53 protein-coding genes and 1 pseudogene (1 of these 54 only partly in view) are annotated in these 56,115 nt (G+C 61.9%); 25 read left to right on the top strand and 29 right to left on the bottom strand.

All coding sequences use genetic code 11. From position 1 onward, the window contains the following. The 6 genes in view from BM317_RS24455 to BM317_RS24430 are tightly spaced (at most 19 nt apart) and all read right to left on the bottom strand, a layout consistent with a single transcriptional unit that may run on beyond the window. On the bottom strand, positions 1-1,248 hold the 5' portion of the coding sequence (locus BM317_RS24455) for a class I adenylate-forming enzyme family protein (protein ID WP_092476573.1). 210 nt of this gene lie to the left of the window's left edge; the window shows 1,248 of its 1,458 coding nt (coding positions 1-1,248); it begins with the start codon at positions 1,246-1,248; its stop codon lies off the left edge, out of view. Between the two features lie 19 nt (positions 1,249-1,267). Next, positions 1,268-2,095 (bottom strand): GNAT family N-acetyltransferase, encoded by an 828-nt coding sequence (locus BM317_RS24450; RefSeq protein ID WP_092476571.1) that lies wholly within the window; start codon positions 2,093-2,095, stop codon positions 1,268-1,270. A 15-nt stretch (positions 2,096-2,110) separates the two neighbouring features. Continuing rightward, on the bottom strand, positions 2,111-2,854 hold the full coding sequence (locus BM317_RS24445; protein ID WP_170866281.1) for an NRDE family protein: 744 nt from the start codon (positions 2,852-2,854) through the stop codon (positions 2,111-2,113). 2 nt (positions 2,855-2,856) lie between these two features. Continuing rightward, positions 2,857-3,720 carry a TauD/TfdA dioxygenase family protein gene (locus BM317_RS24440; protein WP_092174365.1) on the bottom strand — a complete coding sequence of 288 codons (864 nt, stop codon included), beginning with the start codon at positions 3,718-3,720 and terminating at the stop codon, positions 2,857-2,859. 11 nt (positions 3,721-3,731) lie between these two features. Then, positions 3,732-5,120 (bottom strand): asparagine synthase C-terminal domain-containing protein, encoded by a 1,389-nt coding sequence (locus BM317_RS24435; protein WP_092476568.1) that lies wholly within the window; start codon positions 5,118-5,120, stop codon positions 3,732-3,734. Beyond that, positions 5,117-5,929 carry an enoyl-CoA hydratase/isomerase family protein gene (locus tag BM317_RS24430; RefSeq protein WP_092174372.1) on the bottom strand — a complete coding sequence of 271 codons (813 nt, stop codon included), beginning with the start codon at positions 5,927-5,929 and terminating at the stop codon, positions 5,117-5,119. The genes BM317_RS24435 and BM317_RS24430 overlap by 4 nt, the downstream gene beginning before the upstream one ends. Positions 5,930-6,149: 220 nt before the next feature. Between BM317_RS24430 and gntB the strand changes: the two genes are divergently transcribed. From gntB to BM317_RS24415, 3 genes are all read left to right on the top strand, one after another. Then, complete coding sequence (gntB, locus tag BM317_RS24425; protein ID WP_092476566.1) at positions 6,150-7,124, top strand: guanitoxin biosynthesis L-arginine gamma (S) hydroxylase; 975 nt, start codon at positions 6,150-6,152, stop codon at positions 7,122-7,124. Beyond that, positions 7,114-8,013, top strand: a complete 900-nt coding sequence (locus tag BM317_RS24420; protein ID WP_092174378.1) for a DMT family transporter — start codon at positions 7,114-7,116, stop codon at positions 8,011-8,013. Before gntB ends, BM317_RS24420 begins: the two co-directional genes overlap by 11 nt. Before the next feature lie 143 nt (positions 8,014-8,156). Continuing rightward, complete coding sequence (locus BM317_RS24415; RefSeq protein WP_170866280.1) at positions 8,157-8,873, top strand: LuxR family transcriptional regulator; 717 nt, start codon at positions 8,157-8,159, stop codon at positions 8,871-8,873. Between the two features lie 3 nt (positions 8,874-8,876). Here the strand turns inward: BM317_RS24415 and BM317_RS24410 are convergent, their stop codons facing one another. Further along, positions 8,877-9,107, bottom strand: coding sequence for a hypothetical protein (locus tag BM317_RS24410; RefSeq protein WP_092174384.1), 231 nt, complete (start codon positions 9,105-9,107; stop codon positions 8,877-8,879). Between the two features lie 136 nt (positions 9,108-9,243). Between BM317_RS24410 and BM317_RS24405 the strand changes: the two genes are divergently transcribed. After that, a complete protein-coding gene (locus BM317_RS24405; protein WP_092476563.1) occupies positions 9,244-9,870 on the top strand; it encodes an acyl-homoserine-lactone synthase in 627 nt (208 codons plus the stop codon). Between the two features lie 266 nt (positions 9,871-10,136). On the opposite strand, the gene BM317_RS24400 is transcribed toward BM317_RS24405, so the two are convergent. The 6 genes from BM317_RS24400 to BM317_RS24375 form a co-directional block, all read right to left on the bottom strand. Continuing rightward, complete coding sequence (locus BM317_RS24400) at positions 10,137-10,877, bottom strand: hypothetical protein (protein ID WP_092476561.1); 741 nt, start codon at positions 10,875-10,877, stop codon at positions 10,137-10,139. 55 nt (positions 10,878-10,932) lie between these two features. After that, entirely contained in the window at positions 10,933-11,313 is a 381-nt protein-coding gene (locus tag BM317_RS24395; protein ID WP_003229509.1) for a RidA family protein, read from the bottom strand. A 35-nt stretch (positions 11,314-11,348) separates the two neighbouring features. Then, positions 11,349-13,454, bottom strand: a complete 2,106-nt coding sequence (spoT, locus tag BM317_RS24390) for a bifunctional GTP diphosphokinase/guanosine-3',5'-bis pyrophosphate 3'-pyrophosphohydrolase (protein ID WP_053126562.1) — start codon at positions 13,452-13,454, stop codon at positions 11,349-11,351. Between the two features lie 60 nt (positions 13,455-13,514). Beyond that, positions 13,515-13,778, bottom strand: a complete 264-nt coding sequence (rpoZ, locus tag BM317_RS24385) for a DNA-directed RNA polymerase subunit omega (protein WP_003177259.1) — start codon at positions 13,776-13,778, stop codon at positions 13,515-13,517. 167 nt (positions 13,779-13,945) lie between these two features. Further along, positions 13,946-14,566, bottom strand: coding sequence for a guanylate kinase (gene gmk / locus BM317_RS24380; RefSeq protein ID WP_053126561.1), 621 nt, complete (start codon positions 14,564-14,566; stop codon positions 13,946-13,948). A 10-nt stretch (positions 14,567-14,576) separates the two neighbouring features. Next, entirely contained in the window at positions 14,577-15,440 is an 864-nt protein-coding gene (locus tag BM317_RS24375) for a YicC/YloC family endoribonuclease (RefSeq protein ID WP_092174407.1), read from the bottom strand. Positions 15,441-15,715: 275 nt separating this feature from the next. Here BM317_RS24375 and rph point away from each other — a divergent pair, with 275 nt between their 5' ends. From rph to gltS, 3 genes are all read left to right on the top strand, one after another. Next, a complete protein-coding gene (gene rph, locus BM317_RS24370) occupies positions 15,716-16,438 on the top strand; it encodes a ribonuclease PH (RefSeq protein WP_060740056.1) in 723 nt (240 codons plus the stop codon). A gap of 34 nt (positions 16,439-16,472) precedes the next feature. Next, positions 16,473-16,841 carry a DUF4870 domain-containing protein gene (locus BM317_RS24365; RefSeq protein WP_060740057.1) on the top strand — a complete coding sequence of 123 codons (369 nt, stop codon included), beginning with the start codon at positions 16,473-16,475 and terminating at the stop codon, positions 16,839-16,841. A gap of 363 nt (positions 16,842-17,204) precedes the next feature. After that, complete coding sequence (gene gltS / locus BM317_RS24360) at positions 17,205-18,413, top strand: sodium/glutamate symporter (RefSeq protein ID WP_092174411.1); 1,209 nt, start codon at positions 17,205-17,207, stop codon at positions 18,411-18,413. Between the two features lie 95 nt (positions 18,414-18,508). Here gltS and BM317_RS24355 read toward each other — a convergent pair whose 3' ends face one another. Beyond that, positions 18,509-19,288 (bottom strand): exodeoxyribonuclease III, encoded by a 780-nt coding sequence (locus BM317_RS24355; RefSeq protein WP_013694557.1) that lies wholly within the window; start codon positions 19,286-19,288, stop codon positions 18,509-18,511. Positions 19,289-19,370: 82 nt separating this feature from the next. Between BM317_RS24355 and pyrE the strand changes: the two genes are divergently transcribed. Next, on the top strand, positions 19,371-20,015 hold the full coding sequence (pyrE, locus tag BM317_RS24350) for an orotate phosphoribosyltransferase (RefSeq protein ID WP_060740059.1): 645 nt from the start codon (positions 19,371-19,373) through the stop codon (positions 20,013-20,015). Between the two features lie 191 nt (positions 20,016-20,206). Here the strand turns inward: pyrE and argB are convergent, their stop codons facing one another. From argB to coaBC, 4 genes and pseudogenes are all read right to left on the bottom strand, one after another. Then, the gene (gene argB / locus BM317_RS24345; RefSeq protein ID WP_025216133.1) at positions 20,207-21,112 is read right to left on the bottom strand and encodes an acetylglutamate kinase; all 906 of its coding nucleotides are present in this window, start codon (positions 21,110-21,112) and stop codon (positions 20,207-20,209) included. Between the two features lie 27 nt (positions 21,113-21,139). Beyond that, positions 21,140-22,543, bottom strand: a pseudogene (locus tag BM317_RS24340) (phosphomannomutase/phosphoglucomutase); the annotation flags it as partial. A gap of 252 nt (positions 22,544-22,795) precedes the next feature. Then, positions 22,796-23,251, bottom strand: a complete 456-nt coding sequence (gene dut / locus BM317_RS24335; protein ID WP_092476557.1) for a dUTP diphosphatase — start codon at positions 23,249-23,251, stop codon at positions 22,796-22,798. Between the two features lie 5 nt (positions 23,252-23,256). Next, on the bottom strand, positions 23,257-24,465 hold the full coding sequence (gene coaBC, locus BM317_RS24330; protein ID WP_003206865.1) for a bifunctional phosphopantothenoylcysteine decarboxylase/phosphopantothenate--cysteine ligase CoaBC: 1,209 nt from the start codon (positions 24,463-24,465) through the stop codon (positions 23,257-23,259). Between the two features lie 144 nt (positions 24,466-24,609). Here coaBC and radC point away from each other — a divergent pair, with 144 nt between their 5' ends. Next, on the top strand, positions 24,610-25,284 hold the full coding sequence (gene radC, locus BM317_RS24325) for a RadC family protein (protein WP_092174422.1): 675 nt from the start codon (positions 24,610-24,612) through the stop codon (positions 25,282-25,284). Between the two features lie 77 nt (positions 25,285-25,361). Here the strand turns inward: radC and BM317_RS24320 are convergent, their stop codons facing one another. Next, positions 25,362-26,951 carry an ABC transporter substrate-binding protein gene (locus tag BM317_RS24320; protein WP_092476555.1) on the bottom strand — a complete coding sequence of 530 codons (1,590 nt, stop codon included), beginning with the start codon at positions 26,949-26,951 and terminating at the stop codon, positions 25,362-25,364. A gap of 436 nt (positions 26,952-27,387) precedes the next feature. Between BM317_RS24320 and rpmB the strand changes: the two genes are divergently transcribed. Together rpmB and rpmG are read left to right on the top strand one after the other, a co-directional pair. After that, positions 27,388-27,621, top strand: a complete 234-nt coding sequence (gene rpmB / locus BM317_RS24315; protein WP_003177273.1) for a 50S ribosomal protein L28 — start codon at positions 27,388-27,390, stop codon at positions 27,619-27,621. Positions 27,622-27,632: 11 nt separating this feature from the next. Next, positions 27,633-27,788 carry a 50S ribosomal protein L33 gene (gene rpmG / locus BM317_RS24310; protein WP_003177274.1) on the top strand — a complete coding sequence of 52 codons (156 nt, stop codon included), beginning with the start codon at positions 27,633-27,635 and terminating at the stop codon, positions 27,786-27,788. A 75-nt stretch (positions 27,789-27,863) separates the two neighbouring features. Here the strand turns inward: rpmG and BM317_RS24305 are convergent, their stop codons facing one another. Then, complete coding sequence (locus BM317_RS24305; RefSeq protein ID WP_256574226.1) at positions 27,864-28,109, bottom strand: I78 family peptidase inhibitor; 246 nt, start codon at positions 28,107-28,109, stop codon at positions 27,864-27,866. Between the two features lie 156 nt (positions 28,110-28,265). After that, positions 28,266-28,637 (bottom strand): cupin domain-containing protein, encoded by a 372-nt coding sequence (locus BM317_RS24300; protein ID WP_092442993.1) that lies wholly within the window; start codon positions 28,635-28,637, stop codon positions 28,266-28,268. Positions 28,638-28,871: 234 nt separating this feature from the next. On the opposite strand from BM317_RS24300, the gene BM317_RS24295 reads away from it, so the two are divergent. Next, the gene (locus BM317_RS24295; RefSeq protein WP_092174435.1) at positions 28,872-30,365 is read left to right on the top strand and encodes an aldehyde dehydrogenase; all 1,494 of its coding nucleotides are present in this window, start codon (positions 28,872-28,874) and stop codon (positions 30,363-30,365) included. Between the two features lie 187 nt (positions 30,366-30,552). Beyond that, positions 30,553-31,695 (top strand): MFS transporter, encoded by a 1,143-nt coding sequence (locus BM317_RS24290; protein WP_092174439.1) that lies wholly within the window; start codon positions 30,553-30,555, stop codon positions 31,693-31,695. A 37-nt stretch (positions 31,696-31,732) separates the two neighbouring features. On the opposite strand, the gene BM317_RS24285 is transcribed toward BM317_RS24290, so the two are convergent. Both BM317_RS24285 and BM317_RS24280 read right to left on the bottom strand, forming a co-directional pair. Then, entirely contained in the window at positions 31,733-33,298 is a 1,566-nt protein-coding gene (locus tag BM317_RS24285; RefSeq protein ID WP_092476553.1) for a phospholipase D family protein, read from the bottom strand. A gap of 61 nt (positions 33,299-33,359) precedes the next feature. Beyond that, entirely contained in the window at positions 33,360-34,793 is a 1,434-nt protein-coding gene (locus tag BM317_RS24280; protein ID WP_092476551.1) for an aminotransferase-like domain-containing protein, read from the bottom strand. A 179-nt stretch (positions 34,794-34,972) separates the two neighbouring features. Between BM317_RS24280 and BM317_RS24275 the strand changes: the two genes are divergently transcribed. Beyond that, positions 34,973-35,218, top strand: coding sequence for a DUF1127 domain-containing protein (locus BM317_RS24275; protein WP_092174453.1), 246 nt, complete (start codon positions 34,973-34,975; stop codon positions 35,216-35,218). A gap of 109 nt (positions 35,219-35,327) precedes the next feature. Here BM317_RS24275 and BM317_RS24270 read toward each other — a convergent pair whose 3' ends face one another. Beyond that, positions 35,328-36,641: an NAD(P)/FAD-dependent oxidoreductase gene (locus tag BM317_RS24270; RefSeq protein ID WP_092476549.1), complete on the bottom strand. Its 1,314-nt coding sequence runs from the start codon at positions 36,639-36,641 to the stop codon at positions 35,328-35,330. A 145-nt stretch (positions 36,642-36,786) separates the two neighbouring features. Between BM317_RS24270 and BM317_RS24265 the strand changes: the two genes are divergently transcribed. Then, entirely contained in the window at positions 36,787-37,140 is a 354-nt protein-coding gene (locus BM317_RS24265; protein ID WP_072406062.1) for a YkgJ family cysteine cluster protein, read from the top strand. A gap of 39 nt (positions 37,141-37,179) precedes the next feature. Here the strand turns inward: BM317_RS24265 and BM317_RS24260 are convergent, their stop codons facing one another. Beyond that, on the bottom strand, positions 37,180-37,668 hold the full coding sequence (locus BM317_RS24260) for an Lrp/AsnC ligand binding domain-containing protein (protein WP_003206849.1): 489 nt from the start codon (positions 37,666-37,668) through the stop codon (positions 37,180-37,182). Between the two features lie 156 nt (positions 37,669-37,824). Here BM317_RS24260 and dadA point away from each other — a divergent pair, with 156 nt between their 5' ends. The 6 genes from dadA to BM317_RS24230 all read left to right on the top strand — a co-directional run bounded on the left by dadA (position 37,825) and on the right by BM317_RS24230 (position 43,963). After that, positions 37,825-39,129: a D-amino acid dehydrogenase gene (gene dadA, locus BM317_RS24255; protein WP_092174499.1), complete on the top strand. Its 1,305-nt coding sequence runs from the start codon at positions 37,825-37,827 to the stop codon at positions 39,127-39,129. Next, positions 39,101-39,454 (top strand): RidA family protein, encoded by a 354-nt coding sequence (locus tag BM317_RS24250; protein WP_092174459.1) that lies wholly within the window; start codon positions 39,101-39,103, stop codon positions 39,452-39,454. The genes dadA and BM317_RS24250 overlap by 29 nt, the downstream gene beginning before the upstream one ends. Before the next feature lie 94 nt (positions 39,455-39,548). Continuing rightward, positions 39,549-40,622, top strand: a complete 1,074-nt coding sequence (alr, locus tag BM317_RS24245; RefSeq protein WP_092174463.1) for an alanine racemase — start codon at positions 39,549-39,551, stop codon at positions 40,620-40,622. A gap of 128 nt (positions 40,623-40,750) precedes the next feature. Next, positions 40,751-41,299 carry a cupin domain-containing protein gene (locus BM317_RS24240; protein ID WP_003206841.1) on the top strand — a complete coding sequence of 183 codons (549 nt, stop codon included), beginning with the start codon at positions 40,751-40,753 and terminating at the stop codon, positions 41,297-41,299. 183 nt (positions 41,300-41,482) lie between these two features. After that, the gene (locus tag BM317_RS24235) at positions 41,483-41,896 is read left to right on the top strand and encodes a c-type cytochrome (protein WP_092174467.1); all 414 of its coding nucleotides are present in this window, start codon (positions 41,483-41,485) and stop codon (positions 41,894-41,896) included. A 135-nt stretch (positions 41,897-42,031) separates the two neighbouring features. Continuing rightward, positions 42,032-43,963, top strand: a complete 1,932-nt coding sequence (locus tag BM317_RS24230; protein WP_092174470.1) for an acetyl-CoA hydrolase/transferase C-terminal domain-containing protein — start codon at positions 42,032-42,034, stop codon at positions 43,961-43,963. Between the two features lie 38 nt (positions 43,964-44,001). On the opposite strand, the gene BM317_RS24225 is transcribed toward BM317_RS24230, so the two are convergent. Both BM317_RS24225 and rep read right to left on the bottom strand, forming a co-directional pair. Beyond that, positions 44,002-44,574: a xanthine phosphoribosyltransferase gene (locus tag BM317_RS24225; protein ID WP_003206836.1), complete on the bottom strand. Its 573-nt coding sequence runs from the start codon at positions 44,572-44,574 to the stop codon at positions 44,002-44,004. A gap of 58 nt (positions 44,575-44,632) precedes the next feature. Further along, the gene (gene rep / locus BM317_RS24220) at positions 44,633-46,642 is read right to left on the bottom strand and encodes a DNA helicase Rep (protein WP_060740076.1); all 2,010 of its coding nucleotides are present in this window, start codon (positions 46,640-46,642) and stop codon (positions 44,633-44,635) included. A 273-nt stretch (positions 46,643-46,915) separates the two neighbouring features. Between rep and BM317_RS24215 the strand changes: the two genes are divergently transcribed. After that, positions 46,916-48,589 (top strand): putative bifunctional diguanylate cyclase/phosphodiesterase, encoded by a 1,674-nt coding sequence (locus BM317_RS24215; protein ID WP_092174475.1) that lies wholly within the window; start codon positions 46,916-46,918, stop codon positions 48,587-48,589. A 47-nt stretch (positions 48,590-48,636) separates the two neighbouring features. On the opposite strand, the gene BM317_RS24210 is transcribed toward BM317_RS24215, so the two are convergent. Beyond that, a complete protein-coding gene (locus tag BM317_RS24210) occupies positions 48,637-50,031 on the bottom strand; it encodes a NorM family multidrug efflux MATE transporter (RefSeq protein ID WP_092174503.1) in 1,395 nt (464 codons plus the stop codon). 158 nt (positions 50,032-50,189) lie between these two features. On the opposite strand from BM317_RS24210, the gene BM317_RS24205 reads away from it, so the two are divergent. The 3 genes from BM317_RS24205 to BM317_RS24195 all read left to right on the top strand — a co-directional run bounded on the left by BM317_RS24205 (position 50,190) and on the right by BM317_RS24195 (position 54,723). Beyond that, positions 50,190-51,110 carry a LysR substrate-binding domain-containing protein gene (locus BM317_RS24205; protein ID WP_060740079.1) on the top strand — a complete coding sequence of 307 codons (921 nt, stop codon included), beginning with the start codon at positions 50,190-50,192 and terminating at the stop codon, positions 51,108-51,110. Between the two features lie 186 nt (positions 51,111-51,296). Further along, a complete protein-coding gene (locus BM317_RS24200; RefSeq protein WP_092174479.1) occupies positions 51,297-53,273 on the top strand; it encodes a methyl-accepting chemotaxis protein in 1,977 nt (658 codons plus the stop codon). A gap of 235 nt (positions 53,274-53,508) precedes the next feature. After that, positions 53,509-54,723 (top strand): aldose 1-epimerase family protein, encoded by a 1,215-nt coding sequence (locus BM317_RS24195; protein WP_092476547.1) that lies wholly within the window; start codon positions 53,509-53,511, stop codon positions 54,721-54,723. A 6-nt stretch (positions 54,724-54,729) separates the two neighbouring features. Here BM317_RS24195 and BM317_RS24190 read toward each other — a convergent pair. Then, a partial coding sequence (locus tag BM317_RS24190) for a YifB family Mg chelatase-like AAA ATPase (protein WP_092476545.1) occupies positions 54,730-56,115 on the bottom strand: 1,386 nt, incomplete at its 5' end.

The following is a 56,115-nucleotide window of genomic DNA, read 5'->3' as shown; positions in this document are numbered from 1 at the left end:
CACGTGGGCGCGACGGCGATCCTGTTCGTCGACCAGCACGACCACCCGTTCGAGTACCAGCGACTGTGCAAGACGTCCTTCCAGGGCGGGCGTGAACTGTGTCCCCTGTGCGGTCAGCAGGGCGTCGTTCGTTCGTCCCAAGGGCATCAGGCTGCCATCGTCCAGTCTGCGGGCGACATCCCCGGTGGGATAGGTGTCGTCCTCGACCGGGTTGGCCGGGAGGGGGAAGTAACCGGAGCCCCGATGCGCGGAGCGAGCGACGATTTCGCCGACCTCCGGCTGCGCGGGGTCGAGTACCGCCAGTGTCACCTCGACATCCCCCACCGCACGCATGCCGCAGTTGACCTGTGGGCCGGGGGCGAAATTGGCCAGGATCATGCCGAACTCGGTGGAACCATAGATTCGCTTGATGTGTATGCCCAGACCGCGCTCGGCTTCCAGCACCACCTGATCGTCCAGGTAGGCGCCGCCGCAGAACGGCCGGGTCAGCGCCGGCAACCGGGTGCCGAGCCGTTGCGCGGCTTGCGCCAGCGCCAGGTATTGCGAGGGCAACGCGCTCATCACGCTGATGCGCTTCTCGTCGAGGGTGCGCAGGGTGTCCTCGATTCGGGACGCTTCGCCCAGGTAAAGCGTGGCGCCCGTCAGCAAGGCAGGAAACACATGGAGGTCGACGGCATGGCCGCCATCGAGGGTGTGGATGTTCAGGTAGCGCGCGCTGTCATCGAGGCAGGCGCACTCGACCCAGTGCAGGATCTCCCGAAACAGGCGGTCCTGGCGCCATAGGGCGAGTTTCGGCGTACCCGTGCTGCCGGAGGTTTCCTGCATGCGCATCAGCCCGGTTCGCTCCTGCCAGGCGGGAGCTTCCTGGTTGACGGGGATCGAGGTGTGCAGGGCGAAGCCGGGTACATCGATGCCGTCGGGTACGATGCCCTGTTCGTTGACCAGAACGGTGGCACCGACCTGGGTCAGGCGCATCGCCCGGTGCTCGGCACTGCTGGCCAGATTGATCGGGCAATGGACCAGGCCCAGGCTGGCCATGGCGAACAAGAGCGCCACATAGCCGGTGCTGTTGCCAAGTTGGGTCGCCACCACATCGCCTTCTCGCAGGCCCGCAGCCTGCAAGCGGGCGCGCAACAGGTCGATGGCTTGCAGCAGGTCGCCGTAGGTGCTGGACGTGCCGTGGCTGTCGATGACTGCCGGATGGTCTCGATGATGCGCAACCATGCTGAGGAACTGGCGCTGGAACATTCGTTGGATTCCTTGGTGATCAGCCGAAATACAGCTTCAAATGTTCGCCCACTGTGCGAAAGCCGATCTCACCCAGGCGATGACGCAACGGGCCGCCGCTGCAGGTAAACGTCAGCGGCTTGCGCTGGCGGCGGTGGATGCCGGCACAGACGTCACTCAGCAGCCTGTCCGAAACGCCACGCAGCCGGTGACGGGCCTCGACGAAGATGAAGCCCAGTTGCTCGTGCTGTTCGTCCTGGCTGGTCAGGGCCGTGCAGCCGCCGAGCTGGCCGTCCACCTCGATCACATGCAGAGCCTGGCGCTGGGTGAGCTGGCGGACGGTATGCGTGGCCTGTTCGCTACTGGACACGAGCTTTACGCCGGAGTCTTTCTCCATCTGGATCCGGTAGCCAACCAGGGTGGCTTCGTCCTCAGGCCCGGCCAGGCGGGTGCTGAGTGCCGGCGTCGATTCGACCGGGAAAGGGGCGAACTGCTTGAGCAGCACTTCGTCGCGCCGCCCGATCAGCGGCCGCCAGGCGGCCGGCCAGTGTTCCAGCAAGCGCTCCAGGACGGCCTTGGGACCGATCGCCATCTGCGGGCTGACATGCCCTGCGGCAACGTGTGCCAGCAACGCTGCGTCCGGCTCGCCGGCAACGAGGATGACCGGCACGGCGAACGGCGGCAGGCTGGGCAACAGGGCGACGGCACCGAGCAGGTGGCCGCCCTCCTGACGCACATAGACTTGCAGTCCCTCGGCGCGATTGCTCAGTGCGCCGGCGAGGAACAACTGGGCGTCGGCATCGTTCGACTGGCCGATAAAAGCCAGCAACTGGGGGTATTGATCCGGCGCGAGGGGGTGGATGTTCAAGGCAGCATTCTCGTTCTAATGGGATAAAGGGGACGGCAAGTTGCGCCAACTGGTCGGGTCCAGTGGCGAGGCGCTGAAGTCCAGTCGCGACTGTTGTTTGCCCAGCGCCAGGCAAGCGGCCGATTGAGAGGCCCAGGGACCGCCTTCAACGTCGCGCCGCCACATCAGCGCATCGTCGGCGCTGCTGTACTGGCCGCCATCGGCCAATAGGTGCAGCCAGCGACCCCAGGCTTGCGCCGGGGAGGCCGTCGCGAGGGGCCGAGGCAGCGGGCTGGCGGCGAAACGGGGCAGGTGTCGTGCCAGGCGTGGGTGATCCGCGCCGATGCCGCGGTAGCACAGGCCGTGGAGACCCTGGCCCAGACGCACCGAGCGCAGGGTCCGGGTGTCCCATTGATGGAGCACCAGGCCGTTGGCATCGGCCAGTCCCAGGATGAAGCCGTTGTACTGGCTCAGGCTGTCGGCGTCCCAGCGGTGCGCGGGTGCTTGCAATGCGATGAGCGGCAGCTCGCCACGGCTGCGGGTTTTACCGGCGACGTGCTCTGGGCGGTTGACCAGAAAACTCGCGCGGTGCTGGTGAACGTCAAGCGCCAGCCAGGTGCCGCCGGATTGCAGGTCCAGGCCGCCGATCACCTGTGGATGCTGCTCGGGCCAATGCGCGGCCGGGGCTTGCCATGGGCGTGCGACCGACTCGTCCCGCACCGTGGCCAGCAACACCGGCCACTGGGGTGAAAGGCCGAGCGCGGCAATGATCGTGCACACGCTCAGGCGCTCTCCAGCGCCGCGCCGGGTGCCGAGGCGATGGCCTCGAACGTCACCTGGCCGCGTAGCAGCTTGCGGCAGGTATTGGGCAACAGCCCGCGCCGGCCGTGCAGGGTGCGCTGGTTATCGATGATCAACAGGTCACCCTTGTGCCAGCGATGGCAGTACAGGTACGGGTCGGCTGTCAGGTGCCGTTCCAGTTCCGCGAACCAGGCAGCCGATGCGTCCTCGCTCAGCCCGGGCACGCGGACATCCCAACTGGCCTTGACCTGGCTGTCGAAAGGCAACGCGAGGTTGAGCGAGCGGACACGGCCGTAGTCGCGGAACGTGGATATCGGATACCAGCCCTCGGGCACCGTGGCGAAGTAGCCTCGCTCAAAGGCCAGGTATTCGAGCCGGCCGTCCAGCAGCGGTTGGCGCAACGATTCGGGCATGTCCTTCCAGGCCGCGAGCTGGTCGCACACGACGGTTGCGCCATCTTCGTCGATGTTCGCAACGTCGGCGGCATACAGGATGATGAGGTCGACCTGGGTGCCGAGCAGGATGCCGTCCGTATGCAGCGGCAGGCTGCCACGGCCGGTAATGACCTTTTCCTTATCGTGGGTGCCGTCGAGCTTGAGGATGTCGGCGAAGCCGTAGCCAACGTTGGCGCTGCCCTCGTCGTAGGACACCTTGTCCCCCAGGCTTTCGACGAACTGCCGAAAGCTGTCTTCGTCGAAGTGGACGTTGCGCAGCAGGGTCACGCCATGGTCGAGCACCGCCTGGCGAACGGCCGCCAGCGGTGTTTCGTCCGGCAGATGGACGCCCAGGCCAGAGGCGGTCAGGGTCTGGCCGCGCAGGTCGCGCAAAGAAACGGATGAGTTCATGGGCGGTTCCTTCAGCAGCGGTGAGCGAGTGAGTGCAGGGCGCGGTCGAGTACGTCTTCGGCACACAGCGGCGCCAATGGCGCTCGTACGGCCTGGTCCAGCTGGGTCGCCAGTATCTGGCGGTACAGCGCCGGCGCGCTGGCGGACTGGTGGGTGGTGACGTCGATCAACTGCGACAGCGCCGTGCCCAACCCATTGCCGTGGTGGATGGCGGTCTTCTTGCGCCAGGCGACCTCGGCAGGCAGCCATTGTTCGGCGGCAAGGCGCAGGTGGCCCTTTTCGCGGCCGCGGGTGGTCTTGACCGACGGACACGTGTCCAGCGCGCTACGCAGCACGGGCAGGTCCCAGTAGGGATGAACCAGTTCGCTGCCGCAGGCTTGGGCCGCGATGCCTGTGAGTTCGCTGGAGTAACGGGTCTTGTCGACCTCGACCGCGATGCTGTTGCGGATATCTTCAGCCAGGCCGTCACCCGTGGCCATGCCGGAGTTGATCAGATCCGAGCCATAACCGGTGAAAATCGTCCGGCCTTCTTCCAGCTGCCGACAGAACGCGGTGATTGCCACGCCGATCTCTACGGCCTGGGGCTGCGGATGGCCAAAGGCGCGGATGGTCTGGGGCAGCGCGTGCAGGATCGATTGCGGGTCGAGTTCGACACGGTTCAGTGGGCGTCCGAGTGCGTCGGCCAGTTGCTGGGCGTCATCGAACTCGTTGCCCCAGGGGGTACCGATGCTGAAGGCTTCGAAGTCCGGGCACTGCGCGGCGAGCAGGGCGGCGACCAGCCCGGAGTCGACACCACCGGAAACCAGTGCGGCGACCTTGCCGGGCCGCTGCAGATGGCCGGCGATACTTTCCTGCAACGCCCTGATCTGCGTCTGTCCGGCGAACAGGGCGTCGCCGTAGCGGTCGCTTTGCAGGGCCAGGGTGTCTTGCATTGCGTCACGCCTGACGCGCACCTGGTTGCCCTGCAACACAACCTCAAGGCGGCTGCTGTGCAACAACCGGCCGATGCCATGGATGCTCGAGCGATCGTCCAGGTGCACGCCCGCCTGTTCGCGCACGCCCAACTGGCAATCGGTCAGGCTCATCCAGGCGCTGGCAGCGATCAGCAGGTCGGTTGACAGAACGAAGTTGCCTTGATGGTCGGCGCTCCAGTACAGCGCGCAGGTGTTGCGGCTGCTGGTCGTCACGGTCAGCTGGTCGCCTTGCACCTCGATCAGGTTGTCTCCCCCTACGTGCAGGCGCGTGCGAGGACGGCCAGACGCATCGTGACGGTCGTCGGGAGCGGGAACCGGCCAGGCCGAGGCATAGCCATGGAAAGCCGAGGCGGCCAGCGGCACGTGGGCGGATTCGAAGCGGTCGAGGGGACGGCTGGAAAGCAGCAACCAGGGTTGTACGGTCATGGGGTCGCCTCCAGGCTCGGTTGCACACTGGAGCGGTTGAGGATCGTCTTCATCCGGCCCTGTGCCTCGCCAGCGGCGAAGGCCGCGCGATGCGCCTGTTTGCCGGCGATGCGAGTCTGTTCCAGCCCGGCGATGAAGTCTCGGTTGAGGTAGGTCTTGGTATTGCGGAACGCGGCATCGGTGAACGCGGCGGCGCGGTGGGCCTGTTCCAGGGCGCTGGCGCGCAGTTGTCCGGCATCGGCCACTGCATGCAGCAACCCGTCGGCCATGGCGCGCGGTGCTGGCCACTCGGCACAGGACATCAGCATGTTCTGCATCAGGCTGCGACCGACGATCTTCTCCAGCATGAAGCCGCCGAAGGTGCAGGCGATGCCCAGTTCGAACTCGGGCATCTTCAGCACGCAGCGATCGCTGCCGATCCGGTAGTCGGCGGTCAGGGCTATCTGCAGGCCGATGCCGATGGCGTAGCCATCGATGGCTGCGATCAGCGGACGGTTCAACTGCAGGGCTGCGATGTACAGGTCGGTGACGTGATCGATCCAGACATCGACCTCGTTGCCACCGGTGAATGTCGAGGTTTCGTGGAAGCTGCCGCCGGCACCGAACGATCGGCCCTCGCCGCTGTGCAGCAGCACTGCACCCACCGCGTCATCCTCGTTCAACTGTCTCAGCAGTCGGGTCAGCTGGGCCATCCGTGGCATCGACCACAGGTTGTGCCGGTGCGAGTCGGTGAAGGCCACCAGCGCGACGCTGTTTTCGAAAGTAATGTCGAAATCGTAAGTGAGGTAATCGTTTTCAAGACCTGGCATCGCTAACTTCCCGTGGCGTCCTTGGTGCGAAGTGGTGCTGTCGGGCCCGATAGCGCCCGGCACTGCCTAGTAGATAGGGCGCGCGTACGGCCTGGTACCTCCCGGAACAGGGAGGTTGTTAGCGTCGTGGCAACTCACTAGCTTCTGCGGCCGCTCGAAGGCTGGCGGACGCCCTATCCGCAGGGCCCGAGTCTCCAAGGCGAATGAAACAGGATCATCGATGTTACCCAGACACCGGTTCTCGAAAGAGATCAAGGACCAGATCAAGCAGTTGTACCGCTACGACAATTACCATGGCCCCCTCGCGTTGCTGCAGAACCTGTTCTGGATCAGCCTGGCGATCTATCTGGGCCAGTCCAGTCCCTGGCTGCTGCCGTTGTCCATCCTGCTGATCGGTTCACGACAACGGGCATTGGCCACGCTGCTGCACGAAGCGGCGCATGGTGCGCTGTGTCGCAGTAAACGGCTGGAAAAATTCCTCGGCACCTGGTGCTCGGGTTACCTGATTTTCCAGGGCTGGGCCAGCTACAAGCGCTCCCACACCCTGGATCACCACCACAAGTTGGGTGACCCGGAGCGCGATCCCGACTATCGGTACTATCAGCAGTCCGGGGTGTTCGAGGCGCGTTCGACGGCCAGGTTCGCGCTTGCGCATCTCATCAGGCCGCTGCTATTCCTGGGCGCACCGCAGAGCTTGAAGTATCTGCTGGTCAACCGACTGATCCGCAGCCCCAGCAAGCGTGAGCTGTTTGCGGTGCTCGCCTGCCAGGGCGTGCTCGGCGTGAGCCTGACGATGCTGTTCGGCGCCAAGGGCTATGTCCTCTACTGGCTCTTGCCCTACCTCAGTACCTTCCAGGCCTTGACTTGGTTCATCGAGCTCGCCGAGCATTACCCGATGATCGCCCAAGCCAAGAGCGATCTGCAGGCCACCCGAAACCGCTTCAGCCATCCGCTCGAGCATTTCTTCACGGCCATGCATGGAGAGAACTTTCACCTGATCCACCATCTCTTTCCTGCCATTCCGTACTGGAACCTCAAGAAGGCTCATCGGATCCTGCTCTGCGACGCGGCATACGCCACAACGAATGCGGGGTTTGGCGGGATCTTCATGTCCTCCAATTTCGCGCCGTCGATGTGGGCCGACATTTTATCGAACGACCTACCAGCGACAGGGACCGTCATCAATGCAAGCTAGTTTCAGCAAAGGCGTTATCTTTGCACTCTCCGCCGCCGCACTTAACGCCACGATCGGCGTGCTCAGTAAAGTGCTCATGAGCAATGGCTTTACCGCCAGCAGTGTCGCCGTCATAAAGACGGTCCTGGGTTGTCTGCTGCTCTCGGCTTTGCTGCTGTTTCTCAAGCGTCCGGCGACGACAGCCAAATGGACCCAGGCGGCGATCTGTGCGTTCCTCGGTATCTTCGTGCTGTTCCACTTCGAAACATCTGCCTATCGGCATTACGCTGCGGCGGGCGTGGTCGTGATGTTGATGGCCAGCGCATCCATCTCCTCCATCGTGCTCGGCCGTATATTCCTCAAGGACGCCATCACCGCCAACGCCACCGTGGGCGCGGCCCTGGCTATCGCCGGGATCGCGGTGATCTTCGGTGCCGACCTGCGGCAGGGCTTCACGCTCCAAGGCGCTGCACTGGCTTCCATGGCGGGCTGCGGCTACGGAGCATTTTCGGTCGCCATGAAGCGGATGGGCGTGTCCGGTGGGTTGCACTTCACCCGTCAACTGCTGTTCTTCGGCAGCCTGTACTTGTTGATGCCGGCCGCGGCCGACGGTTTCGTGATCGGTGAGCTGTCGTCCCTGGCGATTGCCGCGCTGCTGGCGCTGGCTGCGCTGCCGACCATCCTCGGCTTTTTCTGCACCACCAAGGCCATCGAATACCTCAAGCCCTCCCAGGTGCAGGCCTTGGAGCTGACCGAACCGCTGTTCGCCGCCCTGCTGGCGTTTGTGGTGCTCAATGAGGTGCCTCGCGAAAGTCTGTACGCGGGCGCGGCACTGATCATCATCGGCTTGTGTTTTTCCAACGAGCTGATCCGCCTGGGCAGAAAAACGCCTGTCCCGTCTCGCGCGTGAGCCTTTGCCAGAGGGCCTCGCTCGCACATTGATTTCAAAGCGCCATATCTCTATCTTATCGCCCCACTTTTGCGAGGGGGGCGGTTTCCCTCACGTGCTGTCTCAGGATGAGAGCACCGTCGAGCGGTGTCACAAGGAAGGGAATGGCTGTGCTGGCAATGGATGAGCTGATACAACTCAGCGAAACGGAGTGCTTCGAGGATTGGCTGGCAGGGTTGAAGACACTGACCTGCAAGCTGGGCTACGCGAACTTCCTGTTGGGCCTCAAGCCCGGTCCCGCGGCCATGAACCAGCAGGTGCTGATCCACAGTGACTATCCCGGCGCCTGGCGCAAACGTTACGACGCCCAGGGTTATGTGGCGGTTGACCCGATCGTCCAGCATTGCCTGAACCTGAACCAGCCGTTGCTCTGGAACCGTGAAAATTACCGTCGGCCCACGGAATCGGCGTTCTTTGAAGAGGCTGCCGTGTATGGGCTCCAACGCGGACTGGCGCTGCCCCTGCATGGTCCACGGGGTGAGGCGGGTATGCTCTGTCTCAAGCACTCCGAACACGGTGCCCGAGCCACCCGCGCCATGATCGAAACCTTGCCCCTGGCGACAATGCTGCGTGACTACCTCATCGAGCGGGTCCTCAAGGCCCAGGCTGAACACCATGCGCCGGTGCATGTGACGCAACGGGAGAAAGAGGTGCTGCAATGGAGCGCGGCGGGCAAGACGACTTGGGAGATCGCGATGATCCTCTCTTGTACAACCTCGGCAATCGACTTCCATTTCAAGAACATTCGCCGCAAGTTTCAGGTCAGCTCGCGCCAGATGGCAGTGCTCAAGGCTATCCAGCAGAAATCGATCACGCCTTGAGCGTCACTGCGGACGCTGGGCGAGGTCGCTCTCCTGCAGGCGCCCGCTCAAGTACAGGCGCAACAGAATGTAAACCGGGGCGGGGACCTGGCTGGTGCATTCGATACGACTGGCGCAGGCCTGGCTGATGCCGAACCTTGACCAGAACTCGGTCTGGCTCTGCTTTTGATCCAGGCGCAGGCTGATGGCTTGGCGCGCAACCTCGCGCACGGTCGAGGTCTTGAGTAACTTCATCGGGCTGAGTCCTTCAAAAGGCAAAAACTAGCAAATCCGTCAGGCCCCAACTACCTCCCGGATCGGGGAGGGTCTCATTTATTCATTGCGAATATACGCTGTGCGACATATTTCAATCCGCCGGTATATACCCGTCATGTTTATCTCCATTGGCCGTCGCCACAAGATCAATCCTCAAGCACTGAATAACATGCACAAACTTCGGGCGCGTATCTTCAAGCAAAAGAAGATGTGGGATATACCACTGATCAATGACATGGAAATCGATGGGTACGATGCACTCGATCCTTATTACATGATCATCAATCGAAGCGCGGAGCAGGCATACGTCTGCGGTTGCTGGCGGATCCTTCCTACCACCGGGCCGAATATGTTGGCGCATACATTTCCCGAACTGCTGCACGGACAACCGGCGCCGTGCTGCGATTCGATCTGGGAGTTGAGCCGGTTTGCCATCGAGATGCCCCATGACAACCGCTTCGGCTTCTCCCAAGGCACTGTCCAGGCGATCCACGCCATTGTGAATTTCGCCCTCGGGTGTGGGGTGAAGCAGTTCGTGACAGTTACCACCGTCGGTGTCGAGAAGATGCTCATCCGTCTGGGATTGGACACCAGCCGCTTCGGCCCGGCCTTGCAGGTTGGCGTGGAACGGGCGGTGGCGCTGCGCATCGAGCTGAATGATCGAACCACGGCCGCGCTGGAGCGAGCGATCGAGGCCTATATATACAGATCCCAATGTCTTGGAGACGCTGCCGATTTTTAGCATCGCCGTTTTGCTGGCGAAGCCGCCGAAGCGCCAAGCCTGATTGAACACGAGGACGTTCAGACCGCCGGTGTCGTGTTTCAGAGCTTCGCAATTGTGAACTCAATTGTGCTGCCAGATGAAACCACCCTCTTCGGTAGGTTTATAGAAGTTGTCCGATACCTTGGAGCGGTCAGGTTTCTTCGAGGCAAAACGGGCGTCGTTCGGCGCTGCTTCACCGCGCTATCGCGAGCAGAGGATTTCGGTCTGAAGGGCTCAGATCCGACTTACTGCTTTTCCAACACCCACTGCCGGTTGCCCGGCGTGAACGACGGCATTTCATCGGCCAGCGCTGCATTCACGGTCTGGAAAATTTCCAGCGTCTTGCCATTGCGGGCAAAGATCCAGGTGTTGCCCTGGCCGTTCTGTTGCAGCCAGATGTTGTCGTTGCCGCCGCTCATGGAGGCGCAATCGCCGGCCAGGCACAGGGCGTAACGGTCGGCGCCCGGCAGGCCGCTGACCTGGCCGTCGGGTTGGAACTGCACGGTGGCGCCCTGGCCGGGGCCGTTGGCGATGTTCCAGGTACCGCCCAGGTAGGCGGCATACAGCGCGCGTTCGAAACTGGCGCCGATGGGTGCGCCCTCCGGTACCTGAACTTTCGCACGGTCGAACACCTGCTGCGGCTCGTTCTCGGTGGCGGCCTGGCTCAACTGGTCGCCGTCGCGCTTGAGCTCGCTGGCGGAGCTGCCGTAGAAGTCGACTTTCCAGGTGCCGTCTTCTTCGCCCAGCAACTTGCCTTCGACGTTTTCAAAGCCGTTGGTATAGCGCGCCTGGCCGGCCCGGGTGTTGACGTCCCATTCCAGGTTCGGGCCATAGCCTTGCAGCGCTTCGCGCAGCGGGCCGCCCTTGGCGGCAGCGTCGATGGCCGCCTGGTTGATCCAGGTGCCGCTGATGTCACGGTCGGCAGGGTCGCTGGCGCAACCGCCCAGAAAAAGGGCGAGCAGCGAGAAAGCAAGCGCTTTGCGCATGGTGGAATCCTTTCAAGACGAAAACGGCGCAGCGGGGGAGGCTGCGCCGACCTTATTACTCGATGACCAGGATGGCATCCATCTCAACCTGCGAGCCCTTTGGCAGGGCAGCCACGCCAATGGCGGCGCGGGCAGGGTAAGGCTGGTCGAAGTACTTGCCCATGATCTCGTTGACCTTGGCGAAGTGGCTCAGGTCGGTGAGGAAGATGTTGAGCTTGACGATGTCCTTGAAGGAACCACCGGCGGCCTCGGCCACGGCCTTGAGGTTTTCGAACACCTGCACGGTCTGGGCTTCGAAGCCTTCCACCAGCTCCATGGTCTTCGGGTCCAGCGGGATCTGGCCCGACATGTACACGGTGTTGCCGGCCTTGATCGCCTGGGAATAGGTGCCGATGGCGGCTGGGGCCTTGTCGCTGGTGATAACGGTCTTGGTCATTGATGACTCCTTGTAAGGAATGGGCTATTGAGGCGCTATGCGCGCATGCGGGTGATGCGGATAACGCCGGTCAGGGCGCGCAGTTTCTTGATCACGCGGGCCAGGTGCACACGGTCGTGCACGCTGACCACCAATTGGACGACGCTGATGCGGCCATCGCGCTCATCCATGCTGATTTTTTCGATATTGCCGTCGGCGGCGTTGACGCTGCTGGCCAGCAGCGCGATCAGGCCGCGCTGGTGCTCCAGCTCGACCCGCAGCTCGACGTTGAATTCGCCGGTGACATCCTTGGCCCAGGAGAGCTGGATGCATTTTTCCGGGTTGTGGCGGATTTCGCTGATGTTACGGCAGTTGTCCAGGTGCACCACCATCCCCTTGCCGGCGGACAGGTGGCCGACAATCGGGTCGCCCGGGATCGGCGTGCAACACTTGGCATAGCTGAGCACCAGGCCTTCGGTGCCGCGAATCGCCAGCGGGCCTTCGGGGCTTGGCAGTTGTTCGCCTTCGCCGAGCAGGCGACGGGCGACGACATAGGCCATGCGATTGCCCAGGCCGATGTCTTCGAGCAGGTCTTCGATCAATTCGAGGCGGTATTCGTGGAGCATCACCTGCACGCGCTCGCCCGGGATCTTGTCCAGGGAGCTGTCGAAACCGTTCAGGACCTTGTTCAGCAGGCGTTCGCCGAGGCTGATGGATTCGGAGCGGCGTTGCAGTTTCAACGCATGCCGGATGTGCGTACGGGCCTTGCCGGTGACCACGAAGTTGAGCCATGCCGGGTTGGGCCGTGCGCCGGGGGCGCTGACGATTTCCACCGTGGAGCCGCTTTGCAGCGGCTCGGACAACGGTGCCAGGCGACGGTTGATGCGGCACGCGATGCAGCTGTTGCCGACATCGGTGTGCACCGCATAGGCAAAATCCACGGCCGTGGAGCCTTTGGGCAGCTCCATGATCCGGCCTTTGGGGGTGAAGACATAGACCTCGTCCGGGAACAGGTCGATCTTCACGCTCTCGATGAATTCCAGGGAGTTGCCGGCGCGCTGCTGCATTTCCAGCACACCCTTGACCCACTGCCGGGCCCGGGCGTGGGTGCTCTTGGGTTGTTCGTCACCGCTGGATTTGTAGAGCCAGTGGGCGGCGATGCCGTTGTTGGCCATCTCTTCCATTTCACGGGTGCGGATCTGGATTTCGATCGGGACGCCGTGCATGCCGAACAACGTGGTGTGCAGCGACTGGTAGCCGTTGGCCTTGGGGATCGCGATGTAATCCTTGAAGCGCCCCGGTAACGGTTTGTACAGATTATGTACAGCACCCAGCACGCGGTAGCAGGTGTCGACCTTGTCGACGATGATCCGGAACGCGTAGACGTCCATGATCTCGTTGAAGGCCCGACGCTTGCCGCGCATTTTCTTGTAGATGCCGTAGAGGTGTTTCTGCCGGCCGCTGACTTCGCCTTCGATGCCGTCGATGGCCAGGCAGTGGCTCAGGGACTCTTCGATCTTGTTGACGATTTCCTTGCGGTTGCCCCGGGCGCGCTTGACGGCCTGGTTGATCCGCGCCGAACGCATCGGGTGCATGGCCTTGAAGCCGAGGTCTTCGAACTCGATGCGGATCGCGTGCATGCCCAGGCGATTGGCGATGGGGGCGTAGATTTCCAGGGTTTCCTTGGCGATGCGCCGGCGTTTTTCGCCGGACAGCACCTCCAGGGTGCGCATGTTGTGCAGGCGGTCGGCGAGCTTGACCAGGATCACGCGGATGTCGCGCGCCATGGCCATGGCCATTTTCTGGAAGTTCTCGGCCTGGGCCTCGGCCTTGGTCTCGAAGTTCATCTGGGTCAGCTTGCTGACCCCGTCGACCAGTTCGGCCACGGTTTCGCCGAACTGCGCTTGCAGCGCTTCCTTGGCAATGCCAGTGTCTTCGATCACGTCATGCAGCATCGCCGCCATCAGGCTCTGATGGTCCATGTGCATGTCGGCAAGAATATTCGCCACGGCAAGCGGGTGCGTGACGTACGCCTCGCCGCTGCGGCGGCGTTGGCCGTCGTGGGCTTGTTCGGCGTAGAAATAGGCTCGGCGGACCAGGTTGACCTGGTCCGTGCCGAGGTAGGCCGATAAGCGATCGGCGAGGGCGTCTATGCTCGGCATGATGATGACTCCTGCCGTTTGCTGTGACCCCGCGCCGTGCTACGTCGACCAGGCATAGGCTTAGACCGCCTCGTTGGACTCGTCCTCGAACGCTGCGAACAGCGGTTCGTCTTCGACGATTTCAGCGTTGGCGATGAACTCGTAGCTCATCAGGCCCTCGGCGATTTCACGCAGCGCTACCACGGTAGGCTTGTCGTTTTCCCACTGGACCAATGGCTCTTTGCCGCCGGTGGCCAGTTGACGGGCACGCTTGGTAGAGAGCATGACCAGCTCAAAGCGGTTTTCCACGTGTTCTAGGCAGTCTTCAACGGTTACGCGGGCCATGGTATTCCTCGGAGCGAATGCAATATGCGCGCTGCCCGGTTGGGCGAGCGGACTCGACAGTTTAAAAAAACACCAGCGTTTAGGGAAGCGCTGATTTTTTAACCAAACCCCTCGGCGCGCTGCGAGTACCAATGTAAAGCCGTCGCAGCGGTTTTGGGAAGGGCTGTTCAGCCCAGCAGTTCGGCCAATAATTTACCGAAACGTTGCTGCTGGCGTTTCTGCTGCAGCTGGCTGGCGCGGAAAATCGCCTTGAGATCATCCAGCGCGTGGGCGAAATCGTCGTTGATGATCAGGTAATCGTAGTCGACGTAGTGGCTCATTTCGCTGACCGCTTCACGCATCCGGCCTTCGATGATCTCGTCGCTGTCCTGGCCGCGATTGGTCAGGCGCTGGCGCAACGCCTGCTGGCTCGGCGGCAGGATGAAGATCGAACGGGCCTGGGGCATCAGCTTGCGCACCTGCTCGGCGCCTTGCCAGTCGATTTCCAGGATCAGGTCATGGCCTTCGTCGAGGGTCTGCTGCAGATAGCTTTGCGAGGTGCCGTAGAGGTTGCCGAAGACTTCGGCGCGCTCCAGGAAGTCGCCGTGTTCGGCCATCTTCACGAATTCTTCGCGGTCGACGAAGTGATAGTTCACGCCGTTCACTTCGCCCGGGCGCATGGCACGGGTGGTGTGCGAGACCGAGACGCGGATCTGCGGCTCGGCGTCGATCAGGGCCTTGACCAGGCTGGTCTTGCCGGCGCCCGAGGGCGCGGAAATGATGTAGAGGGTGCCGGTGCTGTGGGTCATGTTGTTAGCCTTACTCAATGTTCTGCACTTGTTCGCGCATTTGCTCGATCAACACCTTGAGGTTGACCGCCGCCTGGGTGCTGCGCGGGTCGAAGGCCTTGGAGCCCAGTGTATTGGCTTCGCGGTTGAGCTCCTGCATCAGGAAGTCGAGGCGGCGACCGGCCGCGCCGCCGGACTTGAGCACCCGGCGAACTTCGATGATATGAGTGCTCAGGCGATCCAGTTCTTCGGCCACGTCGCTCTTTTGCGCGAGCATGACCATTTCCTGTTCCAGCCGTTGCGGGTCCAGCTCGGCCTTCATGTCGGTGAAGCGGTCGAGGACTTTCTGGCGCTGGGTGGCGAGCATCTGCGGGACCAGCTCGCGCAGCGTGGTGACGTCTTCTTCGATGGAGCTCAGGCGCTCGTTGATCAGCCGGGCCAGCTCCGCGCCTTCACGCTCGCGACCGGCCTTGAGTTCGTGCAAGCCTTGGTTGAACAGCGCCAACGCTTCGGCGTTCAGCGCTTGCGGGTCGCTCGCGTCACCCACCAGCACGCCGGGCCAGGCCAGGACTTCCAGCGGGTTCAGGGCGGCGGGGTTCTTGATCAGGCTGGCGACGGTTTCGGCGGCGGCCACCAGTTGCGCGGCGCGCTCGCGGTCCACTTGCAGGGCTTTGCCGGTGCTTTCTTCGGTGAAACGCAGGGTGCATTCCAGCTTGCCCCGGGACAGGCCTTGGCGCAGCGCTTCGCGCACACCGCCTTCCAGGTCGCGGAAGGACTCGGGCAGGCGCAGGTGCGGCTCCAGGTAACGGCTGTTGACCGAGCGCAGTTCCCAGCTCAGCGTGCCTTGGGCCCCGGCTTTTTCGACGCGGGCGAAGGCGGTCATGCTGTGCACCATGGAGGTTCCTCGCAATGCAGGCCGGCACGACGGTGGTCGTGGGCCTGGGATCTGTAGATAAAAGCCCGAGGGCAGCAAAGGCGCAGGATTGTAGCGCAGTGGGACGCAAGCGCCCAAACAGCTCCGGTAACAAAGCGCCGCAGCCCGTCGGCCGGGGCTTTGAGGGCACCCACTCGCGCCCGCTTTTTAGCGCTGCGCGACGTTTTAACTGCCCTCTGACGGTTCACGGCTCTATAATGCCAGGCAGTTTTCCGTCCTCTGTACAGGTGTTCCCTATGAAACGTCCAAGTGGTCGCGCTGCCGATCAGCTTCGCTCGATCCGCATTACCCGCAACTACACCAAACACGCCGAGGGATCTGTACTGGTCGAATTCGGTGATACCAAGGTCATCTGCACCGTCAGCGTCGAAAACGGCGTGCCACGGTTCCTCAAGGGCCAGGGCCAGGGCTGGCTGACCGCCGAATACGGCATGCTGCCGCGCGCCACCGGTGAGCGGAACCAGCGTGAGGCCAGCCGTGGCAAGCAGGGTGGTCGTACCCTGGAAATCCAACGGCTGATCGGCCGTTCGCTGCGCGCTGCGCTGGACATGTCCAAGCTGGGCGACGTGACGCTGTATGTCGATTGCGACGTGATCCAGGCCGATGGCGGCACCCGTACGGCCTCCATCACCGGGGCCATGGTTGCGCTGGTCGATGCCTTGAAAGTGATCAAGAAGCGCGGTGGCCTCAAGGGCGGCGACCCGCTCAAGCAAATGATCGCCGCTGTGTCCGTGGGCATGTACCAAGGCGAGCCGGTGCTGGACCTGGATTACCTGGAAGACTCCGCCGCCGAGACCGACCTGAACGTGGTCATGACCAGCGCCGGCGGCTTCATCGAAGTCCAGGGTACCGCTGAAGGCGCGCCGTTCCAGCCGGAAGATTTGAACGCTATGCTGGAGTTGGCGAAGAAGGGCATGAACGAGATCTTCGAATTGCAAAAAGCCGCGTTGGCTGACTGATCGATTCCTGCTTCAAGACAACAAGGAGAGCGTCATGAGTGATGAACAAATCCTGCTGCCCCAGCCGAGCAAAGAGGCGCGTCAATGGGCAATGTTTTGTCACCTGTCCGCCTTGTTGGGGATCTGGATTCCGTTTGGCACGCTGATCGGACCGTTGGTGCTCTGGCAGCTCAAGCGTGAATCCGACCCGTTCATCGATGCCCAGGGCAAGGAAGCGCTGAACTTCCAGATCACCGTGGCGATTGCTTCGGCGATCTGCCTGCTGCTGATGATCGTGGTGATTGGCTTCTTCCTGTTCGGCCTGGTGGCCATCGGTGCGCTGGTGCTGACCATCATAGGTGGCGTGAAGGCCAATGAAGGGCAGCCGTATCGGTATCCGTTCACCTGGCGGTTGGTCAAATAACGATCAATGCTGTGATTCATAAGAATGCCCCGATTTATCGGGGCATTCTTTTTTAAATAAAAATGTCTCTATCCCTGTCGGGCATCCAATTGCCTGGCGCGTTATCGTGCGGATCCATGTAGCGCTCTTAAATTTTTAGTCACAACTCACGAAGTTTCAAGGTGGTCTATGTCCTTGGCAATAACACGCGTCGATTGATAGAGTTGCCCCAAGTTATATTCCTTTAGAAATATTTCGATATATTCAGACCATTGAAGGTCCTTGAATTCAAAGCCAATCAGTGTTGAGGCAATCAACCTGTTCAAGCGGCGTGCCCAGGTAAAAAGTTCGCCCTGAATAGATATATTCAAAGAATAAACACTTATGTTTCAGCTCGACTTCTACGGAACCCTTGTCGCCGCCTCTTTAGTGCTTTTGCTGGGGCGCGGCCTTGTTAAACGTGTCGGTTTTCTACGCGCCTACAATATTCCCGAGCCCGTGGCGGGAGGGTTGGTAGTTGCCCTGCTGCTCCTGGCGTTACGGGGGCTTGAAGTTGAAGTGCGTTTTGATACTTCATTGCAAACACCCTTGATGCTGGCGTTTTTTGCCACGATTGGCTTGAGTGCGGATTTCGCCAGCCTGAAGAAAGGTGGCCGCGTGGTGGGGATTTTCCTGTTGGCGGTCACCGGCCTGCTGGTGGTCCAGAATGCCATGGGCATCGGACTCGCAAAAGCACTGGGGCTCGATCCGTTGATGGGATTGCTGACCGGCTCGATTACCTTGGCGGGCGGTCACGGCACTGGTGCGGCGTGGGGAACGGTGTTCAGCGAGAAGTTCGGTCTGGCGTCCGCCTCCGAGCTTGCGATGGCTTCTGCGACGTTTGGCTTGGTGTTGGGTGGCTTGATCGGTGGGCCGGTTGCGCGCCTGCTCATCAAGCGTGTCCAGTCGCCCGGCGGCCTTGAGCCAGAAAAGCCTCGCGTACCCAAGGGCTTCGAACAGCCAAACAAAGAGCGCTCGATTACGCCATTTTCGTTTATCGAGACGCTCGCCCTGATCGCGGTCAGCCTGTTGGCCGGCACGCTCCTGAATGGACAGCTCCACGACACCGCATTCGAGTTGCCGACGTTCGTTTGTGTCCTTTTCGTGGGCGTGATCCTACGCAACGGGCTTTCGGCACTTGGCCTGTATCAAGTATTCGAGCGAGAAGTGTCCGTGCTCGGCAATGTCAGCTTGTCACTGTTCCTGGCGATTGCCTTGATGTCACTCAAGTTGTGGGACCTGGCATCACTGGCCTTGCCGATCTTCATCATTCTGGCGGCCCAGACATTGGTCATGGCCCTGTTTGCGATTTTCGTGACGTTCAGGCTCATGGGCAGTCACTACGATGCCGCAGTATTGGCGGCAGGGCATTGCGGTTTTGGACTGGGCGCCACGCCAACGGCCATCGCCAACATGCAAGCCGTGACGCAGCGCTACGGACCTTCGCAGATAGCATTTCTGGTGGTGCCGATGGTAGGGGCGTTCTTCATCGACATCATTAACGTCATCGTCATCAAGTTGTACCTGGCCCTGCCGTTTTTTGCCGTGGCTTGATGATCGAGGCGCTAGCGCGCTCCATGAAAAATGCCCGTATCTTGCGATACGGGCATTTTTCGGGGCGGTCGGCCTGAAGGCTGTCGCCGATACGCTTAGATGGTCAGCGTCCAGTCGTAATCCACGATCAGCGGCGCATGCTGCGAGAACCGTGGCTGGCGCGGCAGGCGGGCGCTGCGTACGAAGCGGCGCAGCCCGGGCGTCAGCAACTGGTAGTCGAAACGCCAACCGAGGTTGAGCATCTCGGCCTGCTCGTTGTCCGGCCACCAGCTGTACTGGTCGCCTTCGCGGCTGACTTCACGCAGGGCATCGACATAGCCCATGTTGCCAATGATTTCGTCCATCCAGGCCCGTTCCGGCGCCAGGAAACCAGGAGATTGTTGGCTGTCGCGCCAGTTCTTGATATCCAGCTTCTGTTGCGCCACGTACAGCGAGCCACAATAGATGTACTCGCGACGTTTGCGCCGCTGTTTATCCAGGTAACGGGCGAAGTCGTCCATCAACTTGAATTTCTGATTCAAATCTTCATCGCCGTTCTGCCCCGAAGGGAGCAGTAAGGTCGCGATGCTGACCTTGTCGAAATCGGCTTGCAGGTAGCGCCCGTAGCGGTCCGCCGTCTCGAAACCGAGACCGTTGATGACAGCCTTCGGTTGCAGCCGCGAGTACAAAGCCACGCCACCCTGGGCGGGGACTTCGGCATCGCAGGCATAAAGGAAGTAACCATCCAGTTGGAAGGCTGCATCGTCCAGTTCAAAGGCGGAGGCGCGGGTGTCCTGCAGGCAGATGACGTCGGCATTCTGTGCTTGCAGCCAACTGAGCAAACCACGCTCCACTGCAGCCTGAATACCATTGACGTTCACACTGATGATCCGCATAAATGGCCCCAAAAATCACGTGCGTGTATGATACACGCCGTGTACCTATTTAGCTAAATCCGCGGTATTTGAGGCTTTTTTCATGCAGGCGTATCAGCGCGATTTCATTCGCTTTGCCATCGATCGCGGCGTTTTGCGCTTCGGTGAATTCACCCTCAAGTCCGGGCGTACCAGCCCGTACTTCTTCAATGCAGGCCTGTTCAACAGCGGAACCGCCCTGGCGCAGTTGGGTCGTTTCTATGCGGCGGCCATCGTCGAGAGCGGCATCCCGTTCGACGTATTGTTCGGCCCGGCCTACAAAGGCATCCCCCTGGCCGCCACCACCGCCGTCGCCCTGGCCGAACACCATGGCCGCGACCTGCCTTGGTGTTTCAACCGCAAGGAAGCCAAGGCCCACGGCGAAGGCGGCAGCCTGGTCGGTGCGCCGCTGACCGGCGATGTGTTGATCATCGATGACGTGATCACTGCCGGCACCGCCATTCGCGAGGTGATGCAGATCATCGCTTCCCAGGAAGGCGCTAAGGCGGCCGGCGTGCTGATCGCCCTGAACCGTCAGGAGCGCGGCAACGGTGAGCTGTCGGCGATCCAGGAAGTGGAGCGCGATTTCGGCATTCCGGTGATCAGCATCGTGTCGCTGAACCAGGTGCTGGAGTTTTTGGCCGACGACCCGCAGCTCAAGCAGCATTTGCCGGCGGTTGAGGCTTATCGGGCGCAGTTTGGCGTTTGATTGGCTTGCGCTAAACCCCTGTGGGAGCGGGCTTGCTCGCGAATGCGGCGGCACATCCGACATTGTGTTTGTCTGACCCACCGCTTTCGCGAGCAAGCCCGCTCCCACATAAGTCTGCCTTCACTAGTAATCAGTGCCAAAAAAAGACCCCGCTCAACCAGGTTGAGCGGGGTCTTTTTTACCGGTATCGCTTAAGGACGCTTGCGATTGCTGATCAACGTACCCACACCCGTATCGGTGAAGATCTCCAGCAGAATCGCATTCGGCACCCGGCCGTCGATGATCAGCGAGCTGCCGACGCCGCCCTGAACCGCTTCCAGCGCGCAACGAATCTTCGGCAGCATGCCGCCGTAGATGGTGCCATCGGCGATCAGGTCATCTACCTGCTGGGTCGACAACCCGGTCAGGACCTTGCCGGTCTTGTCCATCAGGCCGGCGATGTTGGTCAGCAGCATCAGCTTTTCAGCTTTCAGTGCCTCGGCAACCTTGCCCGCCACCAGGTCGGCGTTGATGTTGTACGACTCACCGTTGGCGCCCACGCCGATAGGCGCGATCACCGGGATAAAGTCGCCCTTGACCAGCAGGTTCAACAGGTCGGTGTTGATGCCGACCACTTCGCCCACATGACCGATGTCGATGATTTCCGGCTGGGTCATCTCCGGCGTCTGGCGGGTGACGGTGAGTTTCTTCGCCCGGATCAGCTCGGCGTCCTTGCCCGTCAGGCCAATGGCGCTGCCGCCATGGCGGTTGATCAGGTTGACGATGTCCTTGTTGACCTGGCCGCCGAGGACCATTTCCACCACATCCATGGTCTGTGCATCAGTCACGCGCATGCCGTCGATGAAGTGGCTCTCGATCGACAGGCGCTTGAGCAGGTCGCCGATTTGCGGGCCGCCGCCGTGGACCACCACCGGGTTGATGCCCACGGCCTTCATCAGCACGATGTCGCGGGCGAAGCCGGTTTTCAGCTCCTCGCTTTCCATCGCGTTGCCGCCGTATTTGATCACCAGGGTCTTGCCGACGTAGCGTCGGATATAAGGCAACGCTTCGGACAGGACCTTGGCGGTGTTGGCGGCGGCTTCGCGTTCGAGGGTCATTCAGGGCTCCGGTAGTGCTTCAAAAAATCAAAACGGTAGTTGGAGATCAGGTGCAACACGTTTGAGTTGGGTGTGGAACACGTCCTTGATGCGCTGCAGTTCGGCCTCGTTGTCGGCCTCGAAACGCAGCACCAGCACCGGGGTGGTGTTGGAAGCGCGGACCAGGCCCCAGCCTTGTGGGTAGTCGACCCGTACACCGTCGATGGTGGTCAGTTCGGCGCCTTCGCCCCACTGGGCGTCGTGCAGTGCATCAATAATGCTGAATTTGCTCTCTTCGGTCACATGGATATTGATTTCCGGTGTAGAAATATCGTTCGGGAAGGTCGCGAACAGTGCTTCGGCCGTGGATTTTTCCTTGCTGAGGATCTCCAGCAAGCGCGCGGCGCTGTAGATACCGTCGTCGAAACCGAACCAGCGCTCCTTGAAGAAGATGTGGCCACTCATTTCACCGGCCAGCAGGGCGCCGCTCTGTTTCATTTTCTTCTTGATCAACGAATGACCGGTTTTCCACATCAGCGGGCGACCGCCATATTCCTTGATCAGTGGGACCAGGCGACGGGTGCACTTAACGTCGAAGATGATTTCGGCATTCGGATTGCGCGCCACCACGTCGCGAGCGAACAGCATCAACAGGCGGTCGGGGAACACCACGCTGCCGGTATTGGTCACCACACCGACGCGGTCGCCGTCGCCGTCGAAGGCCAGGCCCAGGTCGGCCTTGGTTTCCTTGACCTTGGCGATCAGGTCTTGCAGGTTTTCCAGTTTGCCCGGGTCCGGGTGGTGGTTGGGGAAGTTGCCGTCCACGTCGCAGAACAGCGGGATGACTTCGCAGTTCAGCGCTTCGATCAGTTGCGGAGCGATCACGCCGGCCGCGCCGTTGCCGCAGTCGACCACCACTTTCAGGCGTCGGGCGAGCTTCACGTCCTTGACGATCTCGTCGTTGTAGCGCTCGAGGATGTCGACCTTGGTCACGCTGCCCTGGCCGCTGCTCAGGTCGTTGGTCTTGAGGCGGGTGTGCAGGGCCTGGATCTGCTCGTTGGCGAGGGTGTCGCCGGCGATGACGATCTTGAAGCCGTTGTAGTTCGACGGGTTGTGGCTGCCGGTGAGCATGACCCCGGACTTGCCGGCCAGCACGTTGGCGGCATAGTACAGCGCAGGTGTGGGCACCAGGCCCACGTCACTGACGTGGCAGCCGCTGTCGGCAACGCCTTTGATCAATTGTTCGACCAGTTCGGGGCCCGACAAACGGCCGTCGCGGCCGACGCACACGTTCGGCTCACCCTGGGCCAGGCTCTGGGAGCCAATGGCGCGGCCGATCCAGTAGGCGGTTTCGGCGGTAAGGGTTTCCGGTACCACGCCACGGATGTCGTAGGCGCGAAAGATGCTGTCAGGGAAGATCGGGGCGATTGCAGCTGGGGTGTTCATGGGCGGGGCGCTCTATCAGGAAAGTGACTGGACAGGCCGACGGCTAGCGTCGACAGGCTCAAACTGAAGGGTATGACGGCGTTTTTGACAGAGAGTTCGTGGTGGGAAAATGCCATGAGACAGCGTTACCCCGACCTCGGACGCCTAATACATTGATTCCGGATGGGAAACCTAGCAGAAAGCCATTGCGCATTTTTTGTCCTGAAACAGAAGCTTAATAAACCGGCCGGGCAGGACGCCCGGCCCGAAACAGCAGGATCAGTGGCTGCCGGAATGCCCGAAACCGCCGGCGCCGCGCTGGCTCTCGTCGAATTCTTCCACCAATTCGAAGTGCGCCTGGACCACCGGCACCAGCACCAACTGGGCGATGCGTTCGCCCACGACGATGTTGAACGCTGTCTGGCCGCGGTTCCAGCACGAGACCATCAGTTCGCCCTGGTAATCGGAGTCGATCAGGCCTACCAGGTTGCCCAGCACGATGCCGTGCTTATGGCCCAGGCCCGAGCGTGGCAGGATCAGCGCGGCCAGGCCCGGGTCGCCGATGTACACCGACAGGCCGGTAGGAATCAGCAGGGTCTGGCCTGGTTCCAGGATCGTGTCCTGCTTGAGCATCGCCCGCAGGTCGAGGCCGGCGGAGCCCGGTGTGGCGTATTGCGGCAGTGGGAATTCGCTACCGATGCGTGGATCGAGAATCTTGGCTTGTAAGGCGTGCATGAAAATTAAACCTGGTTCAGACGTTCGGCGATAAAAGTGATCAGCTGGCGGGCAATCTTGCTCTTGCTGGTCTGGGCGAAAAGCGTGGCGTGCAACTGGCGGTCGATCACGCTGCAGGCGTTTTCTTCGCTGTTGAAGCCGATGCTCGGATTGGCGACGTCGTTGGCGACGATCAAGTCGAGATTCTTGTCCTTGAGCTTGCGGGCGGCGTAATCGAGCAGGTGTTCGGTCTCGGCGGCGAAGCCGACACTGAACGGACGGTCGGGGCGGGTGGCGATGCTGGCCAGGATGTCCGGGTTGCGCACCATTTGTAGTAGCAGGCCGTCGCCGCTTGTAGGGTCTTTCTTCAATTTTTGCGGGGCAACGACTTCGGGGCGGTAGTCCGCTACCGCCGCCGAGGCGATGAACAGGTCGCAGGGAATGGCCGCTTCACAGGCCGCGAGCATGTCCCGGGCACTGACCACGTCGATGCGCGTGACCCGGTCCGGGGTTGGCAAGTGCACGGGGCCGGTGATCAGCGTCACCCGGGCACCGGCCTCCACAGCGGCTTCGGCCAGGGCGAAACCCATTTTCCCGGAGCTGTGGTTGGTGATGTAGCGCACCGGGTCGATGTTTTCCTGGGTCGGCCCGGCGGTGATCAGCACGTGCTTGCCGGTCAGGGCCTGGCGCTGGAAGCAGTCGGCGGCGCACTGGGCCAGGTCCGTGGCTTCGAGCATGCGCCCCATGCCGACATCGCCGCAGGCCTGGCTGCCAGAGGCTGGGCCAAAGACTTTCAGGGCGCGGCTTTCCAGCAGTTGCAGGTTGGCCTGGGTGGCCGGGTCGCGCCACATGGCCTGGTTCATGGCGGGTGCGACGGCGACCACGGCGTCGGTGGCGAGCACCAGGGTGGTCAGCAAATCATCGGCAATACCCTGGGCCAGGCGGGCGATCAAGTCAGCCGTGGCCGGGGCGATCAGCACCAGGTCGGCCCACTTGGCCAGTTCGATATGGCCCATGGCGGCTTCGGCCGCCGGGTCGAGCAAGTCCAGGTGGACCGGGTGCCCCGACAGGGCTTGCATGGTCAGTGGGGTAATGAACTCGCTGCCGCCACGGGTCATGACGACCCGTACTTCCGCGCCCTGGTCGATGAGTCGGCGAACCAGCTCGGCGCTCTTGTAGGCGGCAATGCCGCCGCCGACGCCCAGAACGATGCGTTTCCGATACAGCCGCTGCATAGGCCTGCCTTTCGATTTCAGTGGTCAGTGCAAGGCGAACCCCTTGGCAGCAGCTGCCAGGGTGCAAATCGCCTGCAAAAAAGATGGGCTACGATATCACAGCGACCGCTACGGAACAGCGGCGCCCACAATCAGGGAGATGCCATGAGTATTCGCGATTGGCCTGTGGCCGAGCGGCCGCGGGAGAGGTTACTGGCGCTGGGGGCGGGGAGTCTTTCGGACGCCGAGCTGCTGGCGATTTTTTTACGAACCGGCGTGTCCGGCAAAAGCGCGGTGGATCTGGCGCGACAACTGTTGATTCAATTTGGCAGCCTGCGCGCGCTGCTTGAAGCGGATCAGATCACATTCAGTAATCACATGGGGCTCGGGCCGGCGAAGTTTGCCCAGCTGCAGGCGGCTCAGGAAATGAGTCGGCGGCATCTGGCTGAACGGGCGCGGGAAAAGACCATGCTGGAAAGCCCGTTGGCGGTTCGTGAATACCTGAAGTCCATGCTGCGCCACGAACCCCACGAGGTGTTCGGTTGCCTGTTTCTCAATTCCAAGCATCAAGTACTGACCTTCGAGGCGCTGTTCCGCGGATCTATCGACAGCGCCAGTGTCCATCCCCGGCAGGTGGTCAAGCGCGCACTGGCCCACAACGCCGCTGCGTTGATCCTGTGCCACAACCATCCCTCCGGCAGCACCGAGCCCAGCCAGGCCGACCGGGTGCTCACCGAACGGCTCCAGGAGGCCCTGGAGCTGATCGACGTGCGGGTGCTCGACCACTTCATTGTTGGCGATGGGGAGCCGCTGTCGATGGCGGAGTATGGGTGGATGTGAGGCAGCGGCAAGCTGTCAGCTTCAAGCCGCAAGTTCAGAGCCGGGTGTGATCTGCTCTTGAGCTTGCAGCTTGCAGCTTACGGCTTGAGCCTGACCTTCGAGTAATCCTGCCGCCCAAACGGGCTCACCGCATAACCCTGCACATCCTTGCGGGTGAGTGCGAAGGCGGTGGGGTGCGCCAGGGGCAGCCACAGGGCCTGCTGCTGGATCTGGGTCTGGGCCTGCTCGTAGAGCTTGGCACGCACGCCTTGTTCGCCGGTGGTCTTGCCGGCGCTGATCAGTTTGTCCAGGTCCGGGTTGCAGTAGCGGGCGAAGTTGGTGCCGGGCTTGAGTGCTGCGCAGGAAAACTGCGGAGTGAGGAAGTTGTCCGGGTCGCCGTTGTCACCGGCCCAGCCCATGAACAGCAGGTCATGTTCGCCGGCCTTGGCGCGGCGGATCAGTTCGCCCCATTCGATCACGCGGATTTCCGCCTGGATGCCGATCTGCGCCAGGTCGGATTGCAACAGCTGTGCGCCAACGCTGGGGTTGGGGTTGAGCAGGCTGCCGGAGGGGCGGGTCCAGATGGTGGTCTGGAAACCTTCCTTCAAGCCGGCCTTGGCCAGCAGGTCACGGGCCTTGGCCGGGTCGTGGGCGTAGCCGGGCAGGCTCTTGGCATAGCTCCAGGTGTTGGGCGGGTAGGGGCCGTTGGCGGCTTCGGCGGTGCCTTCGAAGACGGTCTTGAGGTAGCTGGCCTTGTCGAAGGCCAAGTTGATGGCTTGTCGCACCTCAGGCTTGTCCAGTGGCGGATGCTGGCTGTTGATCGCCACGAACGCGGTCATGAAGGCGTCGGTCTGGGCCACGCTCAGGGTCGGTTCCTGCCGGGCGGCCTGCACGTCCAGCGGCTTGGGCGACAAGGCGATCTGGCATTCGTTGCGGCGCAGTTTCTGCAAGCGCACATTGGCATCCGGCGTGATGGCGAAGACCAGCGGGTCCACTTTGGGCTTGCCGCCGAAATAGGCGTCGTTGGCCTTGTAGCGGATCGAGGCGTCCTTCTGGAATCGGCTGAAGATGAACGGGCCGGTGCCGATCGGCTGGTTGTTGAGTTTTTCTGGCGTGCCGGCCTGCATCAGTTGATCGGCGTATTCGGCCGAATAGATGGAGGCAAAGCCCATGCTCAACGTTGCCAGGAAGGTCGAATCGGCGTGATCGAGGGTGAAACGCACGGTCAGCGGGTCCAGGGCGTCGATTTTCTTGATCAGCGCCGGCAATTGCATGGACTGGGCGTGGGGAAAACCGCTTTGCGCAACCTTGTGCCACGGGTTCGCCGGGTCGAGCATGCGCTCGAAGCTGAACTTCACGTCCTCGGCGGTCAGGTCGCGGCGCGGCGTGAAGTACTCGGTGTGATGGAACTTGACCTGTGGCCGCAGCTTGAACACGTAGGTCAGGCCATCGGTAGAGACTTCCCAGCGCTCGGCCAGGCTGGGGACCACTTTGCCGCTGGCGGTATCGAAATCCACCAGGCGGTTCATCAGCACGTCGGCGGAGGCGTTGGTGGTGGTCAGGGAGTTGTACTGGACGACATCGAAACCTTCCGGGCTGGCTTCGGTGCAGACGCTCAGGGCGGCGGCCCAGGCCTGGGGGGGGATCAGCAGAGGGGCGAGCAAAAACGGTAGGGCAGCGAGGCGCATGGTCGGTTTCCTGTGCAAGTCGGAGGCCCATCTGCGAGTGCAGTCTGGAAAAGGCCTACCCTAGTGGGCTCGCTGGCAAATGACTATCCCCTTTTTGCATTTTCCGGCACTCTGCGGCGACGGTATGGGTGGCCAGAACCTGCCGCACGTGAAAAAACCTGCGTGCAGCGACGAGCGGTCAGGGGCCGTGCCAGCCTCTGCCCCAGCCGTCCGGGGCGGTGAGCCGAGGTTTTTCCAGGAAGACAAATCACATCGACTGTTGTTGCTCTGTGGTCTTTCTGGTATAAAGCAGCGCTCTTTTCTAGGGGCCCGGTTCCTTCACTGTAGGTGTAGCCGGTAAGACCCTTAAAGAAACGCGGCGCCTGGCGCCAAATGACTGAGAGATTAAGCGGCCAACCCATGCCGGGTTGGGCATGTGGTTTTAGAGGGCTGAGGCATGTCGAGAGTCTGTCAAGTTACCGGTAAGGGTCCGGTGACTGGGAATAACATTTCCCACGCAAACAACAAAACCCGTCGTCGTTTCCTGCCGAACCTGCAGCATCACCGCTTCTGGGTTGAAGAAGAGAAACGTTTTGTGCGTCTGCGCGTATCTGCCAAGGGCATGCGTATCATCGACAAGCGTGGCATCAGTGTCGTGCTGGCCGAACTTCGTCGCGATGGCAAGGTTTAAGGGAGCTAATCATGCGTGAATTGATTCGTTTGATCTCGAGCGCCGGTACTGGTCACTTCTACACTACCGACAAGAACAAGCGTACTACCCCGGACAAAATCGAGATCAAGAAATATGATCCGGTTGTTCGCAAGCACGTGATCTACAAGGAAGGCAAAATCAAGTAATTGATTTTTCCCTCTTACGAAAAAGGCCCGTATCGCGAGATACGGGCCTTTTTTGTTGCGTTTGGGGTTTGTGGATCAACCGCATTTAATGCCGACGATAATCCCGTCGGCATCAGTTACAAGATTGATGCGTCGCGGGCTCAGATCGTAGGTTATAGGGTGCTTTGGGCCTGCGGGGCGAACCTGGGCCCCGTTAGCCAGGGCGCGAACCTCTTCACGCAGCTCGCGGGTATATTTTTGGCCAATGGTGTACTGGGCGATAGCGATATCGCACTGATCGTGGGGCATCGGCACGACAACGGTGTCGTTTTGACTAGGCATTTTTAGCTTCCTTGCTGAGTTTTAAAAAGTTGAGGCACTCACCGGTCGGGTTGGTCGCGCATCCTGCGCGTCCCCCGCGACGATAATTTGTGCGTACCTGCGACAGGTTTTAATCGTCACCGCGGCCATTGACCAATGATTAAGTGTCACTGTCTTTTACGGTTTGGCTGTGGCCTCCTCAAACACCACATAGATCTTGCGGCACGGTTCCAGTACTTCCCAGGTGCCCTTGAACCCGGCCGGGATCACGAAGCGGTCGCCGGCCCGCAGGGTCTTGGCGTTGCCATCGTTGTCCCGCAGCACGGAAACGCCCTGGACGATCTCGCAGTATTCATGTTCGGTGTAGTTGACCGTCCATTGACCGACGGCGCCTTCCCATACGCCAGCGTTCATTTGCCCACAAGGGCTGCTGTAGTGGTTGAACACGGTTTGCTCGGGATCGCCCTTGAACACCTTGGCCGGGTCCGGGCGATAACGTTCGGCGGTGGTATTGGCCTGGCTGAAGTCGACGATGTCCTGAATGCTCATGCGGGTGATCCCCAGTGATCGCTTGGAAGGCCTCGAGTCTATGTTTATTAAAACGAACATCGCAAGGTCGTTTGCCGCCGTTGTGTCAAATATATTGAAACATGACCGGCCGCTGGTTTAGGGTGGCGGGTGCCCTATGCCGAAAACAGCGCCGAAAACAGGCTGGCCGGGCAGAATTCTTTTGAGCGCTGCGCATTGCGCGGCGTTCGTACTCAATAAGAGGAGGACACACGCATGACCACCCTGACTCGTACCGATTGGGAACAACGCGCCCGCGACCTGAAGATCGAAGGCCGCGCCTTCATCAACGGTGAGTACACCGATGCGGTGTCCGGTGAAACGTTCGATTGCCTCAGCCCGGTCGATGGCCGCCTGCTGGGCAAGATCGCCAGCTGCGACGTGGCCGACGCCCAGCGTGCCGTCGAAAATGCCCGCGCCACCTTCAACTCCGGCGTCTGGTCGCGTCTGGCGCCAAGCAAGCGCAAAACCACCATGATCCGTTTCGCCGGCTTGCTCAAGCAGCATGCCGAGGAACTGGCGCTGCTGGAAACCCTGGACATGGGCAAGCCGATCAGCGATTCGCTGAACATCGACGTGCCCGGCGCGGCCCAGGCGTTGAGCTGGAGCGGTGAAGCCATCGACAAGCTCTACGACGAAGTGGCGGCCACCCCGCACGACCAACTGGGCCTGGTGACCCGTGAGCCGGTGGGTGTCGTGGGGGCTATCGTGCCCTGGAACTTCCCGTTGATGATGGCCTGCTGGAAGCTCGGCCCGGCGCTGTCCACCGGTAACTCGGTGGTACTCAAACCGTCGGAAAAATCCCCGCTGACCGCCATCCGTATCGCTGCGCTGGCGATCGAGGCCGGCATTCCGAAAGGCGTGCTGAACGTGTTGCCAGGCTACGGCCACACCGTCGGCAAGGCCCTGGCCCTGCATATGGACGTCGATACGCTGGTGTTCACCGGCTCCACCAAGATCGCCAAGCAACTGATGATCTATTCCGGCGAATCCAACATGAAGCGCATCTGGCTGGAAGCCGGTGGCAAGAGCCCGAACATCGTGTTCGCCGATGCCCCGGACCTGCAAGCCGCCGCCGAATCCGCTGCCAGCGCCATCGCCTTCAACCAGGGCGAAGTCTGCACCGCCGGCTCGCGGCTGTTGGTGGAGCGCTCCATCAAGGACACGTTCCTGCCGCTGGTGATCGAAGCCCTCAAGGGCTGGAAGCCGGGCAATCCCCTGGACCCGGCCACCAACGTCGGCGCCCTGGTCGATACCCAGCAGATGAACACTGTGCTGTCCTACATCGAGGCGGGCCATAGCGACGGCGCCAAACTGGTGGCCGGTGGCAAGCGCATCCTTGAAGAAACCGGCGGCACGTACGTCGAACCGACGATTTTCGACGGCGTGAGCAACGCCATGAGAATCGCCCAGGAAGAGATTTTCGGCCCGGTGTTGTCGGTCATCGCCTTCGACACCGCCGAACAGGCCATCGAGATTGCCAACGACACGCCGTATGGCCTGGCCGCGGCGGTATGGACCAAGGACATCTCCAAGGCGCACCTGACCGCCAAGGCCCTGCGTGCCGGCAGCGTATGGGTCAATCAGTACGACGGCGGCGACATGACCGCACCGTTCGGTGGTTTCAAGCAGTCGGGCAACGGTCGCGACAAGTCGCTGCATGCGTTCGACAAATACACCGAGCTGAAGTCGACCTGGATCAAGCTCTGACAGTGACGGCCCCGGATCCTGTCCGGGGCTTTCATGTCACACAGGTCATTTGTGGGAGCGGGCTTGCTCGCGAAGGCGGGGTGTCAGTCAACTTAGCTGTTGAATGTGAAACCGCCTTCGCGAGCAAGCCCGCTCCCACATTTGTTTTGCGCAAGACTGAAAGATAACTGTCCACAGGAGCGTGGAAATGCGTTGGGCAACCTATTTCGCCGTGCTGGCGTCTGTCCTGAGCGTCGGCCTGGCCCTGGGCGTGAGCATGCCGTTGGTGTCGCTGCGCCTGGAGGGCTGGGGTTATGGTTCGTTCGCCATTGGTGTGATGGCGGCCATGCCGGCCGTGGGGGTGTTGCTCGGGGCCAAGGTGTCAAGCCGGCTGGCGGCGCGGTTCGGCACGGCGGCGTTGATGCGCCTGTGCCTGTGGGGCGGAGCGGTGTCCATCGGGTTGCTGGCGCTGCTGCCCAGCTATCCGGTCTGGTTGCTGCTGCGCCTGATGATTGGCGTGGTCCTGACCTTGGTGTTCATTCTAGGTGAAAGCTGGATCAACCAACTGGTCATCGAAAAATGGCGTGGACGGTTGGTGGCGCTGTACGGCAGCAGCTACGCCCTGAGCCAGTTGTCCGGCCCGCTGCTGCTGGGCGCGCTGGGGACCGATCATGACTACGGGTTCTGGGTGGGCGTCGGCCTGCTGGTGATCGCACCCTTGCTGTTGCTGGGCCGTAGCGGTGCGCCGAGCAGCGAGGCCGGCAGCGTCACGTTCGGCGATTTGTGGACGTTTTGCCGTGGCTTGCCGGCGATTGCCTGGGCGGTCTCGTTGTTTGCTGCGTTCGAGGCGATGATCCTGACGTTGTTGCCGGTGTATTGCCTGCGCCAGGGTTTCACGGCCGACATTGCGCTGGCGATGGTCAGCACCGTGGTGGTCGGGGATGCCTTGCTGCAGTTGCCCATCGGCGCCCTGGCCGATCGCGTGTCGCGCCGGGCCCTGTTGACGGGGTGCGCGGTGGCGTTGATGTTATCGAGCCTGGCAGTTCCGCTGTTGATCGATACCCTGTTGATCTGGCCGCTGTGGGTGCTGTTCGGTGCGAGCGCGGGAGGTTTGTTCACGTTGTCGCTGATCCTGATCGGCGAGCGTTACCGCGACGATGCGCTGGTACGGGCCAACGCCCATGTCGCGCAGCTGTGGGGGCTGGGTTGCCTGATTGGCCCTCTGGTGGCGGGGGCGGGCAGCCAATGGGTCAGCGGACATGCGCTGCCTTTGTTCATGGCGGCCGGGGCGTTCGGACTGGTAATCCTGCTGTTGCGCCAAGGGGCGTTCGGGGCAACCCAAACGGCCTGAGCACACCCAAATCCCTTGTCGCAAAAGCGCGCTGCCTCTAAAGCATCCGCTCCAGTCCGACAGTCGTGGAGAACCAGGCATTGAACCGGCGCCACCAACTGCCCGGTTCGCGGTCCAGGTCGTGGATCTTGCCGTTGTCTTCGGTGGTCCATACAAGCGTTCCATCTTCCAGCCTGGCCTGATAACTCAGGGCCGGCGCCATGCCTTGCAAGGCCAGCTCACGCACTTGGCCGGCGAGTTCCGGGCTGTCCACCAGCACGCCGACTTCGGTGTTCCACAGCACGGAGCGCGGGTCGAAATTGAACGAGCCAATGAAGGATTTCTGCTGGTCGAAGATGATCGCCTTGCTGTGCAGGCTGGAGTCCGATTCGCCGTAGGATTTGCTGTAGAACAGATGCGGGCTGCCGCCGGTGTCGCCCGGTTGTCGTCGCAGTTCGAACAGGCGCACGCCATGTTGCAGCAGGGCCTTGCGGTACGGTGCATAGCCGCCGTGCACGGCGGGCACGTCGGTGGCTTCCAGGGAGTTGGTCAGCAGGCTCACCGACACGCCGGCATCGGCGCGACTGGTCAGGTACACCAAGCCTGGCTGGCCGGGGACGAAGTAGGCGGAAATCATGATCAGTTCTTTGCTGACGCCCGTCAGCTCGGGGGCCAGTTGGGTGGTCAGCAACAACTGAGGGTCCGGTTCGTCCTTGGCCAGCACTTTACTGGGCGCGTCCCACAGCGCCTGGTTCCAGGCCCAGATCAACTGGTCGCGCCAAGTGTCCAGGCGCGGTTGGGTCTTGTAGGCAGTCAACTGCTGGTAGAGCGCGTGGTTTTCCTTGTGGGTCTGCTCCAGGGACTCTTGCAGGCGCAGGCGGCTGTTGGCCAGGTCCTTGGGGGTGGGGCGATGGGACAGGAACTGTTCGATGGGTTTGCTCAGGGCGCTGTTCCAGTACTGGTCGAAGCTGTGGCCCAATTGTTCGGCCACCGGTCCGACACTGAGCAGGTCAATGTCGGTGAAGTTCAGGTTGGGTTCGGCGTCGAAGTACTCATCGCCCAGGTTGCGGCCGCCGACGATGGCCATGCTGTTGTCCGCCAGCCACAGCTTGTTGTGCATCCGGCGGTGTTGCAACGACAGGTTGAACAGGCGTCCGAGGCTGCGAGTCACGCCGGTGGCGCGTCCCAGGTGCAGCGGATTGAACAGGCGGATCTGGATTTGCGGATGGGCGGCGAGGGTGGCGATGATCTGATCCTGGCCATCGCTGGTGGTGTCGTCCAGCAGGATCCGCACGCGCACGCCCCGGTCGGCGGCCTTGAGCAGTTCATCCACCAGCATCCGCGTGCTGATGCCGTCATGGACGATGTAGTACTGCAAATCCAGGCTGCCTTGGGCATGGCGAATCAGCTCGGCCCGGGCGGTGAAGGCCTCGGTGCTGTCCGACAGCAGCCGAAAGCCCGAACGCCCTTCATGGGCGGCGGCCTGGGCCTGGACCGAGCGGCCGAACGAGGATTCGGTGGCCGGCAGGGCCTGGGACGGCTCGCGGGTGATATCAAGACCGGCGCAGCCGCTCAGCAGTGAGGCGACTAACAGTAGCGCAGGCAGGATCGGTCTGGATCTCACGTAGGATCGTTCCGCTTGTTCTCGTTGATCGGCTATTGGGTGCTGCTTCCCTGGGTAAAGTTCAGACGACGTCGCGCTGGGTTTCGTTCAACAGCGTGATAGCGGCGGCCCCGACCTTGCGCACGGCCTCTTCGATCTGGGCCGTTGGCTTGGCAGCGTAGTTCATTCGCAGGCAGTTGCGGTACTTGCCCGATGCCGAAAAAATACTGCCGACGGCGACCTGCACGCCTTGGTCCAGCAGCGCCCGATTGAGCTTCAGTGTGTCGAAGCCGTCGGGCAATTCGATCCACAGCATGAAACTGCCCCGTGGGCGACTGGCACGGGTGCCCGCTGGAAAATAGCGGCTGACCCAGTCGATCATCACGTCGCGATTGCGCTGGTATTGCGTACGCATCCGCCGCAAATGGGGTTCGAAATGCCCGCCCTTGAGAAACTCGGCAATGGCAATCTGCGGTTGTGGCGCGGTAGAGCCGGTGCTGATGTATTTCATGTGCAGCACCCGCTCCAGATACCGGCCTGGCGCAACCCAGCCAATGCGCAGGCCAGGCGCCAGGGTCTTGGAAAACGAACTGCAGAGCAGGACGCGACCGTCTTCATCGAAGGACTTGATGGTGCGTGGGCGGGGGTATGTGTAGGCCAATTCCCCATACACATCATCTTCGATGATCGCCACGTCGAAGCGCTGTGCCAGGTTCAGCAGCGCGCGTTTATTGGCGTCGGGCATGATGTAGCCCAGCGGGTTATTGCAGCTGGGGGTCAACTGTATGGCCTTGATGGGCCATTGCTCCAGGGCCAGCTCCAGTGCATCCAGGCTGATGCCGGTGAGCGGGTCGGTGGGGATTTCCAAGGCCTTCATGCCCAGGCCCTTGAGGGTTTGCATGGCCCCGTGAAAGCTGGGTGAATCCACTGCGACGATATCGCCTTGTTCGCAGGTGGCGCGAATGCTGACCGACAGGGCTTCATGACAGCCAGTGGTGACGATCAGGTCGTTGGGGCCCAGTTGGCAGCCGGAGTCCAACGACAGTCGGGCGATCTGTTCACGCAACGCGAGGTTGCCGTAGATGTTGTCGTAATACAGGCCGGGCATGTCTTGCCGACGGCTGATCTGCGCCAGGCTGCGCAGCAGCGGTTTCATGGTCGGCGAGTTGATGTCCGGCATGCCGCGTCCCAGTTGCACCACATCCGGGCGCGGTACGGCGCGTATCAACTCCAGCACCTGGTCCCACTGGGAAATATCCACGGGGCGCTGGGCCGGACGGCCTACTGCCGGCAGGTCCGGCAATTCGCGACCCACGGGTACGAAGTAACCGGATTTGGGTCTCGGCATCGCCAGCCCACTGTCCTCCAGCACGCGATAGGCCTGCTGCACCGTACTCAAGCTGACCCCATGTTCCGTGCTCAATGCCCGCACAGACGGCAGCCGGTCGCCGGGGCGGTAGAAGCCCTGTTCGATGCGGGTGCCGAGCAGTTCGGCGAGGTTCACGTAGAGGGTCATGGTGCACTCCCGATGAGATGGACAACTGCGACCAATACAGTTGGGTTGGAAAATGACAATTCAGTGGCAGAAATACCGCATCTGTATGCTCATAAAAGAAATAGGCTGAATCTGTATTGATTTTGGCCGTCCGCGCATCATGAAACCTCTGGCTACCCAAGTAAACAGGAGCGATCAAAATGAACGGCTTGAGCGATGTGCGGCTGATGTTACACAGTCAGGAACTGGCGGCAGGGCAGGAGAAGGGGCTGCGCAGCGCGACATTGCGCAATTCGCCGTCCGGCCTGAGCCGCTGGGCCCTGTTCTGGCATCGTCTGCATACACGCAAGGCCTTGTTGGAACTTACACCCGAACAGTTGCGTGACGTCGGGCTGAGTCGTGAGCAGGCGTTGGAGGAGGGGCTCAGGCCGTTCTGGCGGCTTTGAAGTGGTGCCGGCCCTGAGGCGGCTATCGCGGGCAAGCCTTGCTCCCACAGATTGAAATGGCCTGTGGGAGCAAGGCTTGCGCGCGATAGCGTCGTCGTGGTGAAGCTCTTTAAACCAACTCTTTCAACCGATGCCACAACATCCCCAACGCCAACAGCGGCGAGCGCAAATGCTTGCCTCCCGGGAAGGTCATATGCGGGACCTGGGCGAACAGGTCGAAACCGCTGCTGTGCTGCCCGCTGATGGCCTCGGCCAACAGTTTGCCGGCCAGGTGCGTGGCATTCACGCCATGGCCGGAATAGGCCTGGGCGTAATACACATTGGGTTGATCCTTGAGCCGACCGATCTGCGGTAAGCGGTTGGCACCAATGCCAATCATCCCGCCCCATTGATAATCGATTTTCACATCCGCCAATTGCGGGAACACCTTGAGCATTTTCGGACGCATATAGGTGCCAATGTCCTGCGGGTCGCGGCCGGAATAGTGACAAGCCCCGCCGAACAGCAAGCGACGATCCGCCGAAAGCCGGTAGTAATCCAGTGCCACCCGTTGATCACAGACGGCCATGTTCTGCGGCAACAGCGCCTGTGCCTGGGCCTGGCTCAAGGGTTCGGTGGCGATGATGTAGCTGCCGGCCGGCAGGACTTTGCCGCCGAGTTGCGGATTGAGTCCATTGAGGTAGGCATTGCAGCCCAGCACCAGTGTCTTGGCACGGACCGAGCCCTGTTGGGTGTGCACGTTCACCTCTGGGCCGTAGTCGATGCGCGTGACCGCCGATTGTTCGAACAGCCGGACCCCCAATTGTTGCGCGGCGTCGGCTTCGCCCAGGGCCAGGTTCAACGGATGCAAATGGCCCGAACCCATGTCGATCAGTCCGCCGACGTAGCGATCCGAACCCACGACGCTGTGCATTTCGTCGGCTTGCAACAGTCGGGTCGGGTGGCGATAACCCAGGCTGCGCAATTCTTCGGCGTCTTCGGCGAAGCCTTCCAGGTCGCTGGGTTTGTTGGCGAGGTCGCAGTAGCCCCAGGTAAGGTCGCAGGGGATTTGAAAGCGCTCGATGCGCTGTCGGACGATTTCCACGGCCTCAAGCCCCATGAGCTTCATCTGGCGCACGCCGTCGGTGCCGATGATCGGCGCGAACTGGTCGAGGCCATGACCGACGCCACGAATCAATTGGCCGCCGTTGCGCCCGCTGGCTCCCCAGCCGATCCGGTGCGCTTCCAGCAGCACCACGCTCATGCCGCGTTCGGCCAGTTCGATCGCTGTGTTCAACCCAGAGAACCCGCCGCCGACCACGCAGACATCCGCCCGCAACTCACCCTGCAGCAGCGGATGGTCCGGTTGCGGCAGGCTGCTGGCGGCGTAATAAGAGGCGGCGTGCGCGTGGTTCGGGACAGGTTGCTGAACACGGGCGTTCATGTGCGTAATCCTGATTGTTGTGTTTGAGAAATTTTACGGAGCATAAGCCGGGGCTTCCTTCCTGGGCAACACCGGTCGGTTGGCGCTGTCTGGCGCGCGGTCTTTAAGGCAGAATCCCGGTTTGTCCCTCTTGGTAACCGCTTCGATGAGCTGCAACAGTCAAAAAATCCGCACGCTACGCCAGCAGATTCCCTCGTTCGAGTGCGTACCGGGCTGCCATGACTGCTGCGGTCCGGTCACCACCTCGCCCGAGGAAATGGCCCGCTTGCCCCGCAAGACCCGGGCCGAACAGGACGCGGCCATGGACGCCTTGAATTGCGTGCACCTGGGGCCCGACGGTTGCACCGTCTACGACGAGCGACCGCTGATCTGCCGGCTGTTCGGCACCACGGCGACCTTGCCGTGTCCCAATGGCCGGCGGCCGGTGGAACTGATTCATCCGCGGGTCGAGAAACAGATTCATGAGTACATGGCCAGCACCCGGCAGGTGTTGGTCTAGCCGCCAGGGAGACCGAGTGGCGTCCTTCGCGAGCCAGGCTCAATCAGGAATCGGCAGGTTCAAGCTCTCCTTCACTTCTTCCATCACGATGTAGCTCTTGGATTCGCGCACGTGGGGCAGCTTGAGCAGGATGTCCCCCAGCAACTTGCGGTACGAAGCCATCTCGGAAATCCGTGCTTTCACCAGATAGTCGAAATCCCCTGACACCAGATGACATTCCAGCACGTGAGGCAGTTTCAGCACGGCGCGTCGGAACTCTTCGAAGGTGTCGCCGGATTTGTAGTCGAGGCTGATCTCGACAAATACCAGCAGGCTGCCTTTCAAGTGCTGCGGATTGAGCCGGGCGTTGTAGCCCATGATGATGCCCTCGCGCTCCAGGCGCCGGACCCGCTCGGTGCAGGGCGTGGTGGACAGGCCGACCTTTTCCCCCAGCTCGGTGAAGGAGATCCGTCCGTCCGCCTGGAGAATGCGCAGGATGTTGCGGTCGATCTTGTCCAGCTCGCGTTTGGTCTGAGTGTTGGTACGCACAGGTGATGCGCCTCCATGAAAAGGGGTTTTGCCGAGAATTCTCGCCAAATATAGGTGTTTATATAGTGAAAAGCACTGGCTGATCTTTTTTACACTGCGCCCATCAAAGCTATGTACAACAAACGTCAGCGGTTCATCCGCGATGAGGGCATCAACATGCGCGTTCTGGTCTTGGGTAGCGGCGTCATCGGTACCGTCAGTGCTTATTATCTGGCTCGTGCCGGGTTTGAGGTGGTGGTGGTCGACCGTCAGCCAGCGCCTGCCATGGAAACCAGTTTCGCCAACGCCGGCCAAGTGTCGCCGGGTTATGCCTCGCCATGGGCCGCGCCGGGCGTGCCGCTCAAGGCCATCAAGTGGCTGCTGCAACGGCATGCGCCGCTGGCGATCAAGGCCACGGCCGACATTGACCAATACCTGTGGATGGCGCAGATGTTGCGCAACTGCACCGCCAGCCGCTATGCCATCAACAAGGAACGCATGGTGCGTCTGTCCGAGTACAGCCGTGATTGCCTCGACGAGCTGCGCGCCGAAACCGGCATTGCCTACGAAGGCCGTAGCCTGGGGACTACACAGCTGTTCCGCACCCAGGCCCAGCTCGATGGCGCGGCAAAAGACATTGCCGTGCTGAAAGAGTCTGGCGTACCGTTCGAAGTGCTCGACCGCGAAGGCATCGCCCGGGTCGAGCCGGCCCTGGCCAATGTCACCGACATCCTGGCCGGTGCCTTGCGCCTGCCTAACGACCAGACCGGCGACTGCCAGATGTTTACCACGCGCCTGGCGGAAATGGCGGTGAAGCTGGGTGTGCAATTCCGCTTCGGCCAGGATATCCAGCGCCTGGACTTCGCTGGCGACCGCATCAACGGTGTCTGGATCGACGGCAAGCTGGAAACCGCCGACCGCTATGTGCTCGCCCTGGGCAGCTATTCGCCGCAATTGCTCAAGCCCCTCGGGATCCGTGCGCCGGTGTATCCGCTCAAGGGGTACTCCCTGACCGTGCCGATCACCAACCCGGCGATGGCCCCGACCTCGACCATTCTCGACGAAACCTACAAGGTCGCGATCACCCGCTTCGACAATCGCATTCGGGTGGGCGGCATGGCGGAGATCGCCGGTTTTGACCTGTCCCTGAACCCGCGTCGGCGTGAAACCCTGGAGATGATCGTCAACGATCTTTATCCTCAGGGCGGCAATCTGACCGAGGCAAGTTTCTGGACCGGCTTGCGTCCGACCACCCCGGACGGCACGCCCATCGTTGGTGCCACGCCCTTCAAGAATCTGTTCCTGAACACTGGCCACGGTACCCTCGGATGGACCATGGCCTGTGGTTCCGGTCGCCTGTTGGCAGACCTGATGGCGAAGAAGAAGCCGCAGATCAGCGCCGAAGGCCTCGATATTTCCCGTTATGGCAACAAACATCAGGAGTCTGCAGAACATGTCAATCCAGCGCCAGCTCACCAATGACCGCATGAGCCAGGTTGTCGTGCACAACGGCACCGTTTACCTGGCCGGGCAGGTCGGCGACGACATGAACGCCGGTATTGAACAGCAGACCCGCGAATGCCTGGCCAATATCGAGCGTTTGCTGGACTTGTCGGGGACCGACAAAACGCGGCTCCTATCGGTGACGATCTACCTGAAGGACATTGAGGCTCATTTCGCAGGCATGAACGCCGTCTGGGATAAGTGGCTGCCCAAAGGTGTCGCCCCGGCCCGGGCCACGGTCGAGGCCAAGCTGTGTGAACCGCAGATCCTGGTGGAGCTGTCCGTCGTGGCTGCGCTGCCTTAGTACCTGCCCAAACGATCCCTCTCCCGGCGCTGGGTGGTTCACCCTGCCAACCTGCGCCGGTTTTTTATTCATGACCGCCTAGAAGCCTGCCGCCATGCGTCCTGCCCGTGCCCTGATCGATCTCCAAGCCCTGCGTCACAACTACCAATTGGCCCGTGAGGTCACGGGGGCCAAGGCCCTTGCGGTGATCAAGGCCGACGCCTACGGGCACGGTGCCGTGCGGTGCGCCGAGGCGCTACAGGGCACGGCGGACGGGTTCGCCGTGGCCTGCATCGAAGAAGCCCTGGAGCTGCGGGCCGGTGGGATCCGTGGGCCGATCCTGCTGTTGGAGGGGTTTTTCGAAGCCGATGAGTTGCCGTTGATCGTCGAGCATGATTTCTGGTGCGTGGTGCATTCGTTGTGGCAGCTCGAAGCGATTGAAAAAGCCGCGTTGAGCCAGCCGATCACGGTCTGGCTCAAGCTCGATTCCGGCATGCACCGGGTCGGCCTGCATCCGGCGGATTACCAGGCGGCCTACCGTCGCCTGCTCGCCAGCGGCAAAGTGGCGAAGATTGTCCTGATGAGCCACTTCGCCCGTGCCGATGAACTGCACGATCCCAGCAGCACCGAGCAACTGGCCGTGTTCGAGGCGGCCCGTCAGGGGCTGGCGGCAGAGATCAGCCTGCGCAACTCCCCTGCGGTGCTGGGCTGGCCGCAGATGCCGAGCGACTGGGTGCGGCCGGGCATCATGCTCTACGGCGCGACCCCCTTCGACGAACCCAACACTGTCGCCTCGCGCCTGCAACCGGTGATGACCCTGGAATCGAAGATCATCTGTGTGCGTGAATTGCCCGCCGGTGAGCCGGTGGGCTACGGTGCTCGCTTCGTGACCACGCAACCGACTCGGGTTGGCGTGGTCGCCATGGGCTATGCCGACGGCTACCCACGCCAGGCGCCGAACGGCACGCCGGTGCTGGTGGATGGGCAGCGCAGCCAGCTGGTCGGGCGGGTGTCGATGGACATGCTGTGTGTCGACTTGACCCATGTCCCCCAGGCCGGGCTCGGCTCGACCGTGGAGTTGTGGGGCAAGAACATCCTCGCCAGTGATGTCGCCAAGGCCGCCGACACGATTCCTTATCAGATTTTCTGCAACCTGCGGCGGGTGCCACGGCTCTATTCCGGGGGCTGAGACGAAGCGCCACCTACCGAAAGTCGCTTCGCCGCACAGGATTCGGGTCAAAGTGTTGTAAATACTGAACGCTGTCGCCATGATAACGCTCACTTTCCTCACAACCTGATTCCCTGGAGGCTCCAGCATTGGACGTCGGTGAACGACTGCAATCCATTCGTAAACTCAAAGGCCTTTCCCAGCGTGAACTCGCCAAGCGCGCGGGCGTCACCAACAGCACTATTTCGATGATCGAGAAGAACAGCGTCAGCCCCTCGATCAGCTCGCTGCGTAAGGTCCTTGGCGGGATTCCCATGTCCATGGTCGAGTTTTTCTCCGAAGAGATCCTTCAGGAAAAACCGACCCAGATCGTCTACAAAGCCAACGAATTGATCGACATCTCCGATGGTGCCGTGACCATGAAGCTGGTGGGCCGGGCGCATCCGAGCCGGGCGATTGCCTTTCTCAACGAGATCTATCCGCCGGGTGCCGATACCGGCGAAGAGATGCTCACCCATGAGGGTGAGGAGACCGGGATCCTGGTGGAAGGGCGGCTGGAATTGGTGGTCGGTGTCGAAACCTTCGTGCTCGAGGCTGGCGACAGCTACTATTTTGAGAGTACCAAGCCCCACCGTTTCCGTAATCCGTTCGACGTGCCGGCGCGACTGATCAGCGCAGCCACGCCGGCCAATTTCTAGACCAAGAGGCGCCAGGCCCGCGTGGCAAAGGCGCCCACCTGTTGGGCTGTCATGACAAACAAGACCCTTGCGACTTTGGGGTTGTTTCGGAGTGACAGGCTTACCGCTATACTTGCGCCCGCCTGCAAACCGTGGCCGCAGGCGTGACTAGCCACCATTGAGGGTGTACGCGTGAACCTAATTATGAAAATGCTGGCTGCACCAGCAACCGTATTGGCCCTATGGGCTGCGACCGCTCAAGCGGCGCCGAACGACGAAATCGCCAAGCGCCTTGAACCCGTCGGCCAGGTCTGCGTCCAGGGCAAGGAATGCAAGGGTATGGAAGTCGTGGCCTCGGCCGGCGGCGCCGGCGGTGCCAAGGCGCCGAAAGACGTAATTGCAAAGCATTGCAACGCTTGCCACGGCACGGGCCTGCTGGGCGCGCCGAAAATTGGTGACAAGGCTGCGTGGAAAGAACGCGCCGATCACCAGGGCGGTCTCGACGGCATCCTGGCCAAGGCCATTACCGGCATCAACGCCATGCCACCTAAAGGCACCTGCGCCGATTGCTCGGATGACGACCTCAAGGGTGCTATCAAAGAGATGTCCGGTCTGTAATACGTCGGCATCCTTCACAAAAAAGCCGCTTACGAGCGGCTTTTTTGCGCCTCGGATTTTTCGGGACTGTTCATCGCAACCAAGACCCGGCAAGCTCGGTCCAACCCACATTCATGGAATGTCCTGGAGGGTCCGATGGTGCAGTTGTGTTCAATCGAACAGGCGGTGGATGACGTGCTCGAGCGCCTGCCCGCGCATATTCACCTCGGCATGCCCCTGGGGCTGGGCAAGCCCAACCTGTTCGCTAACGCGTTGTACCGGCGCATCGCACAGCTGCCCGAGCGACAGCTGACGATCTACACCGCCCTGAGCCTGGGCCGGCCAAACCTGGGCGATGGTTTGCAGAAGCGCTTCCTCGAACCCTTTGTCGAGCGGGTCTTCGGCGACTATCCCGAGCTGGATTACCTGGTCGACCTGCACCAGGACAGTCTGCCGGCCAACATCCACGTCCAGCAGTTCTTCATGCAGCCTGGCAGCCTGTTGCACAGTGCGTCGGCCCAGCAGGACTATGTCAGCAGCAACTACAGCCATGCGGCCCGGGACATCAACGCCGCCGGCTTGAACCTGGTGGCGCAACTGGTGGCGAGCGCCCCGGAACACCCGGACCGCCTGAGCCTGAGCTGCAACCCGGACATCACCCTCGACCTGCTGCCGATGATCGCCAAGCGCCGGGCGGCCGGGGAGACCATTCTCCTGGTCGGCCAGGTGCACAACGATTTGCCTTACATGCCGGGCGACGCGGAAGTCGGCATCGACGCTTTCGACCTGTTGATCGACGAGAAGGACAGCCACACGCTGTTTTCCACGCCGAACATGCCGGTGGGTTTCCAGGATCATCTGATAGGCCTGCACGCCAGTACCCTGGTGCGTGACGGCGGGACATTGCAGATCGGCATCGGCGCCATGGGCGACGCGTTGACGGCGGCGCTGCTGGCGCGTCAGGCCGATAACGCCGGTTACCAGGCGTTGCTGGCGGACCTGAACCTTAGCCAGTGGGCGCAACTGATCGAGCGCGAGGGCGGGGTCGAGCCGTTTGCCAAAGGGCTGTACGGTTGCAGTGAAATGTTCGTCAACGGTTTGCTGGTGCTGGCCGAGGCCGGGATCATCCGGCGCAAGGTCTACCCCGACGAGCCGACCCAGGAACGAGCGAACGCCGGAACCCTCGACGAGGCGGCACAACCCGACGGCATCTGCATACACGGCGGATTCTTCCTCGGCCCGCGCAGTTTTTACGAGCGCCTGCGCGAGTTGCCGCAGAGCCGTCTTCTCGAATTCAACATGACGCGCATCAGTTACATCAACGAGCTCTACGGCCAGGAGCCGCTCAAGCGCCTGCAGCGCCTCGATGCCCGTTTCATCAATACCGTCTTCACCATGACCCTGATGGGGGCCGGGGTGGCCGATCAGTTGGAGGACGGGCGAGTGCTCAGCGGCGTCGGCGGGCAATACAACTTCGTTGCCCAGGGCCATGCGCTGGAGGGCGGGCGCTCGATCCTGCTGCTGCGCAGTTGGCGCGAGGCCGGGGGTGAGATCAGCTCGAACATCGTCTGGGAATACGGCCATTGCACGATCCCCCGGCACCTGCGCGACATCGTGGTGACCGAATACGGCATCGCCGACCTGCGCGGCAAGACCGACGCCGCGGTGATCGAGGCGTTGCTGAACATCAGCGACTCGCGCTTCCAGCCAGGGCTGATCGAGCAGGCGCAGAAGGCTGGCAAATTGCCGAAGGATTTCCGCCTCGATCCGCGGTTCGCCGACAACACGTCGGAGCGATTGCAGGCGATCCAGGCTCGGCATCCGAATCTGTTTCCCGAATACCCGCTGGGGTGTGATTTCGATGGGGTCGAGCGGGACCTATTGCGGGCGCTGAACTGGCTCAAAAGCAAGTTCAAGCTCACCGAGATCCTGGAGTTGGGCAAAGCCGCGCTGGATGCGCCAGAGCCCTGGGAATTTGCCGGGCATCTGGAGCGGATGCAGCTGACCAGTCCTGAAGGGCTGAAGGAGGAGCTGTTCCAGCGGCTGCTGCTGGCCGGTCTCAAGGCTACTGCACAACAATCAACCTGAAACCCCTGTGGGAGCACTGTCCCACAGGGGACACTGGGTTAGTCGATGAAGGTCACGACCCCACCCGCCAGCGACTTCACCCGGGCCAACGACTCGACGCGATAGCCCTGGGCGTCCAGTTCCGCGCGGCCGCCCTGGAACGACTTCTCGATCACGATCCCCAGCCCGGCGACGGTGGCGCCGGCCTGCTTGATGATGGAAATCAGCGCCTGGGAGGCTTTGCCGTTGGCCAGGAAGTCATCGATGATCAGCACCCGATCACTGCTGGTCAGGTGACGCGGGCTGATGGCAACGGTGCTTTCGGTTTTCTTGGTAAACGAATACACGGTGGCCGACAGCAGGTTCTCCGTCAGGGTCAGGGATTGTTGCTTGCGGGCGAAGATCACCGGTACGCCAAGGTTCAGCCCGGTCATGATCGCCGGGGCAATGCCCGAGGCTTCGATGGTGACGATCTTGGTGATGCCCGAATCCTTGAACAGCGCGGCGAATTCGTCGCCGATCAGCTTCATCAATTGCGGGTCGATCTGGTGGTTCAGGAACGCGTCGACTTTCAGGACCTGATCGGAAAGCACGATGCCTTGTTCACGAATTTTCTGGTGCAGGGCTTCCATGAAGCCTCCTCTGATGACGCCTTCAGCGCCTGAAGTCGTTGAAAAAAAGTAGTCGATTCTAGCGCTTTAGCATCGCGCGTATATCCGCCAGGGCACTGTTGCCGCGAACAACTTTGACTTCCGTCGGCGTGTCGTCGTTGCCTTCCCAGGCCAGGTCGTCCGGCGGCAGTTCATCGAGAAAGCGGCTGGGGGCGCAGTCGATCACTTCGCCGTACTGCTTGCGCTTGGCGGCGAAGGTAAAGGCCAGCGTCTGGCGTGCCCGGGTAATGCCGACATAGGCCAGGCGCCGTTCTTCCTCGATGGTGTCGGCCTCGATGCTGGAACGGTGCGGCAGGATTTCCTCTTCCATGCCCATGATGAACACGTAGGGAAATTCCAGGCCCTTGGAGGCGTGAAGGGTCATCATCTGCACGCCTTCGGCGCCGTCTTCCTCTTCCTGCTGGCGCTCGAGCATGTCCCGCAGCACGAGTTTGCCGATGGCGTCCTCGACCGTCATCTCGCCGTCTTCGTCCTTTTCCAGGGTGTTCTTCAACGCCTCGATCAGGAACCAGACGTTACCCATGCGGTAATCGGCGGCCTTGTCGCTGGAGCTGTTGGTGCGCAGCCAGTTCTCGTAGTCGATGTCCATGACCATGCTGCGCAGCGCCGAGATCGGATCTTCCCCGGCGCACTGCTCACGTACCTTGTCCATGAAACGCTTGAAGCGCGCCAGGCGATCGGTGAAGCGGCTGTCCAGATGTTCGCCCAGGCCGATTTCATCGGTGGCGGCGTACATCGAGATCTTGCGCTCGGTGGCGTAGTTGCCGAGTTTTTCCAGGGTGGTCGAACCGATTTCCCGGCGCGGCACATTAATCACTCGCAGGAAGGCGTTGTCGTCGTCCGGGTTCACGATCAGGCGGAAGTAGGCCATCAGGTCCTTCACTTCCTGGCGCCCGAAGAAGCTGTTGCCCCCCGACAGGCGATAGGGGATCTGGTGATGCTGCAATTTCAGCTCGATCAGCTTGGCCTGGTAGTTGCCGCGGTACAGGATCGCAAAGTCGCTGTACGGCCGGTCGGTGCGCAGGTGCAGGCTGAGGATTTCCATGGCCACGCGCTCGGCTTCGGCGTCTTCGTTGCGGCAACGGATCACGCGGATCTCGTCGCCGTGGCCCATCTCGCTCCACAGTTGTTTTTCGAACTCGTGGGGGTTGTTGGAAATCAGCACGTTGGCGCAGCGCAGGATGCGGCTGGTGGAGCGGTAGTTCTGCTCCAGCATCACCACTTTGAGCGACGGGTAGTCGTCCTTGAGCAGCATCAGGTTTTCCGGACGCGCGCCGCGCCAGGCATAGATCGACTGGTCGTCGTCGCCCACCACGGTGAACTGGTTGCGTTTGCCGATCAGCAGCTTCACCAGCAGATACTGGCTGGCGTTGGTGTCCTGGTATTCGTCCACCAGCAGGTAGCGGACCTTGTTCTGCCATTTTTCGAGAATGTCGGCGTGGTCCTGGAACAGCTTGACCGGCAACAGGATCAGGTCGTCGAAATCCACCGCGTTGAACGCCTTGAGGGTGCGTTGGTAGTGGGTGTAGACGATGGCGGCAGTCTGTTCCTTGGGGTTGCGGGCGTTCTCCAGGGCTTCGGCGGGCAGGATCAGGTCGTTTTTCCAGGAACCGATCATGTTCTTGATCTCGTCCACGCCGTCGTCGCCCGAGTATTCCTTTTGCATGATGTCGGTCATCAGGGCCTTGACGTCGGTCTCGTCGAAAATCGAGAAGCCCGGTTTGTAGCCCAGCCGCGCGTGCTCCTTGCGGATGATGTTCAGGCCCAGGTTGTGGAAGGTGCAGACCGTCAGGCCGCGGCCTTCGCCGGCGCGCAACAGGCCGCCGACCCGCTCTTTCATTTCTCGGGCGGCCTTGTTGGTGAACGTCATGGCGACGATGTATTGGGCGCGGATGCCGCAGTTCTGGATCAGGTGCGCGATCTTGCGGGTGATTACGCTGGTCTTGCCGGAGCCTGCACCGGCGAGCACCAAAAGAGGGCCGCCGACATAGTTCACGGCTTCTTGCTGCCGGGGATTGAGTCGGGACATGACAGAGTCAGGGAGTCGTTTGCGAAATGGGCCGGCATTTTAACAGGCTCTGAGAATTGTGCTGCTCTGTCCGACTTGTGACGCATGCAGGATTGTCATTTGCCGCTTCTGCCACTTTCACGCAGGATGTGGAACCAATTGGGGCCCGCGCAGCATTTGGAGTGGGAAAAAACCACCGAAAGCGCGTGTTTGAGAACCGTTGGCATTGGTCATTGCCCATCGGCAGGTCATAATGCCCGGCGCCTACCACCTTGCAGAGTCTAGGGAGTCAGCTTGTCAACGCCTGTCGAACCCTTGCGTTTGCTGTTATTGGCCCAAGAGCCAGAGTGGTCAGCGATACTGCGCGAGTGCCTGGTGCCCATGGGCCCCTCGGTCGTGTTGATCAGCGCCCCGAGCTGGGAGTCCGTCAGCAGCCTGTTCGAAGACAATCGCAACGCGGTGTTGCTGACCGTTGCGACGTTGCAACCGGCACCGGGCCGTTGCAGCCTGCCGACCATCCTGTTGCTCGAGCACGAGCCGGCGGTTGCCCCCGACGGTGCCAGCGACTGGTTGGTGCGTGATGTCCTCGACAGCGCGACCCTGCGTCGTTGCCTGCGCCATGTGCGCGAGCGCGGCGTGTTGGAAAACACCCTGCAGCGCCTCGCCGAGCAGGATCCATTGACAGGCATCGCCAATCGCCAGGGTTTCCAGACATTGCTGGCGGCGCGCCTGGCGGAAAACGACGGCCGAGGCTTGGCGCTCGGTCACCTGGATCTGGACAACTTTCGCCACGCCAACGACGCCCTCGGTCACCAGGCCGGCGACCGCTTGATCCTGCAAGTGGTGTCGCGGCTAAAGGGGGCGCTCGAAGCCGGCGATCAATTGGCGCGGCTGGGCAGTGATGAATTTGCCTTGCTGATCGACACCCGTCGCGCTCCGCAGCGGGCCGAGTGGATGGCCGAGCGTATTACCGAAGCCTTGGCCGAACCCTATTGGGTGGACGGCGAAAGCCTGCTGATCGGTTGCAGCCTGGGCGTCGCCCATGCCCGCGCCCAGGCCGGCGCCGATCCGCTGATGTGGCATGCCCACATCGCCATGCAGCAGGCCAAGAGCACCCAGGGCTGCACCTTTCATATCTTCAACGAGCGCATCAATCGCAATGCCCGCAGCCTTGCCGACCTGGAAAGCGAACTGCGCCGGGCACTGCGTCGCGACGAATTGGAACTGCATTACCAGCCACGGTTGAATCTCGATGGCGGCCATATCGTCGGCCTCGAAGCCCTGGTGCGCTGGCGTCACGGCGAACGCGGCTTGCTGCCCCCGAGTGAGTTCGTGCCGCTGGCCGAACAGAGCGGCCTGATCGTGCCGTTGGGCTACTGGGTGATTTCCCGGGCGCTGCGGGACATGCAGGCCCTGCGCGAACGAGGGCTGGCGCCGTTGCACATGGCGGTCAACCTGTCGTTCCGGCAGTTCCAGGACAGCCAGTTGCTGCCGACCTTGAGCCGACTGATTGCCGAGCGGGGTGTCGAGGCGCAATGGCTGGAATTCGAACTCACCGAAACCGCCGTCATGCGCCGCAGCGAACTGGTCAAGCAGACCATGGATGCCCTGGGTCGCCTGGGGGTGCGCTTCTCCCTGGACGACTTTGGCACCGGGTTCTCCTCGTTCGTGCACCTCAACAGCCTGCCGATCGCCTTGCTCAAGATCGACAAGAGCTTCGTCGGCGGCATGGAGCAGCGCGAAGAGAACCGCAAGCTGGTGCACGCCATGATCAACCTGGCCCACAACCTCAACCTGGAGGTGGTGGCCGAAGGTGTGGAAACCCAGGAACAACTGGACCTGCTACGCGGTTTCGGTTGCGACCAGGTGCAGGGCTTCCTGATCAGCAAGCCGTTGCCGTTGCCGGAATTGGTTGAGTATTTGACGTTCGAAAGTGATCAGCACTCCACACACGACGTCGTGGGCTGACACAAACCCATGTGGGAGCGAGCAAGCCCGCTCCCACATGGAGAATCTCACTCGGCTTGGATGCTCTCGAAGCGCCGCAGTCCAGCCTCACTGCGAATCATCCGCTTCATCTTCCATTCAAACGCCAGGGTCAGGCTCACGGCCGCGCAGGCCAGCCCCAGGGCCAAGCCCCACCAGACACCGGTCGGTCCCCAGTTCAGGTGGAACGCCATCCACCACGCCGACGGTGCGCCGATCAGCCAATAGCAACCCAGGCCCACCAGGAAGGTGGTCTTGGCGTCCTTGAGCCCGCGAATGCAGCCCATGGCGATGGTTTGCGTGCCGTCGAACAGCTCGAACCACGCCGCCACCGCCAACAGGCTCACGGCCAGGTTGATCACGTCGCGGAACGCCGGGTCATCGTGGTCCAGGAACAAACCGATCAATTGATGGGGCAACAACCAGAACACCATGGCGAACGCCAGCATCGCGGCCGCGCCAAAACCAATGCCGACCCGACCGGCCAGGCGCGCCATCCACAGCTGCCCGGCGCCGTAGTGCTGGCCGATACGCATGGTGATGGCGTAGGACATTCCCGCCGGTACCATGAACGCCACCGAGACGATTTGCAGGGCGATCTGGTGGGCCGCCAACGGCGTACTGCCCATGGTGCCCATGCACAGCGCGGCGAACGCGAACAGCCCGACTTCCACCGCATAGGTGCCACCGATCGGCAGGCCCAGGCGCCACAGCTCCTTGAGGTATTGGCGATTGGGCCGCGACAGCCCATCCAGCAGCGGATAGGCACGGTAGGCCGGGTGCCGATGGATGTGCCAGGCCAGGGCCAGGGCCATGCAGTTGGCGACAATGGCCGTGACCAGGCCGATGCCCATCAAGCCGAGTTTTGGCAGGCCGAACATGCCGGTGATGAGCGCGTAGTTGAGCAGGAAGTTGGCCACCGTGCCGCCGAGACTGATCACCATGACCGGCGTGGCCCGGCCGATGGCGCTGGTGAAGCCGCGCAGGGCCATGAAGCTCAGGTAGCCGGGCAGGGCGAACGGCAGCGCCAGCAGGAACTGGCCGGCGGACAACACGTTGGTTTCGGTCTGGCCGAACATCAGCAGCACGGGCTTGAGATTCCACAGCAGCAACCCGGCCATCAGCGCCATCAACCAGGCCAGCCAAAGCCCGGCCTGGGTCAGCCGGGTGGCGCCTTCGATATCGCCCGCGCCCTGGCGGATCGCGACCAGGGTGCCCACCGCGGCAATCACGCCGATGCAGAAGATCGACACGAAGGAATAGGTGGCCGCCCCGAGCCCGCCTCCGGCGAGGGCTTCGGGGCTCAGGCGCGCCATCATCACGGTGTCGGTGAGCACCATCAGCATGTGCGCCAACTGTGAGGCAATCAACGGCCCCGCCAGCCGCAGGATGGCCCAGAGTTCGATACGCACCGGATGCCGCATGATCATCACGCTCCATGTTCAAACAAGGCAGTAAAGCGACGATTCTCGGTGCTCTTGGCGGATTGCACAAAAGGATAAAAAAGATCGCTGGCATGATTAAAACTCATGCTGGATGGGTTTCTGATAGGGTTTGCAAACCACGCCATGGAGCTTTTGCGATGTCCCGTCGTCTTCCTCCTCTTTATGCGTTGCGAGCATTTGAAGCCGCGGCGCGCTATAGCTCGTTCACCCGGGCCGCCGAAGAGCTGTCGATCACCCAGAGCGCCGTCAGCCGGCACATTCGCACGCTGGAAGATCACTTTGCCTGCCGGCTGTTCCTGCGCAGCGGCCGCAACCTGCAGTTGACCGAGGCGGCGCGGTTGCTGCTGCCGGGCGTGCGCGAGGGTTTCATGGCGCTGGAGCGGGCCTGCCATACCTTGCATGGCGAAGACGGCATCCTGCGCATGAAGGCGCCTTCCACGCTGACCATGCGTTGGTTGTTGGCGCGCCTGAGTCGCTTCCGGCATCTGCAGCCCGGCAACGAGGTGCAACTGACCAGTGCCTGGATGGACATCGATTCGGTGGACTTCAACGTCGAGCCCTTCGATTGCGCCGTATTGCTGGGCAACGGGCATTTTCCGGCGGACTGGGAGGCCAGTTTGCTGTTTCCCGAGGAATTGATCCCGGTGGGCGCGCCGAACCTGTTGAATGACCAGCCCTGGGATGTGGCGCGGCTGGCCAGTGCTGAACTGCTGCATCCAACGCCGGATCGCCGGGACTGGCGCAACTGGTTGCAACGTATGGGGCTGTCCGACAAGGTCTCGCTCAAGGGGGGACAGGTGTTCGATACCCTGGAGTTGGGCATGATCGCGGCCGCACGTGGCTATGGGGTCTCCATGGGCGACTTGCTGATGGTGGCCGAGGACGTTGCCCAAGGGCGCCTGAGCCTGCCATGGCCGACGGCTGTCGCCAGCGGGGAACACTATTACCTGGTCTGGCCGAAAACCCGGCCGGGAGGTGAACGTTTGCGCCGGCTCAGCGACTTTCTCCAAGGCGAGGTCAAGGCCATGCAACTGCCTGATGTACAACGTCTAAGCTGAAACGTTGAAGTTGGCGTGCTAGCCACTTGGCATTAATCCGTGCAAACCGCTCAAGTATTTGGCGTTGCCGCCGAATCCGTGAACATGGAACCCTCGTTCAGAAAGGGTCTACTTACACCTCACCCGAATAAAATGCCGAGCGTGCGACGTGATCAGGATGATCCAGTCTCTCGGCCAGGAGCCGTCATGTCTCAACCCCGCGCCCGGATCGCCTCACAGCTAGGCCTTGCCCTCGCCGTGATACTGGCGATCGTGATCTCCGGCAGTACCGTCTTCGCCTTGCGTTCGCTGGACGCTGCCAACCTTGCCACCCGTGAAGAGCACTTGGCCAGCGAAGCGCGCCTCATGGCCGATCAGCTCAATACGTTCCACGGCACCTTGCGCGAGAGCACCCAGCGCCTGGCCGGCCTGTTCGAAAAGCGCTTCAGCGCGGGCCTGAGCGTGCACCCGGACCAGCCGGTGACAGTGGCGGGCGTGCAAACCCCAGGCTTGACCCTGGGTAGCGAAGTGTTGAACAACAACTTCAAGGAAGTGGATGACTTCAAAGCGATGACCGCCGGGGTCGCCACGGTATTCGTGCGCAGCGGCGACGATTTCATCCGCGTCAGTACCTCCGTCAGCAAACAGGACGGTACGCGGGCCATCGGCACTGTGCTCGACCGCGCCGGTCCTGCCTACGGTCCGGTGATCAGCGGGCAAAGCTACATTGGCCGGGCCCTGCTTTTCGGGCGCTTCTACATGTCGCAGTACACGCCTGTGCGCGACAGCAGCGGCAAGATCATTGCCGTGTTGTACGTAGGCTTCGACTACACCGATGCGCAGAACGCGCAGTTCGAAAACCTCAAGCGCTTCCGCATTGGCCAGACCGGCTCCCTGGCGCTGCTGGACGAACAAAACAAATGGCTGGTGCCGCCCGCCGGCGTGCAGGCGCTGGACAACGCCACCACGACCATCACCGGCTTGATCAAAAAGCCGGGCAAGGGCGCGTTCTGGGCCGATACCGCCGAAGATTTCTACAGCGTTGCCGTACCGTTCGAGGGCGGGCCGTGGGCGGTGGTGGCGAGCATGCCGAAAACCGAGATCCGCGCCGTGACCTGGAGCGTCGGTACGCAACTGGCCATTGGCAGCCTGCTGGCGATGCTGTTGGCGGTCGGTTCGGCAATGTGGTTGTTGCGTAGCAAACTGGCGCCACTGGGGGATCTGGTGCGCCAGGCCGAAGCGTTGGGCGCCGGCGACCTGAGCGTGCGCCTGAACGTGTCGAGCCATGACGAAATCGGTCAGTTGGCCCGCGCTTTCAACCAGATGAGCCAGGCCCTGTCGACCATGGTCGAGCACATCCGCAAGGCCTCCCAAGAGGTCAACAGCCGCGCCCAGGCCCTGTCCGGGTTGTCCAGCGGGGCGTACGAAGGCATGGAGCAGCAATCGGGCGAAATCACCAGTATGGCCGGCGCGGTGGAAGAGTTCAGCGCGACCTCCTTGAACATTGCCGACAACATGGGCAACACCGAGCGCCTGGCCCAGGAAAACGCCCAGCAAACCCGCATTGGCCGGACCTCGATGGATGAGGCGTCGTCGTCCCTGGAACAAATCGCCGGCGCGCTGAACAGCACGGCCACAGTCATCAATACCCTGGGCCAGCGATCCCAGGAAATCGGCGGCATCGTGGGGGTCATCACCTCGATTGCCGAACAGACCAACCTGCTGGCTTTGAACGCCGCCATTGAAGCTGCCCGGGCCGGCGAGCAGGGCCGTGGTTTCGCCGTGGTGGCCGATGAAGTCCGCAGCCTGGCGTCCCGCACCCGTCAGGCCACTGACGAAATCTCCGGCATGATCAACAGCATCCAGCAGGAAACCGGCAATGCCATCAGCACCATGGAACAGGGCAACCTGTTGATGCAGGAAGGCCTGTCGCGCAACGCCAATGTGGCCTCGGCCCTGGCGCGAATCGACGAGCAGAGCCGTTCGGCTGGCCAGCAATTCGCGGCGATCACCACCGCCACCCAGGAACAAAGCAGCACCGCGACCCTGCTCAGCAGCAACCTGCAAAGCATCGCCATGGCCAACAGTGAGCAGCGCCAGGTAGTCTCGAACCTGGCGGTCACCGCCAAGGAACTGGAGAAGCTGGCCCAGGACCTGCGCCAAGAGGTTGATCGGTTCCGCTGAAGCCTCTCACAAGCCCGCTCCCAGAGATTCCCGGTGGGAGCGGGCTTGCTCGCGATTGGGGTTGCCCAGCCAGCATCATCCCAATCTGACCCACCGCCATCGCGAGCACGCTCGCTCCCACAAATCGCTGTCGATCATGTAGTCGTGCTTTTTAAGGGTATTGCTGTTTTTAAGCTTGCTGAAACGTTTCTTCAAGTCTATAAAAACCGCACAACTCCAATAAAAGGTCGCGTCCATGACTCCGCTCAAACTCCTCGTTACCCTTGGCGCCTTGGGCGCTGCCACCCAGGCGATGGCTTGGGATTACGTCCTGCTGGATACCGATAAAGCCGCCCAACCCTGGCAAATCACCAGCCAGCAACTGGGTGTGAAAACCGGCAAGCCCTTTTCCGTGACGATGCGCACCCTGCATGGTGGCCGGCAAGAAGGCGTCAGCATCGTTGATATCGACAGCGGCACCCTGAAGCTTTCAGTCGTCCCAACCCGTGGCATGAATGTGCTGCAGGCTTCCGTCGGTGATGTGCGCATGGGTTGGGATTCGCCGGTCAAGGAGGTGGTCAACCCGGCGTTTATCGAACTCAACGGTCGCGGTGGCTTGGGTTGGCTCGAAGGCTTCAACGAGTTGGTCACCCGCTGCGGCTACGAATGGGTCGGCCATCCTGGCATGGACAATGGTGAGCTGCTGACCCTGCATGGTCGCGCTGCCAATATTCCGGCCAACAAAGTCACCTTGCACATCGATGAAAAACCACCCTACGCCATCACCCTGCGGGGCGAGTTGAAGGAGCAGGCGTTCAAGAAGGTCGATTTCTCGGTGCAGACCGAACTGGTCACCGAGCCCGGCAGCGTGACATTCGCCCTCAGCGACACACTGACCAACAACGGCGATTACCCGAAGGAATACCAAGCGCTCTACCACAGCAATTTCAGCACGCCTTTCCTGGAACAGGGCGCTCGTTTCGCGGCACCGGTCAAGCAGGTCTCGCCGTTCAACGACAAGGCCAAGGGCGACTTGCCGGATTGGCAAACCTACCGGGCCCCGACCAAGGATTACGACGAAACCGTCTACAACGTCGTGCCCTATGCCGACGCCAAGGGCGACACCCTCACCGTGCTGCACAACAAGGCCGGTAGCCTTGGTGTGTCGGTAGGTTTCAACACAGGTACGCTGCCCGTGTTCTCCCTTTGGAAAAACACCGATACCCAAGGCCAGGGCTACGTCACTGGGTTGGAGCCAGGCACCAGTTTTTCCTATAACCGCCGATACCAGCGCCCCCTGGGCCTGGTGCCCACGATCGGACCGAAGGAGCACCGGCAATTCCAGATTCACTACAGCCTGTTGGCAGACAAGGGCGCAGTGGATAAGGCGCTCAAGCGCATCGATGCGATCCAGAACGGTCAAAAAACCGAGGTCCGGGAAACACCGTTGGTAGACCTGAGCAAACCGTAAAGCGGTTCAAGCCGACGCCGGCCGGTACTGCAACGCTTCGGCCAGGTGCTCGCGGCGAATGTTCCCCGCTTGCTCCAGGTCCGCCAGTGTCCGGGCGACCTTGAGCAAGCGGTGGGCGGCGCGCAGCGACAGGGTCAGCCGCTCGCAGGCGGTTTCCAGCCAGGTTTCATCGGTTGTGGATAACTTGCAATGCCGGCGCAACCCCGGCAGATCGAGGAAAGCGTTGGCGCAGCCCTGGCGGCGGTGCTGGCGTTCCCGGGCTTCGGCTACGCGCTCTGCGACCGTGGCCGTATCGTCCCCGGGTTCGAGCCTCGGGTTCAACGCCGTAGCCTCCCGGGCCACGGTCAGGTGCAGGTCGATACGGTCCAGCAGCGGGCCGGAGAGTTTGTTGCGGTAGCGCTGTACCATGTCCGGTGTGCAGGCGCAGCGGCCATTGGGCTCGCCAAGATAGCCACAGGGACAGGGATTCATCGCCGCCACCAACTGGAAGCGCGCAGGAAAGCGCACTCGATCCCGGGCGCGAGAAACCACGATGTGGCCGGACTCCAGAGGTTCTCTCAAGACCTCCAGCACCTTGCGGTCGAACTCCGGCAGTTCATCCAGAAACAGCACGCCATGATGGGCGAGGGTAATCTCCCCTGGCTGCGGTTTTGACCCGCCACCCACCAGCGCCGGACCGGAAGCCGAATGGTGCGGCTGGCGAAACGGGCGTTGCGGCCAGTGGCTCAACGGCACGCAACTGGCCACCGACTGGATGGCCGCAACCTCCAGGGCCTCGCTCTCGGCCAGTGGCGGCAACAGCCCTGGCAAGCGGCTCGCCAGCAAGGTCTTGCCGGTACCCGGTGGCCCGCTGAACAACAGGTTGTGGGCCCCCGCGGCGGCAATCAGCAAGGCCCGCTTGGCCCCGGCCTGGCCTTGTACTTCATTCAGGTCGGGGTAGGGCTTGCTGGCCGAGAGCAGTCCATTGGACACGAACGGCTCGACCGGCGTGTGGCCGTTGAAGTGCGCCACCGCTTCGAGCAGATGATCCACGGCGATTACCTTCAGCCCCGAGGCCAGGCAGGCTTCCTCGGCATTGGCCCGTGGCACCACCAGCATGCGCCCGGCCTTGCGCGCCGCCAGCGCCGCGGGCAACACGCCACGCACCGGACGCACCGCGCCGGACAAGGCCAGTTCACCGAGGCATTCCACGTCGTCCAGCGTCAGGGTCGGCACCTGCACGCTGGCCGACAGGATCCCCAAGGCGATGGCCAGGTCGAAGCGGCCGCCGTCTTTTGGCAGGTCCGCCGGCGCCAGGTTCAGGGTGATGCGCCGCGCCGGAAAATTCAGCCCCGAGTTGATGATCGCGCTGCGCACCCGATCCTTGCTTTCCTTCACCGCCGCCTCCGGCAG

The organism is Pseudomonas sp. NFACC24-1 (genome assembly GCF_900115235.1).
Classification (GTDB): Bacteria; Pseudomonadota; Gammaproteobacteria; order Pseudomonadales; family Pseudomonadaceae; genus Aquipseudomonas; species Aquipseudomonas fluorescens_AA.
This window is presented reverse-complemented; position numbering and strand designations above follow the sequence as displayed.

What these genes read in the sequence shown, in the direction of transcription:
- BM317_RS24440 (WP_092174365.1), bottom strand. Translation starts at nt 3,720, where the DNA reads ATGAACTCATCCGTTTCTTTGCGCGACCTGCGCGGCCAGACCCTGACC.
- BM317_RS24435 (WP_092476568.1), bottom strand. Translation starts at nt 5,120, where the DNA reads ATGACCGTACAACCCTGGTTGCTGCTTTCCAGCCGTCCCCTCGACCGC.
- BM317_RS24430 (WP_092174372.1), bottom strand. Translation starts at nt 5,929, where the DNA reads ATGCCAGGTCTTGAAAACGATTACCTCACTTACGATTTCGACATTACT.
- gntB (WP_092476566.1), top strand. Translation starts at nt 6,150, where the DNA reads ATGTTACCCAGACACCGGTTCTCGAAAGAGATCAAGGACCAGATCAAG.
- BM317_RS24420 (WP_092174378.1), top strand. Translation starts at nt 7,114, where the DNA reads ATGCAAGCTAGTTTCAGCAAAGGCGTTATCTTTGCACTCTCCGCCGCC.
- BM317_RS24415 (WP_170866280.1), top strand. Translation starts at nt 8,157, where the DNA reads ATGGCTGTGCTGGCAATGGATGAGCTGATACAACTCAGCGAAACGGAG.
- BM317_RS24410 (WP_092174384.1), bottom strand. Translation starts at nt 9,107, where the DNA reads ATGAAGTTACTCAAGACCTCGACCGTGCGCGAGGTTGCGCGCCAAGCC.
- BM317_RS24405 (WP_092476563.1), top strand. Translation starts at nt 9,244, where the DNA reads ATGTTTATCTCCATTGGCCGTCGCCACAAGATCAATCCTCAAGCACTG.
- BM317_RS24400 (WP_092476561.1), bottom strand. Translation starts at nt 10,877, where the DNA reads ATGCGCAAAGCGCTTGCTTTCTCGCTGCTCGCCCTTTTTCTGGGCGGT.
- BM317_RS24395 (WP_003229509.1), bottom strand. Translation starts at nt 11,313, where the DNA reads ATGACCAAGACCGTTATCACCAGCGACAAGGCCCCAGCCGCCATCGGC.
- spoT (WP_053126562.1), bottom strand. Translation starts at nt 13,454, where the DNA reads ATGCCGAGCATAGACGCCCTCGCCGATCGCTTATCGGCCTACCTCGGC.
- rpoZ (WP_003177259.1), bottom strand. Translation starts at nt 13,778, where the DNA reads ATGGCCCGCGTAACCGTTGAAGACTGCCTAGAACACGTGGAAAACCGC.
- gmk (WP_053126561.1), bottom strand. Translation starts at nt 14,566, where the DNA reads ATGACCCACAGCACCGGCACCCTCTACATCATTTCCGCGCCCTCGGGC.
- BM317_RS24375 (WP_092174407.1), bottom strand. Translation starts at nt 15,440, where the DNA reads ATGGTGCACAGCATGACCGCCTTCGCCCGCGTCGAAAAAGCCGGGGCC.
- rph (WP_060740056.1), top strand. Translation starts at nt 15,716, where the DNA reads ATGAAACGTCCAAGTGGTCGCGCTGCCGATCAGCTTCGCTCGATCCGC.
- BM317_RS24365 (WP_060740057.1), top strand. Translation starts at nt 16,473, where the DNA reads ATGAGTGATGAACAAATCCTGCTGCCCCAGCCGAGCAAAGAGGCGCGT.
- gltS (WP_092174411.1), top strand. Translation starts at nt 17,205, where the DNA reads ATGTTTCAGCTCGACTTCTACGGAACCCTTGTCGCCGCCTCTTTAGTG.
- BM317_RS24355 (WP_013694557.1), bottom strand. Translation starts at nt 19,288, where the DNA reads ATGCGGATCATCAGTGTGAACGTCAATGGTATTCAGGCTGCAGTGGAG.
- pyrE (WP_060740059.1), top strand. Translation starts at nt 19,371, where the DNA reads ATGCAGGCGTATCAGCGCGATTTCATTCGCTTTGCCATCGATCGCGGC.
- argB (WP_025216133.1), bottom strand. Translation starts at nt 21,112, where the DNA reads ATGACCCTCGAACGCGAAGCCGCCGCCAACACCGCCAAGGTCCTGTCC.
- dut (WP_092476557.1), bottom strand. Translation starts at nt 23,251, where the DNA reads ATGCACGCCTTACAAGCCAAGATTCTCGATCCACGCATCGGTAGCGAA.
- coaBC (WP_003206865.1), bottom strand. Translation starts at nt 24,465, where the DNA reads ATGCAGCGGCTGTATCGGAAACGCATCGTTCTGGGCGTCGGCGGCGGC.
- radC (WP_092174422.1), top strand. Translation starts at nt 24,610, where the DNA reads ATGAGTATTCGCGATTGGCCTGTGGCCGAGCGGCCGCGGGAGAGGTTA.
- BM317_RS24320 (WP_092476555.1), bottom strand. Translation starts at nt 26,951, where the DNA reads ATGCGCCTCGCTGCCCTACCGTTTTTGCTCGCCCCTCTGCTGATCCCC.
- rpmB (WP_003177273.1), top strand. Translation starts at nt 27,388, where the DNA reads ATGTCGAGAGTCTGTCAAGTTACCGGTAAGGGTCCGGTGACTGGGAAT.
- rpmG (WP_003177274.1), top strand. Translation starts at nt 27,633, where the DNA reads ATGCGTGAATTGATTCGTTTGATCTCGAGCGCCGGTACTGGTCACTTC.
- BM317_RS24305 (WP_256574226.1), bottom strand. Translation starts at nt 28,109, where the DNA reads ATGCCTAGTCAAAACGACACCGTTGTCGTGCCGATGCCCCACGATCAG.
- BM317_RS24300 (WP_092442993.1), bottom strand. Translation starts at nt 28,637, where the DNA reads ATGAGCATTCAGGACATCGTCGACTTCAGCCAGGCCAATACCACCGCC.
- BM317_RS24295 (WP_092174435.1), top strand. Translation starts at nt 28,872, where the DNA reads ATGACCACCCTGACTCGTACCGATTGGGAACAACGCGCCCGCGACCTG.
- BM317_RS24290 (WP_092174439.1), top strand. Translation starts at nt 30,553, where the DNA reads ATGCGTTGGGCAACCTATTTCGCCGTGCTGGCGTCTGTCCTGAGCGTC.
- BM317_RS24280 (WP_092476551.1), bottom strand. Translation starts at nt 34,793, where the DNA reads ATGACCCTCTACGTGAACCTCGCCGAACTGCTCGGCACCCGCATCGAA.
- BM317_RS24275 (WP_092174453.1), top strand. Translation starts at nt 34,973, where the DNA reads ATGAACGGCTTGAGCGATGTGCGGCTGATGTTACACAGTCAGGAACTG.
- BM317_RS24270 (WP_092476549.1), bottom strand. Translation starts at nt 36,641, where the DNA reads ATGAACGCCCGTGTTCAGCAACCTGTCCCGAACCACGCGCACGCCGCC.
- BM317_RS24265 (WP_072406062.1), top strand. Translation starts at nt 36,787, where the DNA reads ATGAGCTGCAACAGTCAAAAAATCCGCACGCTACGCCAGCAGATTCCC.
- dadA (WP_092174499.1), top strand. Translation starts at nt 37,825, where the DNA reads ATGCGCGTTCTGGTCTTGGGTAGCGGCGTCATCGGTACCGTCAGTGCT.
- BM317_RS24250 (WP_092174459.1), top strand. Translation starts at nt 39,101, where the DNA reads ATGTCAATCCAGCGCCAGCTCACCAATGACCGCATGAGCCAGGTTGTC.
- alr (WP_092174463.1), top strand. Translation starts at nt 39,549, where the DNA reads ATGCGTCCTGCCCGTGCCCTGATCGATCTCCAAGCCCTGCGTCACAAC.
- BM317_RS24235 (WP_092174467.1), top strand. Translation starts at nt 41,483, where the DNA reads ATGAAAATGCTGGCTGCACCAGCAACCGTATTGGCCCTATGGGCTGCG.
- BM317_RS24230 (WP_092174470.1), top strand. Translation starts at nt 42,032, where the DNA reads ATGGTGCAGTTGTGTTCAATCGAACAGGCGGTGGATGACGTGCTCGAG.
- BM317_RS24225 (WP_003206836.1), bottom strand. Translation starts at nt 44,574, where the DNA reads ATGGAAGCCCTGCACCAGAAAATTCGTGAACAAGGCATCGTGCTTTCC.
- rep (WP_060740076.1), bottom strand. Translation starts at nt 46,642, where the DNA reads ATGTCCCGACTCAATCCCCGGCAGCAAGAAGCCGTGAACTATGTCGGC.
- BM317_RS24210 (WP_092174503.1), bottom strand. Translation starts at nt 50,031, where the DNA reads ATGCGGCATCCGGTGCGTATCGAACTCTGGGCCATCCTGCGGCTGGCG.
- BM317_RS24205 (WP_060740079.1), top strand. Translation starts at nt 50,190, where the DNA reads ATGTCCCGTCGTCTTCCTCCTCTTTATGCGTTGCGAGCATTTGAAGCC.
- BM317_RS24200 (WP_092174479.1), top strand. Translation starts at nt 51,297, where the DNA reads ATGTCTCAACCCCGCGCCCGGATCGCCTCACAGCTAGGCCTTGCCCTC.
- BM317_RS24195 (WP_092476547.1), top strand. Translation starts at nt 53,509, where the DNA reads ATGACTCCGCTCAAACTCCTCGTTACCCTTGGCGCCTTGGGCGCTGCC.